This is a genomic window from Maribacter sp. (assembly GCF_039974175.1).
GTDB lineage: Bacteria > Bacteroidota > Bacteroidia > Flavobacteriales > Flavobacteriaceae > Maribacter_C.
In genome coordinates this window covers 173,014-230,684 of sequence record NZ_JBDWJN010000001.1, presented here as the reverse complement: position 1 = coordinate 230,684, position 57,671 = coordinate 173,014, and the positions used below count along the sequence as shown (strand labels likewise).

The following is a 57,671-nucleotide window of genomic DNA, read 5'->3' as shown; positions in this document are numbered from 1 at the left end:
AAAATCGTTTTTTTCATGATGAGTGAATTTAGATTGATGAATAAATTATGATTATATAAATATAGACGCCCTCTATAGATTTCTGTTACACGATTAACAGTTTAATAACTAAAGTTTAACATCTACCGAAATTTAGTTCAGATTTAATTAACACTTCTCAAAAGTCTGTCTGAAATTTTAAAAAGCTTCCTAAGTTACTAGCAATGCAAGCTAAATCATGCTATTTTTGAGCTCTCAATAGAAATAGAAATGAACAAAAAAGTAATCTTGATGATTTTGGACGGATGGGGTAAATCTTCAGACCCCAAAGTATCTGCAATTGCAAATGCACAGACACCTTTTGTAGATTCGTTATATACAAAATATCCAAGCGCCAATCTGCTAACCGATGGAATGAATGTAGGCCTTCCTGACGGTCAAATGGGAAATAGCGAAGTGGGACATATGAATTTAGGCGCTGGACGAATCGTATACCAAGATCTAGCGAAAATCAACCTAGCGGTTAAGGAAAATACTTTAATCAATGAAACGGTATTGCAAAATGCTTTTTCTTATGCAAAAGCGAATCAAAAACCAATTCACTTTTTAGGGTTATTAAGTGATGGAGGTGTACACAGTCACACATCGCACCTAAAAGGATTGATAGCTGCTGGACAAGAAGCTGGGGTGAGTACCATGTTCGTTCATGCTTTTACCGATGGCCGAGATGTAGATCCTAAAAGCGGTAAAGAATATGTTGTTCATCTTGAGAATTTCTGTAAGAACACCAATGCAAAGCTGGCATCTGTAATAGGTAGGTACTATGCCATGGATCGCGATAAACGCTGGGAAAGGGTCAAACTTGCTTACGATCTTATCGTTAATGGGACGGGAGAAAAATCTACAGATATTGCCGCCTCAATACAGAAAAGTTATGACGCGGGTATAACTGATGAATTTATAAAACCTATAGTTCTCACCGATAAGCACGATGAAGCACGGGCTACAATCTCTGACGGTGATGTCGTTATATTCTTCAATTTCAGAACAGATCGAGGGAGAGAGTTGACCCAAATGTTGAGTCAGGCAGATTTTCATGAACAAAACGCACATAAATTAGACCTTCATTATGTGACCATGACCAACTATGATGACTCATTCAATGGGGTTCATGTAATTTATGACAAAGACAACATTGAAATGACCTTAGGTGAAGTATTGGAAAAAGCCCGTAAAAAACAGATCCGTATTGCGGAAACCGAAAAATACCCGCATGTTACTTTTTTCTTCAACGGAGGAAGAGAAATCCCATTCGAAGGTGAGGAGCGAATTTTATGTCCTTCACCGAAAGTTGCCACCTATGATCTTCAGCCTGAAATGAGTGCATATGACATTCGCGATGCCATTATTCCTGAGTTAGAAAAAGGAGAGGTCGATTTTGTTTGTTTAAATTTTGCAAACCCTGATATGGTAGGACATACGGGTGATATGAAGGCGGCAATCAAAGCCTGTGAAGTTGTTGATAGTTGTACAGAGGCTGTTGTTACTGCGGCACTTGAAAATGGGTATACTACCATTGTTATTGCCGATCATGGCAATTGTGAAACGATGATCAATCCCGATGGTAGCCCTAATACTGCCCATACAACCAACCCTGTTCCCCTGATTTTAGTGGACGATAATTTAGAAGAAGTTAAAGATGGGGTTTTAGGAGATATCGCTCCAACAATTTTGAAATTGATGGGTATTCCTCAACCGCAGGCCATGACCCAGAAACCTTTGGTATAAACTTTTGCGCAAAAACTTTACCTTTGCCGATTATGATAATACCCAAAACAGCAGAAGAAATAGAGTTGATGCGCGAAAGCGCTTTGATTGTATCAAAAACCTTGGGAATGTTGGCCAAAGAAGTAAAGCCAGGTGTAACCACTTTACATTTAGATGCGTTGGCTGAAACCTTCATTCGTGATCATGGAGGCGTTCCTGGTTTTTTAGGATTGTATGACTTTCCCAACTCACTTTGCATGAGTCCGAATGCTCAGGTGGTTCATGGTATTCCAAATGACACACCTCTAGTGGAAGGCGATATCATCTCTATCGACTGCGGCGTTTTAAAGAATGATTTCTACGGTGATCATGCCTATACTTTTGAAGTTGGCGAGGTTGCACCAGAAACTAAAAAGTTACTTCAGGTTACCAAAGCCTCTTTGTACGTTGGTATGCGTCAGTTTAAAAAAGGAAATCGCGTTGGTGATGTCGGCCATGCCATTCAAAAATATACAGAAGATCACGGATATGGAGTCGTACGAGAATTAGTAGGTCACGGTTTAGGGCGCAAAATGCACGAAGACCCCGAAATGCCAAATTACGGGAAAAGAGGTCGTGGTAAAAAGTTTGTTGAAGGGATGGTCGTTGCCATTGAACCCATGATCAATCTCGGAACTAGAAGAATCAGACAACTCAAAGACGGCTGGACTATACTCACCGCGGATGGAAAACCCAGCGCACACTTTGAACATAACGTGGCCTTAGTTGATGGAAAACCCGAATTGTTATCTACGTTTCAATATGTTTATGAGGCACTGGGTATTGTTAGCGATGAAGAGGAAGAGTTTCGTCAAAAGAAACTTCAGCTTTAGAAGTAGCACAGGATGAAGAAACTGTTTAAATACATCCTAAATACTGTTCCAAGACCTTTATTGATTAAGCTTAGTTACCTTGCCCGACCTATATTGGCTTTTGCAATGCGCGGCGGAAATCACCTTGACCCCATAGATCAAAAACAATTCAAGAGTTTTTTGCCCTACGGTTATGAAAATCCAAGAGCAAATGTTTTATCACCATCCACCCTATCGCTTGAACGTCACCGTTTGTTATGGCTCTATCTCAAAAACGAAACGAATTTCTTTACAGCTAGCTTAAAAGTGCTGCATTTTGCGCCTGAGCAGGCCTATTACAAAAGGTTTCGTAAACTAAAGAATTTGGAGTATACGACCACCGATTTAAACTCCCCTTTGGCCGATGTAAAAGCCGATATCTGTAATCTTCCTTTTGAAGACAATGCTTTCGATGTAATTTTCTGTAATCATGTTTTGGAACATATTCCTAATGATACAAAAGCTATGCAAGAGCTCTATCGTATTTTAAGACCTGGTGGTTGGGGTGTTTTTCAAATTCCGCAAGACTTAAGCCGAGAAACCACCTTTGAAGACGACAGTATAACTGATAAAAAAGAACGTGCAAAAATCTTCGGTCAGTACGATCATGTGCGTATTTACGGGCGTGATTACTTTGATAAACTTAGACGTATTGGTTTTGAAGTTAATGAAGTAGATTATACTGCTACAATGACTTCAGATGAAATCGAAAGGTATCGTTTGGCAAAGGGTGAATTGATTCCTTTTGTCAAAAAGTAATCAATCTAGCACTACTTTCTTAAACCCTTCTGTCATAAATTCCTCGGTTTCGCCATTTTCATCAAGGTATATGATATAGGCATCAATAGCCCGTTGCTTCATCAAATACTTTACGGCAACCTCTACATCCATCGCCATAAAAGCCGTGGCATAAGCATCTGCCCTGGCACAAGTAGCTGCCAAGACATTAACAGCTAACGTATTGGAGCTCTTCGTAAAACCCGTTTTCGGGTCAATAGTATGCACATACTTTTTGCCCGTTACGGAATCAATTCGAAACTTCCGATAATTTCCAGAAGAGGCCATAGCCTTATCCTGTAGTCGAATCGAAATCTTAGCTTGCTCTGCTTCCGGGTCTTGAATAGCAATGCCCCATGCTCTATTACTAGCCGTATTTTCTCCTTTGGCTACCAGCTCTCCCCCTACTTCTAGGAGATAATGTTGAATTCCTTTTTTATCCATTAGGGCCGCCAAGCGATCTATAGCGTATCCCTTGGCTATGGCATTAAAATCAAAATGAATGTTTCTATTTTCCTTTCGGATCGTTTTACTCGCTGTTAAAGCCACTTTTTCAAACCCAACATACTGCATCAAACTATCTACGCCTAAACTATCTAATAAAACCTGCTTACCAGGACCAAACCCCCATGCATTGACTAACGTACCAACCGTTGGATCGAAATACCCATCTGTCTTTTCATATATCTGTTTGGAAAGTTGAAATACCTCTTGAAACATTTCGTCAACCACCACCGTTGAATCACCCCGATTTATCTTTGAAATATCCGAATCTGGAATATATGTAGACATCGACTTATTTACAGCAGTAAATACAGAATCGATTTCTTGTTGATAGTTCAGCTCTTCATCAGCCAAATAGATAATACTATATGAAGTGCCCAACGCCGCTCCGACATTTTGGTTTTTAAATATATTCGGTTCCGAGGTACATGAAAAGAGGAGACCTGCAAGCAACAATGTGGTCAGCGCCTTGCAAGTTTTAAAACAATAGTTCATAGCGTTAGGTAATTTGATCGCTTGCGCACAGTTGGTGTCGTTTAAATTTTAACCAAACCATCATAATCAACAATATACTCCTCATTCAGATAGACCGGAAGATTATAGTCGGCTGCATTCACCAATCCAACTCCGGCATAAAAGGTATCTGCTTCAAATTTTAAGGCATGATCTCTCATCTTGTTCAAATCAGCTCTAAAGAATTCAATATCCTTTGGATCTCCCGGATACTCAATTCCCTTGACCACAATAAAGTGCAACTTCTTCTCCCTCAAACAAACGAACTGCGGGTTCTTTTTCAGCTCGCTGTTCACAGCCATAAATTCAAAGCCTTCGGCTTCCAATTGTTTACCTACGATGTTCATCGCCAAATTATGAAGTTCTTGTTCTGTTAGCGGTTGCATGTTTATATTTTATCTAGTACATCTTATAGCGCATGGGGTAATCTGTTAGTTTTTAGTACAAAGCCAATTGATTACAGAGCTTTACTCGTAAAGACCAGCAAATTAAAAAACCGATAACAAAATATCGGTTTTAAATATGCAGTAAGCTTCACGAACACATCGCAACTCTCTTAGATTTTAAAGCGCTATATCGATTGCACCACCTAAGGCCTAGCAATACTTAAATATGGCTTGGCCTTTAGCCACCAAAATCATCGAATCGGATATGCTCATCTGGAATTCCGAAATCCTCACCCATTTTTTGAACCGCTTGGTTCATCAAGGGGGGGCCACAGAAGTACAATTCTATATCCTCTGGTGACTCATGGTGATTCAAATAGTTGTCGATTACACAATTGTGTATAAAACCAACGAAACCATCACCAGGAGCATCTATGTTCTCTTTAACCTTCCAGTTATCCTCTTCCATAGGCTCAGAAAGTGCCAAATAGAACTTGAAGTTCGGGAAGTCTTTTTCCAATTGATAGAAATGATCTAAGTAGAACAATTCACGCTTTGAACGACCACCGTACCAGTAGGTAACTTTTCTATTTGTTTTTAGGGTTTTGAACAAGTGGTATAAGTGCGACCTCATTGGCGCCATTCCAGCTCCACCACCCACATATAGCATTTCTGAATCAGACTCATTGATAAAGAACTCTCCATAAGGACCCGAAATGATCACATCATCGCCAGGTTTTAATCCGAAGATATAAGAAGATGCGACCCCAGGGTTGACATCCATCCAACCGTTTTTGGAACGATCCCATGGTGGCGTCGCAATACGTACGTTCAACATAATCTCTCTTCCTTCTGCAGGAAAGGAAGCCATTGAATAGGCTCTTTCAACCGTTTCAGGGTTTTTCATTACCAAGGGCCATAGGTTGAACTTGTCCCATTCGGTTTGGAATTTATCTGGCGTCTCATGCTCTTCTGGGTGAGCTGTAATATCCATATCAGCAAACTTCACCTCACACTGCGGTATTTCAATTTGAATATACCCACCAGCTTTGTAACCCATATCCTCAGGAATCTCAACTACAAACTCCTTGATAAAAGAAGCCACGTTGTAGTTGCGAACAACTTTTGCAGGCCATTTCTTGATTCCAAATACTTCTTCAGGAATGGTAATTTCCATATCCTGCTTAACTTTTACTTGACAAGCCAAACGTGCCCCGTGGTTCAATTCTTTTTTGGAAAAGTGCGGCGTCTCAGTGGGAAGCGCTTCCCCTCCACCTGAAAGTACATGGCACTCACACTGAATACAAGTTCCTCCGCCGCCACAAGCAGATGGCAAGAATACTTTTTGATTTCCCAAAGTAGTTAACAGTGAACTGCCCGAAGCCACCTCAACCTTTTTCTCTCCATTAATAGTAATGGTTACCGGACCCGAAGGTGATAGTTTTTGTTTAGTGAATAACAACAAGGCGACCAAAGCCATCAGAAGGATCAAAAAAGACACCACCGTGATCAGTATCGTTCCACCTGTACTTGCAACTAACATCATACTTATTTCTGTATTAAATCGTTATAAGAGACTTCTTTTTCTTCCATCTCTTTTTTGACTTCTTTTTTCTTTTCCTCAAGCGTCTGAACTGTTGTGTCTTCAACCTCTGCAGGTGCCTCATCGCCGCCTGTCAACATGCCACCAAAGCTTTGAAAACCAATGCCCATCAAACCTGTAATGATAAAAGTAATTCCCAATCCTCGCAAAGGAGGTGGTACATTAGAATATCTAATCTTTTCTCGAATCGCAGCAATTGCCAATATCGCCAAGAACCATCCGATACCAGAACTCACGCCATAGTTCAGAGCCAATCCTAAGGTTTCAATTTCTCTTGCCTGCATAAACAAAGACCCGCCTAAAATAGCACAGTTTACCGCTATAAGAGGTAAAAATATACCTAGAGAATTGTAAAGCGAGGGCGAGAATTTTTCCACCACGATTTCGACCAATTGTACCATGGTTGCAATCGTAGCAATGAAGAGAATAAAAGATAGGAAACCTAGGTTGTAATCGGCATATTCCTCTCCTAACCAAACCAAAGCACCATCCTGTAATATATACTTATCCAACAACCAATTCAGAGGAACGGTCACAGCCAAAACGAAAATAACCGCTGCTCCCAAACCTACCGCAGTTGCTACCTTTTTAGAAACGGCCAAATAGGAACACATTCCTAAAAACACAGCAAATACCATGTTATCTATGAAAATGGACTTAAAAAATAATTCTATATGCTCTAACATAATCTATGCTTAAATCGCTTATTAATTTTCTTCTACTAGGGCTGGATTTTTCGAACGCTGTACCCAAATGATGATTCCCACAACTATCAAGGCAGCTGGCGGAATAATCATAAATCCGTTGTTTTCGTATCCTGTGGCGTACAATCCGGTTTTTGCTATTGGATCTCCAAGTACGGGAAAACCCAACAATGTTCCTGAACCTAATAACTCTCTGAAAAAACCAACAATAATTAATATTACACCATAACCCAGGGCATTTCCTATGCCGTCGAGGAAAGATTTCCAGGGTCCGTTGGCCAAAGCAAAAGCCTCAAAGCGTCCCATAATAATACAGTTAGTGATAATCAACCCTACGAAAGCTCCAAGTGTTTTGCTCAACTCATAAGCAAATGCTTTTAATACTTGATCTACTATAATCACCAAGGTAGCTACTACAATAAGCTGTACAATAATTCGAATTTTAGAAGGTATAATATTTCTCATCAACGAGATGACCACATTACCAATACCCAAAACGAATATTACCGCAACTGACATTACAATTGAAGCTTCAAGCTCAGCAGTAATTGCCAATGCTGAACAAATACCCAATACCTGAATGGTAATGGGGTTATTGTCTGCCAAAGGGTCTAATATTAAACCAGCATCTTTTTTTGTTAATAGTCCCATTCTTAATTTCTAACAGTTTCTAAATAAGGTTTGTAAAGGTCAACAGTCTCTTTAATCATTGCGGCAACACCGTTTCCAGTAATAGTAGCGCCAGCCAATGCATCAACTTCATTATCGTCTTTTGTTTTGTTCAGCGGATCATTATTTCCTTTCGCTACTTGTATTCCTGCATAACGTGTACCATCTAAAATACTTTCACCAGCAAAATCATCCATAAAATAGCGTTGTTTGATGTTGGCACCCAAGCCTGGTGTTTCACCTACATGGTCAAAATAAACACCTTGAACAATCATTTGGTCATTTAGTGCGATGTAACCCGAAATTGCATCCCATAGGCCTTTACCGTACATAGGTAAAATGTGGGTTTTCTTTCCATCTTTTGAACCTATAAATATGGGAAAGCTTGCGGCATCGCCATTTTTATTATTGGCCAACTGCTTTTTCAGATCAAGTAAATACGCCTCATCATTTTCGACTGTTTTACCATTTTCCAAAACCAGTTGCTCAGTGATGTATTTTGAAAATTCTGCTTCTACTTTATCTTTAGATACAAACGTAACACTAGCCTCATCATTTTCATTTACACCCATTGCGTAAAGGATATTTTGCTGCTTTTCAATACGTTTGTTCTCTTTAATTTTCCCGCTTAAACTAGATGCGAAGAAAGCTAACAATGAGCCAACCACCACAACCATCAAGGCTGCAAAGAACACGGTGTAACTATTTTTATCTGTATTAATCGCCATAACTAAACTGTTTCTGCTTGAAGTTCTGCCGTTTTACCCTCTGAATCTTTGGGGTGAATAACTGCGTTTTGTAATCGTTTCATTCTTCGTTTCACATTGCCGCGAACTACATAATGATCAATCGTCGGTGCAAACACATTCATCAAAAGAATTGCCAAGAAAACCCCTTCTGGATAAGCAGGATTAAACACGCGAATCATCACTGAAAGGAATCCGATAAAAAAGCCATAAATCCATTTTCCACGATTGGTTTGAGCCCCAGTTACCGGATCGGTTGCCATATAGACAATTCCAAACGCCAATCCTCCTACTATTAAATGTTGCCAGAATTCAAAGCTCATCAATCCATAGAACTTGCTGGTTTCGGTAATCCATCCCATATCGACAACCTGATTGAAAATCAATCCCATAACCAAAGAACCTAAAACTGCACTCAGCATAATTCTCCAACTTGCGATCTTACTAAAAATCAAGAAAAGCCCCCCAAGCAAGATTAACAAGGTTGGTGTTTCACCTACCGAACCCGGAATAAAACCATAGAACATATCCCAAACATCGTATTTTGCCGCCATTTCTGCCCCATTGTTCTGTGCCAAATAACCAAGTATGGTTTCTCCTGAAATCGCATCTACATTGGTAGCGCCTGCAAGAATCGCCTCAGAGCGCTCACGGGCTTCATGTACCCAGACTTTATCGCCACTCATCCAAGTTGGATACGCAAAGAACAAGAAAGCTCGAATAGTTAATGCGGGATTCAATATGTTCATTCCAGTTCCTCCAAAAACCTCTTTTCCGATAACAACACCAAAAACAACTGCTACGGCCAACATCCAAAGCGGTGTATCAATAGGAACAATCAACGGAACCAGAATTCCAGTAACCAAATAGCCTTCTTCGACTTCGTGACCCTTAATTACTGCAAAGATGAATTCAACCAAAAGTCCAACTCCATAAGATACAGCTAGTAAGGGTAATATTTTTATGATACCGATCCATGCGTTGTCCCAGGTCAAGAAATGTTCCATCAAAGAGAAATTCTCTGGAAAACCGTTTATTGCAGCATAATGTTGATAACCGGCATTGAAGATCGAGAACAATAAAACGGGGACCAAGGCCATAATTACCGTGTTCATTGTACGCTTCAAATCATCAGCACCACGAACGTGAGAACCTGAATGGGTGGTTTCATCGGGCGAGAACAAAAACGTATGTATGGCATTGAATGCAGGAGCCATCTTTTTGTCTCGGTAATGATGTTTTAAGATGTGTAGTCTCTTTTTGAAAGTCAATCGTTTATCACTCATCTTTATCCTATTTCTTGTTGTAATAAATCCAGTCCGTCACGAATGATTTGCTGGTGTGGCTGTTTGGAAACGCAAACAAATTCAGTCAATGAGAAGTCTTCAGGAGCCACCTCATACAAACCAAGCTGTTCCATTTCATCTAAATCTTTAACCATGCACGCCTTAAGCAATTGCAATGGATAAATATCAAGCGGAAAAACCTGCTCGTATTGACCAGTTAAAACGAAAGCCCTATGCTCACCATTGGTGTTCGTATTCAGGTCAAATTTTTTGTTTGGCATCATCCAAGAAAAGGTCAATGCCCTGGTAGCAGATATTTTATTGAAAATGGGTTTGTTCCATCCGAAGAATTCATAATCATCTCCTTCAGGAATAGCGGTTACCGTATTATTGTAATAACCTAAATAGCCATCTTGGCTGCTTTTTGAGCCCGTAAGAACATCTCCATTGATTACCCGGAAATTTTCTCCATTGACACCACTTCCATATAGAAAGGTAGCTACTTCGGTTCCTATTTTAGTTCTATAGTACTTCGGTGTTTTTACAGAAGAGCCCGCCAAAGCTACTATGCGTTCAGCGTTATAAATTCCCGTCAATAGCAGTTCACCGATAATTACCAAATCTTGTGGTGAAATAGTCCACACCAACTCTCCCTTATTAATCGGATCGATTTTATTAATTTGGGTTCCAACCAAGCCTGCAGGATGTGGCCCTGAAACCTTATGTAATTCTATTCCGGTCAACCCGGCTAAAGGTGAGTTTCCTGATTTACCAACAGAAACATGAACTTTACCTGGGGTCAACTTAGCTAACGCATCAATAGCAGCTTGCAATTCAGCTTCCTTTCCTTGCAACACATAATTCGGATCGGCGGCCAAAGGTGCCGTGGCATATCCTGATATGAATATCGCTTTCGGTGTCGTATCAGGATTCGCGATCACATCGTAAGGTCTTTGTTTAATAAAAGGCCAACAACCTGCCTTTTGAAGATGTGCTTTGATTTCGTGTGCAGAGGCCCCATGTACATCCAATTTTGAATGTGCTATACTTGACTGTGTTTTATCAGCCAATATTTTTAGGGTCAAAATGCGTCTTCTCGCCCCTCTTTCGATTTCTATCAATTCTCCGCTAACGGGAGAAACAAACAACATATCCTCAACGTTCTTATTGTAAAAAAGTGCTTCGCCGGCTTTCACCTCTGCACCTTGCTTTACTAACATTTTGGGAGTTATTCCGTGAAAATCGTCAAGATTGATTGCGTAAACATTGCTTAAAACGGCTTTTGAAGTAGTTTGTTCGGCAGCGCCAACAAGGTTGATATTCAAGCCTTTTTTGATTCGGATGTCTTTAGACATATACTATAGCCCTTAAGGTTATCAAAATTTGGTGCAAATTTAGTACTAAAACCGTTGTTTTCATAATTATAACCTAGAAATTTAGGCATTACAACGAGCTTAATTTTTTGGGTATGCTTTTTGTTTACCTTTGTCTAAAAAATAGGTCCTAAATGCGCATAAGCCTTAAACAAATCTTCTTTTTGCTTTTTGCTTCGTCAATTTTTGCACAGGTTCAAGAGGAGGTAAATCCCCCTGAAAATATCAAATCGATTATTTTCAAAGGACCTACCGAAGATCAGTTCCCGGTTGTTAAAATTGGTGAGCAAATTCGATTGGAATTTGATGATGTCTTAGCGAACGAGCAAGATTACTATTATAAGATAGTGCATTGCGATTACGATTGGACACCATCGCAACTTTTGAAGTCGCAATACCTTACCGGGGTAGACAACCAACGTATCATAGATTACGAAAATAGTTATACCACCTTACAACCCTATTCGAATTACCGTTTGACCATTCCTAACGACAATGTGCGATTGAAAGTGAGCGGTAACTACCTAATAGAAATATATAACAATAGTTACGAACTTCAATTTTCGAGAAGATTCGTCGTCTATAATGATATCGTACAGGTTGGCGCATTGGTGAAACGTTCACGTGATTTTAAGTACCTGAATGAAAAGCAGGTAGTTCATATCAATATCAATGCCTCTAATTTTCGGTTGGTCAATCCGAAAAAGGAAGTAAAAGTTGCCATTTTGCAAAACTATCATTGGCCAACAGCGATTTATAATATTCCGCCACAGTTCACCATAGGAAATGAGCTGGTGTACAAATATGATAAGGAAACTAGTTTTTACGGAGGTAACGAATTCTTGAATTTTGACACTAAAGACCTGCGTGCACCCACATCGGTTATTTCTCATATTGAGTTACAAGATATTTATCATCACTATTTGTTTAGAGACCGATACCGATTTAAAATACCATACTCATATTATCCTGACATTAACGGCGATTTTGTAATCAGAACGCTACAAGGAACTGACGTTTCACGGGAGGCGGAATATACCAATATTCACTTTAAGCTACCTTATGCTGAGGAGTTGGCCTTAGATGAAGTCTATGTCTTCGGAAAGCATAACAACTATGCCCTTACCGATGAAAACAAAATGAGCTACAATGAAGAAACGGGCATGATGGAGGGTATTCTCATGATGAAGCAAGGTTTTTACAATTATAAATATGTGATCAAACGGGAAGACGATGTAGTAGACCTAAATACGGTTTCAGGCAATTTTCATTTTACAGAAAATAACTATTTGGTTTTGGTCTATTATCGCAATTTTGGAGACCTGTATGATAGTATAATAGGTATAGGATCTGCCAATTCGAGAAACATCAGCAACTAGCTAGTTTTCGAAGACCGCTCTTGTTCATTTTTATGTGGCCTTTATTCCTAAAGAAGCGACTAGATAAGACTTCTGTCTTCTACCCGCTGTTCCTTCTATTGAAATCTAGCAAAATAACATATATTTGACCATCTTTTACCACTGATGAGCAACAAACCAATTCTTAAGCAAAAAGGTCGTTACGGACTGCAATATCGAGGTGTCGAATGCACCAATTGCAAACACCCTTTAGACGTCAGTGACAAATACTGCCCCAACTGCTCACAAGCCAACAGCACCAAAAAACTAACTTTAAAAGATTTCTTCGATGAGTTTTTTGCCAGTTTGATCTCCTATGATTCCAGGCTGCTCAAAACACTTTCTGCCCTATTAACAAAACCAGGTAAAATTACCCGTGACTATGTTGAAGGTAAACGAGTTTCTTATACAAATCCGTTCCGATTTTTACTAAGTCTCTCGATTATCTATTTCTTGATGGTCAACTTCAGTACTAATTTTGCTGACTTAGATAAATATGGTGCAGGAAAAGAAGATAGTATTTTCGACAAGGTTAGTTCGATCAATATTTCCAATGAAATTCTAAAGCTCGATTCCATAGAAATTAAAAACGATGAAAAAAAACTTCTAAAAGTTCTAGATACGCTTAATGTCATTGCAGACATTAATAAAAGAGATTCTATCATGATGGCCAATCCTAGAGAACACTTTGGGGGGCTACTAGAAAAACCGTTTTTTGAAAGGTTTGGGGCAAAGAGAGAGTTTTTTACTGTCTTTCTAGAAAAGAAGAACGTTTATAGTTTTGATGAAATACCAACTGATTTTGGAGTTGAAGAATCTCGTGAAAATAAGTACGCTTTCAATGCAGCGAAAAGCTTTTTACGTCTAAAACAGCAGCCCGGAAGTTTTCTAAGTGATCTAATATCAAAGTTGCCCTTTGTGATATTTTTCTTCCTTCCGGTCTTTGCTTTTTTCATTTGGTTGGCATACATCCGAAAAAAATATACCTTCACCGAACATCTCATCTTTAGCTTTCATAATCAATCATTGTTGTTTATCTTGCTCATAATTAGCTTTTTAGTAGATTCCGTTTTTGATATTTTTACTGGTTGGCTCTTCTTTTTGATTTTTGCCATCTATTTATTTTTAGCAATGCGGAAATTCTATCAACAAGGATTTTTTAAAACTAGTGTTAAATATATATTTCTAAATACTATTTTCTTTATTTTAGCCATGTTCGCCATGGTAATCCTTTTTACAGGAAGCGCATTTACCTATTAGAACTAAAAGTTTATGATTACACAGGTTACAAAAGGCATTAAGGTTTCGGTTAATACTAGTTTTGAGGGCACCTTCTTCAAAAATTACAAGATGCATTTTGCCTTCGGTTACACAATAACAATAGAAAATCAAAGTAAAGATTCAGTGCAGTTGACTTCACGGCATTGGGAAATCTTTGATGCCTTAAATGAAATGGAGGTTTTGGATGGTGAGGGCGTTATAGGTAAAAAACCTGTCATAAAACCCGGCGAATCACATACCTATAATTCTGGGTGTCTTTTAGCCTCTCCCATAGGCGCCATGAAGGGTTATTATAATATGGTGAATTTTAGTTCTACAGAAAAATTTAGAGTTTACATTCCTACCTTTAGATTTAGCGCACCTTTCGCATTGAACTAAAAAAGTTCAAACTCAGATATCAAACTTCTTTAGTCGTTTCTGTTACATAAACAACAAACGTTCCTTACCTTTGCCCAGTTCAAATTAAAAAATTTATCTCCATGGGAAAAGGGTTTTTTCAAGTACCAACTGCATTCAATGAGCCTATAAAAAGCTATGCTCCGGGCACTCCAGAACGTGATGCTGTACTTAAACAATACAAGGCATATTACAATTCAAGTGTTGAAGTACCCATGTACATCGGCAAGAAAAAGGTTAAATCAGGAAAGACAAAACCAATGTCTCCACCACACGATCATAAACACAAGGTGGGCAAGTATCATATTGCTAATAAGTCACATGTAACTGAAGCCATAGATACCGCTTTGAAAGCGCGTAATGCTTGGGCAGATTTAACTTGGGAGCAGCGCGCCGCAATTTTCTTGAAAGCCGCAGAATTAATTGCAGGGCCTTATCGTGCAAAAATCAACGCGGCTACCATGATCGCCCAGTCAAAAACAATACATCAAGCTGAGATTGACGCGGCCTGTGAGTTTATTGATTTTCTTCGATTTAACGTTGAGTATATGTCTCAAATCTATGAGGAGCAACCCGATTCGACCGAAGGTATTTGGAATAGAGTTGAGTATAGGCCTCTAGAAGGGTTTGTATACGCGATTACGCCTTTTAATTTTACAGCTATAGCAGGAAATCTTCCGGCTAGCGCTGCCATGATGGGAAATGTCGTTGTTTGGAAGCCTAGCGACAGCCAAATCTTTTCTGCCAAAGTGATTGTTGATGTTTTTAAGGAAGCCGGACTTCCAGATGGCGTAATCAACGTAGTTTACGGAGATCCTGTAATGATTACGAAAACAGTATTGGCGAGTCCTGATTTCGCCGGTATACACTTTACGGGCTCAACCCACGTTTTTAAAGAATTATGGAAGCAGATAGGGAACAACATCCACACATACAAAACCTATCCAAGAATTGTAGGTGAAACGGGCGGAAAGGATTTTATAGTAGCACATTCCTCTGCCAATCCGAAACAAGTAGCTACTGCGATTGTTCGCGGTGCCTTTGAATTTCAAGGGCAAAAATGTAGTGCAGCATCTCGGGTGTATCTTCCAAAGTCGAGAGCAAACCGCATTTTAGATTTGGTCAAGAAAGATGTAGAATCGTTCAATCCTCCAGGGTCACCAGAAGACATGTCGAACTTTATTACGGCTGTAATTCACGAAGGTTCATTCGATAAATTGGCAAAGTATATTGACCAAGCTAAAAAAGATAGAAAAGCCAAGATTCTTGTGGGAGGCAATTACGACAAATCTAAAGGATATTTTATAGAGCCAACGGTAATCGTTACTACAGATCCTAAATACACGACTATGGAAACTGAACTGTTTGGCCCTGTGGTTACCATATATGTTTATGACGACAAAAACTGGAGTAAGACCTTAAAACTAGTTGATGAAACTTCGGAATATGCATTAACAGGTGCCGTACTTTCTACCGACAGGTATGCAATTGACGAAGCTACCAAGGCATTGCAAAATTGCGCTGGTAATTTTTATATCAATGACAAGCCTACTGGGGCGGTCGTGGGTCAACAGCCCTTTGGTGGTGCTAGGGCATCAGGAACAAACGACAAAGCTGGTTCTGCACAAAACTTATTGCGTTGGGTGTCGCCCAGATTGATAAAAGAAACTTTTGTGACACCTGAAGACTATCGTTATCCATTTTTAGGATAGTTTTTCTAAAAATCAATGTAAATAAAGCGCTGGTTAATTAGTTAACCAGCGCTTTATTTTTAAACGCAACCTATCTGTTCAGCAACCATCTTAGCAATAAACTAGAAATGCGGATATTGTTCGCCCTTACTGTGGTCATTTTGACTTTTGGCTGTTCAGATAATGATGATGAATTTGATTCTTCATGCGGAGTTGTTAACCCTACTCGACAATTGGAATGGTTAAAGGCAGAAATAAATGACTTGCAATCAAATCAAAGTGACATCTCCAAATATTTCTACGTTTCACAAGCCTTGTACAATTCGGAAACAGTATTTCTTTTTAATAACTGCTGTCCTTTTTGTAATACGGTGGTACCCATCTATAACTGCGCGGGAACACAATTGGGAACCTTAAATAACGAAATCTCAGAGGGTGATATATTGAATAACAAAATTGTTTATCAACCCGATAACTTTCAATGCCACACTAACTAAAACTTCGATTGGTAGCTTTAGTTTTTACAGAAATCCTATTTTGCATGTAAATGCGAAACAAAAAAAACGTACGAGCTTTTTTTCTAGTACCCCCAGAGGTACAACTCTTAGACATTACCGGGCCAGCGCATCTATTCTATGAGGCCAAGACGTATGGTGCAAATATTGAAACACATTATTTAAGTCTTGACTTGAACAATGAAGTGATTTCAAGTGCTGGCATTTCTTTAGGTAGATTGGAACCCTATAGTAATTTTGAACTAGCCGAAAATGATATACTATTTGTACCCGGCTTAGAATCGCATCTTTTTTTTGCCATAGATTTCATGAAAGACCAGCAGCCGTTTTTTACATGGCTACAGTATCAAGTGCGTAATAATGCTAAAATTTGTTCTGTTTGTACAGGAGCTTATCTTTTGGCGTTTGCAGGTCTTTTAAACGGAAAACACTGTACCACGCATTGGAAATACTTTGAAGATTTTCAAAGGCGTTTTCCTGAGGCAAAATTACTCTCCGATAGACTCCTTGTTCATGATGGAAATCTCTATTCAAGTGCGGGCGTATCTTCTGGTATCGATCTAGCACTCTATATATTGGAAGAATTATACGATGCCGTTTTTGCGGCAAAAGTCGCAAAAGAAGTGGTAATCTATCTCCGAAGAACTGAGAATGATCCGCAACTTAGCATGTTTTTGCAATACCGAAATCACATGGAAACGCGTATTCATCAAGTGCAAGAGCAATTGACTCAAAATTTGTCTAAAAAACAGAACATAGAAGATTTAGCCGAAAGTGTTCACATGAGCCCTAGAAACCTTACACGACTCTTCAAAAAAACAACCGGTATATCCATTGGCCAGTATCTCCAAAAACTTCGCGTAGAATTGGCCCTAAAACTACTCTCACAAGGATCTAAAGTACATACTGTTGCCAATGCCTGTGGATTAAAAAGTAGCAACCAGCTTAGGGCGCTAATAAAAAAACATACTTCATTGCTTCCTTCACAACTATAAACTTGAGTGTCCAAAAACTGCGTATTGTTGTCCTTTTTACTGGCTGAAGTATAAAATAACTTTGTATTTCATCAAAAAACGACATGACATGAAAAAACTAGTGCAAGTTTTAATCCTCTGCTGCATTTTGGGCCAGGTTACGGCACAAAACCAAACACAATCAAACACCTACGTTTGTCCACCTTGCAACCAATCTTGTGATAAGGTAGAATACAATTCACCAGGTGTTTGTGAACATTGCAATATGATCTTGGTTCGAAAAGACCACTCAAAGACCATTGCTTTTTATCTACAGGATGGTGTTGAAGTTTTAGACTTTGCCGGTCCAATGGAGGTATTTGCATATGCCGGTTACAAAGTATTTACTGTTTCTGAAAAAATACAACCGATAAAATCTCAAGGTATTTTAACAATTATTCCTGATTATAGTATTGAAAATGCCCCAAAAGCAGATATTTTGGCTTTTTTTGGAGGCAATTCCTCCGCTGCATCAGAAAACACTGCCGTTATTCAATGGGTTAAAAATCAATCAGAGGTAAAGTACCATTTCTCTGTATGTACCGGTGCTTTTGTTCTGGCGCAAGCAGGAATCTTGGATGGCAAAACGGCCACAACATTTCATAATGCTTTAGAAAATTTAGCGGTTCAATATCCGAAAGTTAAGGTTAGAAAAAATGTCCGCTTTGTTGATAACGGCAAAGTCATTACTACCGCCGGAATATCAGCGGGTATCGATGGAGCACTGCACTTGGTTGCAAAACTGCAAGGTTTAAACACCGCTAAACGCACCGCCTACTACATGGAATATGATAATTGGCAACTTGGTAATGGTCTGGTTCTATCAGATGACAATCCGTATCACAAACAAACAACTTCTGATGAGCTAATAGGGTTTGAAGGCAATTATGAATATAAAAACAACACCTTATTTGATTTGGTATACAACGCTAAAACTAAAGATCTAAACGCCATCATTAATGAAATTTCCTATCCTATCTACCATGAAAATGGAGACGTATTTTCAGATATAAGCAATGAACCTGTTTACTTTAAAAGAAACCAAAGTGGCCAGATTATCGGCTATTCCTTAACCCAAGATGGTAAAATCTATTCAAAACTGAAGTAGATCTTTTTTAAAAAATCTGGATCATGAAAGTTATAAATTTAGCCTTGCTACTGCTGTTTATATCGTGCAAAAATCAGGCTCAAAACTATGTATGCACTCCGTGCGACTTAAGTTGTGACACCTTGATTTTTGAATCTAGTGGAAAATGCTCTCAGTGCTCCATGCAACTCATTAAAGAAAGTGAAGCGAAGCGGGAGACCTTGGTTGTAAACGAGGTAAATATTAGCGAAGGTTCTGGTAAATTCTTAATCGAGGGAGGCAAGGGCAAAAAAACCAAAGCAATTATCGTCTATTATTACAAACCCAAGAACTTCGATTCAAATTCCAAGGTTCTCGTCGTTATCCCAGGGGCCGGCAGAAATGCCAACACCTATAGAGATGCATGGGTAGCAGAGGCAGACAAAAAAGGTATTCTCATTCTTTCTCCAAAATATGCAGAAGAAGACTACGCCTTTGAAGATTATCATCTATGCGGATTAATACGTGAATTAAACTTAGGCAAGAGTCTTGAATTCGTTGAGAACTCGAACATGGTCAAAATTGATGAAGATCAGTTGACATTCACGTTGAACACTAAGGAAGAGGAATGGATATTTGAAGATTTTGATCGGATTTTTGATCTTGCTATTGAGGCAATAGGATCAAACCAGAAGGAATACGATATTTTTGGGCATTCTGCAGGAGGTCAGATTCTTCATCGCTATGCCTTATTCGGAAAAAGCGCAAAAGTAAATAACATATTAGCCGCAAATTCGGGTTTTTACACGCTTCCCAATTTTGAATTTGCACTACCCTTTGGTCTGAAAAACACTTTATTAGAAGAGCAAAATTTGCAAGACGCTTTCGACAAAAAATTGATTATCCTTGTCGGAGAACTTGATAATCAAGCAGAAACCAGAGGAACTTTACTTCGCTCTTCAACAGCAGACAAACAGGGTTTGCACCGATTAGCGCGCGCTCAATATTTTTACGATCAAGCAAAAAGCGTAGCTCGCTCAAAACAATTCAGTTTTAATTGGAAAATTGCGATTATTCCTCAGGTCGGACATGATCATCGAAAGATGGCGGTAGCAGCAAGCCAGCTACTTTATTCAGAACACTAGCTAAATGCATTGTATTTCTTAAAGAAGAGCAATTTCACTATGCCGCGGGCAGCGATTTTTATATTACTATGCTCGCCTTCTAAAAAAAGGAACCAGCACCGTTAAACTTATGAGGTATGGGTTATTTCACGCGCAACCTTTTCTCGCGCCTCTCATCTTAATGGCGTACGTATGAGTCTTATGAAAAAAGCAATTCTACTAATCCTGTTTTCTTCGGTTTTATGCCTCTCTTGCACCAACAATGATGATGCTGGTATTGAAGAAGTTCGTCTCCGCATTAATTCTTACACCGTTGATTGTGTAGGAGTCCTGATAGGCAAATGCCTTTTGATTCAAGAAGGTGACAAAATTGGAACTGAAGATTGGGAGTATTTTTATTTTGAAAATAGTATCGACGGTTTTACATTCGAACCCGACTTTATTTATGAAATTTTGGTGCAAAAAACTCAAATAGCAGATCCACCAGCCGACGGATCAAGTATTCGTTATACATTGGTACAAATCATTTCGAAAACGAAAGTATAGCTAATTCGTATAAATTCTTGAGGCCAGCATATTTTTATCACCGAATTACGGGAGGTTCATTTTGGTACTTTTCAGGCTGTTCATTAGCAATCTTATAGTTTTATTTTCGTTTTAAACAAGTGAAGCTCAATCTAATGTATCTACCAAAAATGAAAACCATTTTTAAAATGCTCTTAGCTCCTTTGCTTTGGTTCCTGCACTCTTGCAGTCCGTTAGGCGAACCAGTTGATGCAGCTAAATCTAACAATCACTACTATAACCATGACAAAAGTCAAATTCGGTATAGCCCCATGGGCAATTGGTTCGAGCTAGGCAATAGTGCCATGAAAGCCGATATCAACAGCTTTGAAGTACTTAACAAATGGTTAAGCAAAGATAAAAACCATTTATTTTATGAGGCGTATGAAGTGAAAAACGCCAAGATAGATCGCTCAACCTTCACGGTTAAAGAGAAAGATTACATGACCAATATCGGTTTCGATAAAGATTATGTGTACGCATTTCGTAAAGTCTTCAAAAATAAATCGCATCACGGCGTCGTAAAAATTATCGAATATGCTGACGCAAAAACCTATGAACGAACCGATTGGGATTGGGCCAATGATGGGAAACATCATTTTTATAGAGACAATCGCATTGATGCCGACTTTGCGAGTTTTAAGACCTTAAATGATTATTTCGCAAAAGACGATTACAAAGCCTACGTCAGAAATGATACGCTATTCGCCGCTTTTGACGCCGATAATACCACACTTCAGATTTTAGATAAAAGCGCTCATAGCATTGATCATAAAAATGTGTACTGGCTTCCCTTTTTTACTAAAAACAGTCCAAATTTGCTTACCATACCCTATGAAAATGAGGCTGAGGTAAGGATGTTAAACCGCTTCTTTTTAAGGATAGCAAACACCATTTACTTCGATGGAGTTGCTCGAAAAGACATCGATGCAACTAGCTTTGAAATTATCGATCATTCGTATGCCAAGGATGCCGCTCATGTTTATTATAGAGATAAAGTAATTCCAAATGCAGACGCAGCAAGCTTTAAACGATTGGAAGGAAGTTATAAATACACTGACAAAAATGGTGTTTACCATGATGGTAAATTGGAAGAAAAAAAACTGTAAACTCCCCAATTAAGCTTAAGTCTTAATAAAGCGCTCTTCAAATTCAACGCTGACATTTTTTATTTCCTTACTTTTGAAACAACCCCCGGATAACTAATTTTTTAATTTAAATACGCAAATATGAAAATGAAATTTTTACTAGTGTTTGTTTTGACACTGTCGATCTATGGTGCGCAAGCCCAAGACCAGTTAGCACAATCTACAATTCAAGCCGTCTTAACGGGCAACCAAGCTCAGGTTATACAATTGGCTGAAGCCTTTTCGGAGGAACAGTATAACTGGAGACCTTCTGAGGGTGTAAATTCAGTAGGAGAAGCACTTTTACATGTTGCAGGGGGCAATTACTATTTAGCATCTAAAATGGGGTTTGCTCCACCGGAAGATGTAGACATGATGAACTTGGGTAAAATCACCGGAAAGGAAAACATTATTGCTGCTTTAAAAAAGTCAAACGAATTTGTTCTTGACAAAATTACCAAAGTAGAGACAGCCTCACTTAATGAAGAAGTAGATTTTGGTTTTGCCAAAATGAACAAATTAGGAGGGCTATTAGCTATTATGGAGCACAACGGAGAGCACAAAGGACAGCTTATTGCTTACGCTCGTACAAACGGAGTTGTTCCGCCTTGGAGCCGTAACTGATTTAAATCTGTGACTACATTCAAAATTAAGACCTCTATTTGAAATTTAAATAGAGGTCTTTTTATGCAACCTCTTCAAACAACGCCCATCTTTCAAAAGAATTCCTTAAAATGCCATTATGCGCATTGTTGCCTAAATCTTTATTTCACTGATTATACTATTAGATTATTATCCTCCTGTTGACAAAGCACCCAGCCTTGTTGATTGTACTGGAAGCATCTTCGGGTCTGCTGAAGAAACCAACTTTACACACAATCAGTTTACCAATTGAAATAGTATCTACAAACCTTCCGATTCTCTTGTGATTTATAAGCTAAGGCCATTCTTCTAGCAGCTTCAGAGACAAATACATAGTTTTATGTTCAAAATAGAACTGGCTTATTTAAGAACAAAAGCCATTCTTAAAATCTGTAAGTCAGCTATTGATACTCACAGAGTTATATTGTAACACAATTTCAATGTAAATTTAACGTTAATAAATTGTAAATTAAATATGAATCATCTATAATTTATCAGTCCAAAATGTAGCGTTATGAAAGAAAGAAAGAACAAGAGTATTCAGAAAAAAAATGAAAATTTGAACATCGGCAGCCTTGCAGCTTACATTAAGAATTATGCACGCAATTGCCGCTATTCTTTCAATAGAATGTTACGTGTATAGCTCAACCCTTAAACTTCTGAGGTAAATACACTATCTTTTTCGTATCGAAAAATTCCTCTTTAAAATATTCAGTTAAGTCAAATATTTCTGCTGTGCGATAGTTTCTTAGCTCGTCTGAAAGGTCTCCTCCTTTTAAATAGAGTATCCCGTTACGTCTTTCATGTAAAGCTTCTTTTTTGATTTTTCCTTTCACCCAATGGGTAAATGTCGGCATTGCGGCCACCGCCCTACTGACTATAAAATCAAATTGACCTTTTATTTCTTCAACTCTCGAATTTATCGGACTCACATTGGTAATGCCTAAACCCGCAACTACCTCTTCAACAACCTTAATTTTTTTTCCGATAGAGTCGACCAAAGTAAAATGGGTTTCTGGAAATAGAATGGCCAGCGGAATCCCAGGAAAGCCACCACCCGTACCCACATCTAAAACCTTGCTTCCGGGAAGAAACTGCTGAATTTTTGCGATTCCTAAGGAATGTAATACATGCCGAAGGTAAAGCTCGTCTATATCTTTTCTAGATACCACGTTTATTTTCTGATTCCAGTCTTGGTATAGGTTTTCTAACTGGGTAAATTGCTCTTTTTGCTCCTCCGTTAAATCAGGAAAATACTTTAACACTATTTCTATACCCATCCGAATTAAAATTTGAACAAAAATAGTATATTCACGGGTGCAAATATTTTCTTTTTTTAGGAAAGTATTCGCATAAAGAGGTACTTCATTGCCGTACCTTTGTAAAAAATTACGCTTATATGAACCATTCTAGCATTCGATTTTCCAGAAAAGATTCTGCACAGTTCTTTAAAACTTTGAACAAGAGGGTAAATGACTATTTCAAAGAAAATAAACTTAAAAAAACGGGTAACTGGCGTCTGCATTTGAAGACCATTGTAATGTTTGCCATGTTTTTAACTCCATATTTTCTAATTCTTACTTTAGGGCTCCCGATATGGGCTAACCTTTTACTAACTATCCTTATGGGTGTTGGTATGGCTGGTGTTGGCATGAATGTTATGCACGATGGCAACCATGGCTCATATTCCAATAAGAAGTGGGTTAATAAATTGATGGGGAGTAGCATTTATATTTTAGCTGGCAATGTGTACAATTGGCAAGTTCAACATAATGTTTTGCATCATACCTACACCAACATACATGAACATGACGAAGATATGGAAGCGGGCCGCGTTCTCCGTTTTTCCAAGCATACTGAATGGAAAAAGCATCATAAATTTCAGCACCTTTACTCAGTCTTTCTCTATGGATTATTGACTTTTAATTGGGCAATTACAACCGACTTTCAACAAATGTATCGCTATATGAAACGCAAGCTTTCTTATGGTAAGCTTCCGAGCCCGGCAATGAATTGGAGTACGCTGGTGATTACCAAATTGCTGTATATCACTATATGGATTGTACTGCCTCTTATCTTCGTTGATATCGCATGGTGGAAAATTCTATTGGGCTTTTTTATTATGCACTATGTAGCTGGTGTAATTTTAAGCGTAACTTTTCAATTGGCGCATATCGTTAACGAAGCGGACACGCCCTTACCAGACGAAAGTGGGACCATGAAAAATACGTGGGCTATTCATCAATTGTTTACAACCGTTAATTTTGGCACGAAAAACAGAATTGTAAATTGGTTTACTGGCGGCTTGAATCACCAAGTAGAACATCATATTTTTCCGAATATCAGTCACGTACATTACACAAATATTTCCAAAATTGTGAAACAAACGGCAAAGGAGTTTAATTTGCCCTACAATGAGTATAAAACTACCAGAAAAGCTATAATTTCGCACTTCAAACATTTAAAGGAATTGGGCAAACAGCCGGCTTTACAATACTGATTTTATAAAACAAACCTGTTTTCTCATTAATTTCAAGGCAAATAAGTCGCTCTATGCATCGATATAAATGATACACTTGAGTTGTGATCTTTAAAAGATGGTCAATTGGAGTCTTAGCGCTTATGGATACTAAAGAAATTTAAATCAAAACTGGTCGTTAAAAAATGTGATAATGAATCCATTAGTAATGAGTAACCAACTATCGGACAGAATTAATAGCGTAACCCCTTCAGCAACTCTTGAAATGGCCGCGAAAGCGCGAGAACTAAGAGCTGCTGGAAAAGATATTATTGGTCTTAGTTTGGGAGAACCTGATTTCAACACCCCCGATTATATTAAAAACGCTGCCATACAAGCTGTAAATGACAACTACAATTCGTATACCCCTGTTGACGGTTATGTTGATTTGAAGGATGCCATCATTACGAAATTCAAGAGAGATAATAATCTAACCTACGACCGTTCGCAATTGGTTGTTTCTACGGGAGCTAAACAGGCACTCTACAATGTAGCTCAGGTTGTTCTCAATGACGGTGATGAAGTGGTATTGCCTTGTCCGTATTGGGTGAGTTATAGCGACATTGTAAAATTGGCCGGAGGCGTACCCGTTGAAGTGTCTACTTCAATTGATACTGATTTCAAAATGACCCCTGAACAGCTCCAAGCGGCTATTACTCCCAAAACAAAAATGTTATGGTATAGCTCGCCTTGTAACCCTAGTGGTTCTATTTATAGTGCAGAAGAGCTAAGGGGCTTGGCCGATGTTTTGCAAAAACACCCACAGATAATAGTTGTGAGCGATGAAATATATGAGCATATCAATTATGGGTTTACCGAGCATGCATCTATGGCATCTTTCGAAGATATGTATGATCGCACGGTGACCGTAAACGGAGTGGCCAAAGCTTTCGCCATGACTGGATGGCGTATTGGGTATATAGGCGCTCCAAACTATATCGCGCGTTCTTGTAACAAATTGCAAGGTCAGGTAACTAGTGGAGCGAACTGTATAGCACAAAGAGCTGTAATTACTGCCCTTGTAGAATCACCTAGTCGCGTTCAATATATGGTAGATGAGTTCAAAGAACGCAGAGCTTTGATTCTTAGCTTACTGAACAGTATTGAGGGATTCAAGTGTAACCAACCGGAAGGTGCTTTTTACGTTTTTCCCGATGTTACGGCTTACTTTGGCAAAACGCTAAATGGAACAATCATCAACAACGCTTCCGATTTGGCAATGTATCTCTTAGAAAATGCAAATGTAGCCACTGTAACCGGCGATGCTTTTGGAAACGGTAATTGTATTCGTATTTCGTATGCGGCTTCCGAAAAAGAGATTCGCGAAGCGGTTTCCAGAATTAAAGCAGCTTTAGTCTAATTCAAAAACATCTAAAAAATTAAAAAACGATCAGGTGAATCACGTGATCGTTTTTTTGTGTTTATACTATTCTTATTTCTTAAAAAATATGGCCCATAAGTCTTTTGGTAGCTTTTTTAGAGCAAACAAAGCTTGCTTTGTAATGGGCGCATAAGCCACCTTATTGATAAGATAATCTGTACGTTTTCCGTACGGAGGCATCATCATATCATAAGTGCCTCCTTCTTTTTTAATAAAGTATCCGCGTTGATTCGAAAACTCTCGAAAGCCTTCTTCACCATGGTGAACGCCCATTCCGCTTGCGCCAACACCACCGAATGGCAATGAAGGAACTCCAGCCTGTAATGCAATCACATTTACCGCAACGCCTCCACTATGAGTGTTTTCAGTAATCGTATTAATCAAGGTCTTATTTTTAGTATAGATATAGAGACCTAAGGGTTTGTCTCCCTTATTGATGTACTCAATTACGTCGTCAATGGAATCATAAGATAAAACGGGAAGAATAGGACCGAAAATCTCCTCTTTCATTAAAGCGATATCCTCCGCTGGGTTGACTACGATATGAAAAGGCATATGCCTTCCACTCTGCTTCATATTGGTGCCTGAATTAATTACCTGCGCTCCTGAAGTTGCAGCTTCATCGACCAAGTTGTGCAACCGCTTCAAATGACGTTCGGAAATAATGCCACAGGCGTGCGCACCTCCATTGGTATCTCCAGAAAAATGAGTTTTGAAATGTCTTGTTATTTTCCGTACAAAATCATCTAAATGCGCATTGGGTACGAAACAATAATCACCGGTAACGCACATTTGCCCTCGTTTCACCGACTTAATTCCTGCTATACTCGCAATGGTTGCATCGGTAATAGCGTCGTCTCCAACAATAACAGGGCTTTTTCCACCTAGCTCTAGGGTAACTGGCACTAAGTTCGCTGCGGCGGCTTTCATAATGAGCTTACCAACCGAACCGCTGCCAGTGTAGATCAAATGATCCCAAGATAAGGTTGCAAAATGCTTTGCCAAATCTAGACCACCAGTTACTACAAATACCAAATCCTCAGGAAAAGTTTCGCTTATCATTTTTTTTAAAACAGCCCCGCAAGCCGGAGCTAAATCTGAAGGTTTTAGTATCACCCTGTTTCCTGCGGCTAAAGCGTCGAGCATAGGACCGATTGCAATATCAAAAGGAAAGTTCCAAGAAACCATATTACCAATCACCCCCTTGGGATGCGATTTTAGATATACCTGAGCATTGCCCAAAGTGACAAAGTTACCCGCTTTTGGAATGGGCTTCATCCACTTTTTTACATTCTTGCAATTGTATTCCGTTCTCTCGAACATCCCCAAGATTTCGAGCAAGTCTCCTGCTTGTTCTGAATGTCCTCCAAAATCCTTATCCAATGCCGCTAATATCTGAGAACGGTATTTACGTAGCATCTTAGGAACCTTTTGCATTCGTTCTATTCTAAGCTTGGCTGAGGGGTAAGGATCTTTTAAAAAAGCTTCTTTCTGAATACGAAAAATGCGCCCCAATTCTGCAATAACAATTTGGTCTGTGTTTGAAGTTTCTAAAATTGTTTCCATAGGTTAACAATGTACAAAACAATATGAAATCTAAGCTTAAATCTATCTGGGTTTGATTACAGTTTTAATCCTTAACTTTAATAACATCATCAAACATAATTTTTAAATGAAGCACGAATGGCGAAAAAGTGAAAAGCAGCTCTATCTTCCGAAATTGAAGCCGGAAGTCCTCGTTATTCCTGAATTTCAGTTTCTCACTATTTCTGGAGAAGGGAACCCCAACAACAAAGCATTTCCAGCCTATATAAGTACGCTCTATGCGGTTTCGTATGCCATAAAAATGACTTTAAAAAGAAGCTCTCCACCAAAAAATTATATGGATTATACTGTATATCCTCTAGAGGGTATTTGGGGTATTAATGAGGAAGCTATAAAAACCTATGACGGCACCCTTAACAAAGATGATTTGGTCTTTAAGCTTATGATTCGGCAACCTGAATTTGTCTCAAACGCATTTGTTCAAGACATGCTCGAACTTACAAAAAAGAAAAAACCACATCCGTTATTAGAGCAGGTTAAGTTTCAAAAAATTGCTGAAGGAAAATGTGTTCAGATGATGCATGTTGGCCCGTTTGAAAAAGAACAGGAAACCTTTATAGTTATGGAAGAGTTTGCGAAAAAAAATGAACTTAATCGACTTTCTAAAGAGCATCGTGAGATTTATCTATCCGACTTTAGGAAGGTATCACCAGAAAAATTGAAGACAGTTCTTAGATTTCAAGTAAATTCTAAGTAACTTTAAACCAAGCAATTGAACCTAAAAACAAAGTAATGAAGACGATGACCTGCAATCAGCTCGGGGGGGCATGCGATATCAAATTTCAAGCAGAAACCTTCGAAGAGATGGCTGAATTAAGCAAAAAACACGGTATGGAAATGTTCCAAAAAGGCGACGCTGCCCATCTCGAGGCGATGAATGACATGCAAACTTTAATGAAATCGCCTGAGGCCATGCAAGCATGGTTTAGCGCGCGGAGAAGAGAATTTGAAGCCTTACCAGATGACTAGCAAATTGAATTCTCAAAACCAATTCCAAATGCTAACCACCTCAAGAATCGGAATCATATGACCTAACCTAACAACTACCATTCTTCAAAAGATGCGTCAACTACGTACGCCTCCAGAAGTAGGGAGTAAGTAAAATCAATACGGTAAAGAGTTCTAGCCTACCAGCTAACATCAAGAATCCACACCACCATTTACCAGCATCGGGTAAGCTATTAAAATTACTTACCGGATTAAGGCTACCCAAAGCGGGGCCCACATTTCCCAATGATGATGCCGCTCCACCAATAGCAGATTCAAAATCCAAACCTAAAATACCTAGTACAAGGGCACCAATAATAAAGAGTAGCATATATAGAACAAAAAACGCAATGATGTTGTAAACAATGTGTTCCTTGACGGTTTTATCATTATACCTTACGGGTATAATAGCACTAGGATGCAGTGTGCGTTTGAATTCCAATATTCCGTTTTTGATGATGAGTAGGTGACGCATAACTTTAATACCCCCTGCAGTCGACCCAGCAGAACCTCCTAAGAAAAACAAACCAAAGAAAAGGATAGTCAAGAAAGGCGTCCAACTAGTGAAGTCAGCAGTTACAAAGCCGGTAGTAGTCACTATGGCGATCACCTGAAAAAGTGCATGACGAATTGAGCTTTCCTCTTTACCCATCACCATTGGGTGGAAATCAGAAACGGGTACATTTGCTTGAAGGTAAATAACCACTGCGGCAACTATGGTAAACAGTATAATGAATCCTGTGTAGAATTTAAACTCCTCATCTCGCAGTACGCGTTGTACCTTTCCTTTGAAGACAAAATAGCTTAAAACGAAATTGCTTCCCGCCAAAAACATAAATACCATTACGATGTACTGAATTGCTGGAATATCGTTCCAATAGGCCAAGCTTGCGTTTTTTGTTGAAAACCCTCCTGTCGATAGGGTTGCCAAGGCGTGATTGACCGCATCAAAAACCGACATTCCAGCAATGCTCAACAAAAGCGTTTCAGCAGCAGTATACCCCACATAAATCAGCCATAACCGCTTCGCGGTATCCGTAATTCTTGGGTGTAATTTGTCTGCGCTTGGGCCTGGTGCTTCCGCAGCGAATAGTTGCATTCCTCCAATTCCTAATAACGGCAAGATGGCAATGGCCAAAACGATAATTCCCATACCGCCAATCCAATGCGTTAGACTACGCCAGAGCAAGATTCCTTCCGGTAGGGCTTCTATGTCATCGACGATAGAGGCTCCGGTTGTGGTGTAGCCCGAAATGGTTTCAAAAAATGCATTGGTGACTCCTGGTATCGCACCAGAAAAAAGGTAGGGTAACATCCCTGAAAGCGACATAACAATCCAACCAAAAGTAACAATGATATATCCTTCCTTACGTTGTACTTCCCGTTTGTGCTTGCGCGTTGCGAACATTAACAGCATGCCTGAAAACATTGTACTTATCGCGGCCAATGTGATATCTAGGGTTACCCCATCTTCGTAAAGCAAACTCACTAAAGCTGCGACAAGCATAAACCCGCCATTGACCAGCAATAACAAGCCCATAATGTGAAGTATGATCCTAGAATTTAGTTGCATGTTACAAGAACAATCTTTCTATTTTGCCAATTGCCTCAGGCAAACAACAAACCACGACACGGTCACCGGCTTGTATTTCAAACCCCCCAAGTGCTATAACACCTTGGCCATCACGAACAACACCCCCAATAGTCGCTTCTTTTGGAAAATCGAGATTTCGTATGCTATTGCCTGTGACCTTTGACCCTGGCTTTACGACAAACTCCAAAATCTCGGCATTTAAGTTGTTTAAACGCATCGATGCGACTACTTCTCCTTTTCGAATATGCCTAAAAATATTGTTAGCTGCCAGTAGTTTTTTATTGATCAAGGTATCAATACCTATAGAGTGTGAAAGCTGAAAATAATCCATATTTTCAACCAAAGCTATTGTCTTTTTGATATGTTTCGATTTTGCTACCAAACACGACATAATATTGGTTTCTGAATTTCCGGTCACGGCTATAAAAGCATCCATCGACTCGAGGCTTTCTTCCTCAAGTAGTTCTACATTTCGCCCATCTCCATTGATCACCAAAGCCGTGGGAAGATCATCAGCCAAGTCGAATGCTTTCTCTTTATCTTTCTCAATGAGTTTTACATTGAACTTTTTGGCACAAAGATCTCGTGCAGCTTTGAAACCGACTTTACTGCCTCCCAAAATCATAACATTGCGAATGTCTTCCTTTTTCTTTCCTGTGAGTTTGTACAGCTCATCAACACCTTCACGCACGGTAATGAAGTACACTTGATCACCTTCCTTAAAAACGGTATCACCTCTAGGAATAACAGTATACTGCGTACCTGCCCGTTTCAAGGCGATAGGCATAAAATGTAGCTCAGGAAATATTGTCGCGGCCTCCTTTACCATTTTTCCAACAAAAGGTGCGGTTTTTGGCAAGGATACGCCAACCATAATCAGCTCTCCATCTTCAAACTCATAAGTATCGTTAAAGGCCGATTTATTTAGTAGCAATTGAATTTCTGTGGCTGCGAGTTCTTCAGGTGAAATTAATTCGTCGATTCCAAGTTCTTCAAAGCGAATCGTTTCCTTGCAATCAACAAACTCAGTATTGGAAATACGAGCAATGGTTTGTTTGCATCCCAGTTGTTTCGCCAACATACAGAGGGTTATATTGGTAGTTTCTGAAGATGTAACTCCGATTACGAGATCTGAGTTTTCTACCTTAGCATCTTTCAATACGCCTATTGAAGTGGCGTCACCACGTAAAACACGAATATCTAAATGGTTATCGGCATAGGTTAAACTTGCCTTATTCGAATCGATCAGAGTAATATCTTGTGATTCATAAGAAAGCAGTTTTGCCAAATGAAAGCCCACCTCACCTGCGCCCGCAATTATAATTTTCATCGAATTATTACTATTGTTGTTTGAAAGTAGTTTTTAGTAACCACCTCAACTTAGAAAGAAGTGCCATTTGACACACTTTGGCTTTTTTACAGCTCATTTCAAGAAGGGTTTGCAACGATTTGCGGGGCAAAATTACACAATTTTTATCACCTCACCACCGAATTTACACAAGTATTAAACTAAGGCTAAAGCACTTTATTGTATTTCAAGACCAGCATATATGCAGGCTTATATTGTATCTTTGCCGAAAATCTGCTATAGATGGCCAAGAAAGTCACCCCCTATAAAGATTCCAATCTTGGAAAGAAGGAACAGGTAACTCAAATGTTCGACACGATTTCAAAAAACTACGATGGATTAAATCGCGTTATTTCCTTCGGAATTGATATCAAATGGCGAAAGCGTGTAGTTGCCATATTAAAGCGGAAAAAACCAGCATCTATTCTTGATATTGCAACAGGTACGGGAGATTTGGCGATACATATGGTCGAAACCGGAGCCGATCGTATTGTAGGTTTGGATATTTCCCCTGGGATGCTTGAAGTAGGAAAAAAGAAAGTCGATGAAAAAGAATTGTATAATACCATTGAAATGGTAGTTGGAGATAGTGAAAATCTTCCTTTTGAAGCACATACTTTTGATGCTGTAACGGTAGCTTTTGGGGTTCGAAATTTTGAAACTTTGGAGAAGGGGTTGACTGAAATTCACCGCGTTCTCAAACCCAAAGGAACCTTTGTTGTGCTTGAAACTGCCGTACCTACCAAGACACCATTCAAACAAGGGTATAACTTTCATTGCAAATATGTGTTACCACTAGTGGGTCGTCTATTTTCGAAAGATCGAGCCGCTTACACCTATTTATCAGAATCTGCAGCGGTTTTTCCACATGGTGAAAACTTCAACAATATTTTGCGCAAAATCGGGTTTATAGAGGTAGAGAATAAACCGCAGACCTTCGGGGTTGCATCTATTTATGTAGCTACTAAGGCCTAAAACGAATAATTCTAATATTGGGTTTGGTTTGCGTATGCGTTTAGCCTCTATTAATTCAACTAAATGAAGCGATTGTTTTTTCTTTTTCTGGGGATGTTTCTGCTTACCCTACCCCTGATGGCACAATTTAATGAAAAGCCCGTCCTCAATATTGAGAACAAAGACAAGAAGTTCTTAAATTATGGGTATTACCTCGGATTTAATCAGTATGATTTTAAATTTGATTACAAAAACAATACTCCTGATGTTCTCGTAGATAAATCTTTTGGTTTTACAGTGGGCCTGATCGGTGAGATGCGTATTAATGAATTTTTAGACCTACGTTTTGAACCCGGACTCGCCTATAACCTTAGAACTTTAGGTTTCCCAGGTTTTGATGAGGAAAGGGATGCGCTTCGGGAGGTAAAATCAACATATATCAATTTTCCTTTGCTTTTAAAAGTAAGCACGAGGCGTCTTGGAAATTTTAAGCCTTTTATTATTGGCGGAGGTTCGGCATCGCTCAATCTAGGAAGCAATGAAACGAGTTTGGATGACAATTCATCGGGCACTTTCCGAATGACCAAATGGGTTTATAATTATGAATTGGGCTTCGGAATCGATTTTTATCTCGAATACTTTAAATTTACCCCTTCTATTCGTGGCGTTTTTGCCATTACCGACGAACTTGTGCCTGACGTTGACCCCAATAGTCCATGGACAGGCAATATTGATGCCATGCGAACAAGAGGTTTATTCATCAATTTTACATTTGAGTAGTAGCATAATTCCAATACCAGTACAAATTTAAAGTTCGAATCCTTTACTAAGGTTTCTCGTATCTCGCACCTCCAAGCCCTTACTTTTACCCCCTTCTTATTTCATGCAACAAAATCGCTGTTGCAGTCGCTACATTTAGACTTTCCGAGGTTTTGCCACCGTATGGTGGAATAGCAACTTTTTGAGTAACTGATGCCTCGACTTCTGTTGAGATACCGTTGGCTTCATTTCCTAGAATTATAATTCCTTTTTGTGGAAGTTCAAGTTCGTATACAGACGCTCCGTTCATAAACGCTCCATAAACTTTCATATCCGATACTTTTAAAAAATCAACCAACTTAACATAGGTAATATTAACCCTCGCAATTGAACCCATTGTGGCTTGTAAAACCTTTGGGTTGAAACAATCAACTGTCATCTGAGAACATACCAAATTTCTAATCCCAAACCAATCGCAAAGACGTATTATAGTACCAAGGTTTCCAGGATCGCGCACCGCATCCAATGCCACGATCCAATCGGTGAAATCTACCTCCTTAGCTTTGGGAATATAAAAGACACCCAATACCCCGTTCGGATTCTTCAGGCTGCTAATTTGATCGAGCTCTGCCTTCGAAATTTCGGTTAGAATATCATCGGAAACAGCAAAAAGATTTGCTGCTGTGCAATAAATGGAATGAGCCTTAAAATCAGAATCCAAGAGCTCTTGTACTGTCTTTTTACCTTCGACAAAAAACAAGCCGTGTTGATTTCGGTACTTTTTTTGCTGTAAGCTTCGTATAAGTTTTATTTGGCTCTTAACAAGCATTCCATTAATGTGTTTTTTAATGTATTTTTGATTTCTATGAGGACCCCGTTGCCCATTAAAAAAAGCTCCGCTAAAATAAGCTTATTATTCATAGCCCTTGCAATTACGTCTTGTAACTCTTTAAAAAGAGTTGATGATGATGAGCTTTTGATAAAGCGCAATACGATTTGGGCCGATAGTGTAAAGGTTACTGACGAGGATATTGAAGGTTTAATCATACAAGAGCCGAATAGTAACCTTCTCGGTTATCCTTTACGACTAAACCTCTATAATTTAGCAAAACCCAATCCTGATTCCTCTTACCAAAACTGGCTCTTAAAAAAGCCAAAAAGAAAACAACGATTAACCAATTTCTTATCTGAAAAACAAGTCAATCGCTTGGGTGAGTCATTTATGGTGAAAGGGTTAAGTGAATGGTTAAAAAGAATAGGTGAAGCACCAGCAATTTTAGATACCACCCAAACCAGACGAACCTTAGAACGCCTTAGGGCGTATTACAGTACCAAAGGCTATTTTAACAATACTACGAACTACGATATTGATTTTTTAAAACGTAAACAACGGGTTGCAGTTCATTATAATATTGACTTAGGTGACCCATATATGCTAGACTCTGTTTCGTATAAAATTGCGTCAAGCGCTATTGATTCAATCTACAATTTGGTAAAAGAAGATTCCTATGTAAAAGCAGGCCAACAATTTGATCTTGAAAATTTCAATAATGAACGCGAGCGGTTAACCTCGGTTTTCAGAAATAACGGTGTCTGGAATTTTCAGGAAAGTTCGATCAAATATGATGTGATTAGCGATACTACCAAAGCAGGCGATGATCGTCTGATGGATATTGAACTTAATATCGATAATCTTAAAAAAAGAGACGAAAATTCGGTAACCACTTCTGAATATAAAGTTTTTAAATTCAATAGGATCAACGTATATACCGATTATCTTTCCGACGATGGCGACGGCAATCTACAATTTGAACGGTTTGGTGATTATACCGTCTTTTATAGAGGCAAACTACGCTTCAAGCCGAAAACACTAACGAATGCTATTTTCTTTGAAAAAGACAGTTTATATCGTGATTTGGATCGCATTCGAACATTGCGACAGCTCACGAGTTTGAACGTTTTTAAATACCCTGCATTAAACTTTGTGGAGGATAGCACACAAACCCACTTGACCGCAAATATCTATTTGGCTACCAAACCAAAGTATACCTTTGCCCCTAACTTCGAACTTACCCGTTCGAACATTCGAAAAGTAGGTATAGGTTTGGGTGCCTCGCTATTAATTCGAAATGTATTTAAAGGAGCAGAAAACTTAAGCATCTCAGCCAATGGTTCCTTTGGATTATTGAGTTCAGAGACGTCTACAGAAGATACATTTTCAGAAATTGGCGCTGATGCCAATTTAAGTATTCCAAGAATGTGGCTGCCGTTTATCAATACAGATAGAATAATTCCCAATTATATGCTGCCGAAAACGAATTTATCGATTGGTACGAGTTTTCAAAAAAACATTGGTTTAGACAAGCAGACTTTCAACACTATACTTGGATATAATTGGACTCCAAACGAATTCAAAAAAAATAACCTTGAACTATTGAATGTTCAATTTGTACGCAACCTAAATTCAGATCGGTTTTTTGATGTTTATCGAAATACCTATACGCGTTTGAATAATATTGCTAACGACCCGAATGAGGATTTTAGAAACAATCCACTTTTAAACGATTCTTTCGACAATGAGGGCAATCTCATCATTCCAACTGGCACCACGGTATTTACAGATTCAATTCTTAACGGCGCAATTCCTGCAGACCAAGACAATCTTGAAGATATTCGAAGCATTGAAGAACTTAGAGAAAGATTAACGGAAAACAACCTGATATTTGCAAGCAATTACACCTTCAATACTACCAACAGAAAAGGGGTAACCGACAACAGCTTTTCTCAGTTTCGCGTTAAGTTTGAAAGTGCAGGCAATCTTTTGTCAGCACTCTCTTATATCATTCCGTTTGATGAAAACCCTGAAAACAATGATCTTCTTGTTTTCGATGTTCCTTATTCTCAGTATATAAAAACAGAATTTGACTATGTCAAATATTGGGATCTTTCACGCTCAAACGTTCTGGCATTTCGAAGTTTTTTAGGCATAGCGGTTCCGTATGGAAATTCGGATAACATTCCTTTTGTACGAAGTTATTTTGCAGGAGGCGCGAACGATAACCGCGCATGGCGACCCTATTCATTAGGACCCGGAAGAACAGATGCAGTGAACGATTTTAATGAAGCCAACCTGAAGCTAGCCTTAAACTTGGAATATCGTTTTCCTATTGCTGGAAATTTTAAGGGTGCGCTTTTTGCGGATGCAGGTAACATTTGGAATGTATTTGACAATGTTGACGACCCTGAGGCAACCTTCAATGGCATAGCATCTCTTAAAGATATTGCTCTAGGCTCCGGTTTTGGTATCCGGTATGACTTCACCTATTTTGTGCTTCGGGCCGATTTAGGTTTTAAAACCTATAATCCCGCTGAGGAACTATCGAAAAGATGGTTTCAAGATTTCAATCTTGATAATTCCGTCTTGCAGGTTGGTATCAACTATCCATTCTAAAGTGCTACTACAAAAACCAAATAAGTTCAAATCTTGGCTTTGAGATAGTCATAGAGAATTTTTCAAATTGATATATTTTGAACAAACAGCTTTATAGATTCAACAATTACGCCATCAAATTTTTCATAAAAACCAAAACGAAATAGTATATCTAACAAACTCGTAATTTTCTCCTTCTTTTTGAACATGGTCTTGAACTTGCACATGTATTTTTAGTACTTTTGCCCCGTTATTTTAAAATTAACCAAGACAATAAGTATGGCTCACAATATAAAACCAGGAGTTGCCACAGGTGATGAAGTTCAAGAAATTTTCAACTATGCTAAAGAAAAAGGCTTTGCCCTACCTGCGGTAAATGTAATTGGTTCGAATACCATTAACGGAGTATTGGAAACTGCGGCCGCTTTGAATGCGCCAGTTATTATTCAATTCTCAAATGGCGGGGCACAATTCAACGCGGGTAAAGGTTTATCTAATGAAAATCAAAATGCTGCGATTCAAGGTGCTGTAGCAGGCGCAAAACATGTACATCAATTAGCGGAAGCTTATGGGGCAACTGTAATTCTACATACCGATCATTGCGCTAAAAAACTACTTCCTTGGATCGACGGATTGTTAGATGCTAGTGAAAAACACTTCGCAGAAACTGGGAAGTCTTTGTTCAGTTCTCACATGATCGATCTGTCAGAAGAACCTATTGAAGAGAACATCGAAATATGTAAAGCATACTTGGAGCGTATGGCTAAAATGGACATGACTCTTGAAATCGAATTGGGTATCACTGGTGGCGAAGAAGACGGAGTTGATAATTCTGATGTAGACGATTCAAAACTATATACGCAACCCGAGGAAGTGGCTTATGCCTATGAGGAACTTTCAAAAGTAAGTCCGAGATTCACAGTTGCTGCTGCTTTCGGCAACGTTCATGGGGTTTACAAGCCCGGAAACGTAAAATTGACTCCGAAAATATTGAAAAATTCTCAGGAGTACGTATCAGAAAAATACGGTGTAGAGCATAACCATATTGATTTTGTTTTCCATGGTGGTTCTGGTTCTACAGTTGAAGAAATTCGTGAAGGTATTAGCTACGGGGTAATCAAAATGAACATTGACACCGATTTACAGTATGCCTTCTTAGCAGGTGTTAGAGACTACGTTCAAGACAACAAAGATTATTTACAATCACAAATTGGAAACCCTGAAGGTGCCGATGAGCCCAATAAGAAAAAATACGATCCACGAGTTTGGTTACGTGAAGGTGAAAAGTCGTTCGTAGCGCGTTTGAAAAAAGCCTTTGAAGATTTGAATAATGTCGATACGCTTTAATTTTTTTGTAAATTTCCAAATCTAAATTGAGCAGGTATGTCAGCATGGTTTAAGCGAAAAGAGAAAGGAATACAAACAGCCACGGAAGAAAAGAAAGACACTCCTAAAGGTCTTTGGTATAAGTCTCCAACGGGTAAAATCGTAGAATCTGAAGATTTAGCGAAGAATTTTTATGTGAGTCCTGAAGATGATTATCATGTGCGTATCGGCAGTAAAGAATATTTCGAAATTCTTTTTGACGACAACAAATTCAAGGAACTTGATGCAGCACTATCGTCAAAAGATCCGCTAAAATTCGAAGACACTAAGAAATACAATGACCGTTTGAAAGCGGCCCAAAAGAAAACCGGACTCAAAGATGCCGTAAGAACAGGGTTTGGTAAATCAATTGGTAAAGATATTGTTATCTGTTGTATGGATTTTAATTTCATTGGAGGTTCAATGGGAAGTGTAGTTGGAGAAAAAATTGCACGGGGTATTGATCATGCCATCAAAAAGAAGGTTCCGTTTATAATGATTTCAAAATCAGGAGGAGCAAGAATGATGGAAGCTGCATTATCTTTAATGCAATTGGCGAAAACATCAGCCAAACTTGCGCAATTGGCAGAAGCAGGTCTACCGTATATTTCACTTTGCACTGACCCAACCACAGGGGGTACAACAGCGTCCTACGCCATGTTAGGCGATATCAATATTGCGGAACCAGGAGCCTTGATAGGTTTTGCTGGGCCTCGTATAGTAAAGGATACAACTGGTAAAGATCTTCCGGAAGGGTTTCAATCTTCCGAGTTTTTAAAAGAACATGGCTTTTTAGATTTCATATCACACCGTCGCGATTTGAAAAAGAAAATCAACTTGTACATAGATTTGATCCAAAATAATCCGATTCGATCCGCTAGTTGACCTAGCTTTCTTTAAAAAAATGTAATCGCTATTTGTAAAGAAATGTTGCAAATAGCGATTAACTATTTAGAAAGCAATCGTTATCAATGTTTTGCAGCTAAAATGCTAACATCAAATTGATGACCAAAGGATTTACAATGAAATTCACCGTATTTTCTTTTCTGATACTTTTAGTGCTATGGATGACATGTTGTTCTTCTTCTGACAACACCATTGAGCCCAATGAGGAGGCAGAAAAGGAAGAAATGCAAGAAACCACAGCGGGAGTTGCGCAAGTAACCGACGTTTCCGTTTCAGGAAGTAATGACCAATATACTTTTAACGTCACGATTTCTAGTCCAGATTTAGGTTGTAATCAATATGCCAACTGGTGGGAGATCATCGATTTAGATGGAAATCTTTTATATCGTAGGATTCTCGCACACAGCCATGTCAATGAGCAACCCTTCACGCGCTCTGGTGGACCCGTAGTGATTTCAGAAGATACCGTAGTTTACATAAGAGCTCATATGAATACCACCAGCTACGGAAGTAGCGTATTTAAAGGTTCTATCACTGACGGTTTTACCTCCGAAAACTTAGATACAGAGTTCGCCAAAGGTCTTGAAGAGATGGCACCATTACCAGCTAATTGTGCTTTTTAAGCACACCAGAAAGCCCATAAGTATTGGAGAAATTGCAGATTTATTTAGTAATTAAAACCAAATATACCCTTAAGATGACTTAGATTTTAGGCATCTCAAAGGTATACGAAGGTATTTATATGCTGCTTAACCTTTAAAAGGGAACTTTGGAGGGAATTTTTTATGGAATCTTCTTAAAAAGACTTCCTCAGTCGTTCCATCAGGATAGGTTAATATACCGGTAGCATCACAATTGCCATCGCCGAAATCAAGACTGGCTGTCGCGTCATTTCTTGAAATTTCGACTACTCCACTTACGATAAACCTACAGGCCATTTCCCTTCGCAATGGGGTAACGATGTTCTTTGAAAAAACATTTCCAAGTTTGCCTTTGTAGGTCGCCATTCCTGAAATCAAGAACACATTGTCTCCCCAAAAACCAGATCCGTATCCTTCTATCCACTCTCTAGTTCTATTTGCAGTATATTCTACGGTTTCACCTTCGGGCCATTCAGCGTCAAAGTCTGCCTCAGCAGTTGATTGTGGATTCCCATCATCATTGGCACGCATACGAACGATGTTAGCACTACCTTCTACGGCTACCTCATTAAAGGTAAAGTTCTCTAAAGATAAGCTCAACATTTTGGTAGCGGCTTCCATATCTTTAGAATAAGTCAAATTGATGATCCCACTTAAGACATTGCCATTGCGTAGTTCACATCCATCGCCAAAATCAATAGTTTTTTCCTTGCTGGTATCAGTCACGACTGTAGTGATTGTTACGCAATCTGGTAGGTAATCGGAAGTAAATATAGATTTAGAGGCAAATGAAATTTCGTCAACCGCATAAATATCTTCCGCTAATGTAGTTATTTCCTCAGAAATAAGTTCCACCTCGTCACTTGCATTAAGTTCGGTGGCACTAAGCACTTCACTATTTGTTAGATCGTCTACGACATCTGTCGATTCGTTTTTGGTACAGGAAACAATAAATAAGCTTGTTGCCAATAACAGTCCTGCACAACTTAACATTCCAAAATTCTTTTTCATAACTATTATTTTTTTAAAGTTTGTTGATATATGACCCTTATAAAAAACAAAGGTTTAATCGGGGGCAAAATAATTTTGCAATCATTGTGAATTCTATCCTAAAACATTCAAAGTGAAGAATACCCTACTTCCAGACTGTTTCAGGTTCGCACTAAAAAGTGTGATGAGCTCAACATTTATGGTAACTTCAGAAGATTTGTACAAACAAAAAAGAACCCGAAAGTTAATTAGGTAGAATAGCAAAAATATATTTATCTTTGCAGCCTGATTGAAAATCAGTCAGATACATAATAATCATTTACAATAATATTGGCATGTACTTAACAAAAGAAGTGAAGGCTAAAATCTTCAAGAAACACGGTGGAAAAGAAGAGAACACAGGTTCTACGGAAGGTCAGATCGCGTTGTTCACGCACCGCATCAATCACCTCACCGGTCACTTGAAAAAAAACCACAAAGATTTCAACACAGAACGCTCATTGGTTAAATTAGTGGGTAAAAGAAGAAGTCTACTCGATTATTTGAAAAAGAAAGATATCGTTAAATATCGTGAGCTTATCAAAGAATTGAACATTAGAAAATAATTTGCGTAGGGGTTGAGAATTATCAGCCCCTATTTTCTTATACTGAATTTCGTTCAGTATCAGTGAATAAATTTAAAAGAACCTGAACAGAGTTCAGGGAAATCAAAAAGCTGCACACAGTTTTTCATTGGTCAAGTGCCTTTGGCACTCACAACAACACAACCTTCCGGTCTCAACATCCGGATGACCATTGTTTAACAGTCCGCGAATTAGCGGGTACAAATCTATTTTATGATTCCAAAAGTATTTAGAGAGGTCATAGACCTTGGTGATGGTAGGGAAATTTCTATCGAAACCGGAAAATTGGCAAAACAGGCACATGGCTCTGTTGTTGTTCAATCAGGAAAATGTATGCTATTGTGTACCGTAGTTTCCAATTACAAACAAAGCGATGTGGACTTTCTACCACTTACCGTTGACTACCGCGAAAAATTCGCAGCCGCAGGGCGCTATCCAGGTGGTTTTTTCAAAAGAGAAGCCAGACCCAGTGATGGTGAAGTATTGACCATGCGTTTGGTCGATCGTGTATTGCGTCCACTTTTCCCGAAGGACTATCATTCTGAAACCCAGGTGATGATCCAATTGATGTCACATGATGAAGAAGTAATGCCCGATGCAATGGCCGGTTTGGCTGCATCTGCGGCAATTCAGTTATCTGATTTTCCTTTCGAATGTGCCATTTCTGAAGCTAGAGTAGCTCGTGTTGATGGTAAATTCATCATCAACCCAACCAGAGCACAGCTATTAGAATCTGATATCGATATGATGATCGGGGCTTCTGCCGATTCTGTAATGATGGTTGAAGGCGAAATGGATGAAATTTCCGAAGAAGAAATGACAGAAGCTATCAAATTTGCCCACGAAGCAATTAAAGTGCAATGCGCTGCTCAGGTAAAATTAGCCGAGGCTTTCGGAAAGAAAGATGTTCGTGAATACGAAGGTGAGCGTGAGGATGAAGACTTACAGAAAAAAGTACATGACCTTACGTACGACAAGGTGTATGCTATAGCCAAAGCGGGTTCTGCCAAACACGAAAGAAGTGCTGCTTTCTCTGAAATAAAAGAAGAAGTGAAGGCTACATTCTCTGAGGAGGAATTGGAAGATATTGGAGGTTTGGTTTCTAAATACTTCTACCAAGCTGAAAAAGCTGCCGTGCGCGACCTCACTCTGAATGAAGGTTTACGTTTAGATGGTCGTAAGACCAACGAGATTCGCCCAATTTGGTGTGAGATTGACTATCTACCATCAACCCACGGTTCTGCAATCTTCACAAGAGGGGAAACCCAAGCATTGGCAACAGTAACTTTAGGTACTTCTAGAGATGCTAACAAAATAGACATGCCTTCACACGAAGGCGAAGAAAATTTCTATTTGCACTACAACTTTCCCCCTTTTTCAACAGGGGAAGCGCGACCCATTCGTGGAACGTCACGTAGAGAAGTTGGTCATGGTAACTTAGCACAGCGCGCATTGAAAGGAATGGTTCCTGATGATTGCCCCTACACTGTTCGTGTGGTTTCAGAAGTATTAGAATCTAATGGTTCTTCTTCGATGGCAACGGTTTGTTCAGGAACAATGGCACTAATGGACGCTGGTGTTCAATTGAAAAAACCCGTTTCTGGTATCGCAATGGGATTAATTTCTGATGCCGATTCAGGTAAATATGCTGTTCTTTCTGATATCTTAGGTGACGAAGATCACTTGGGAGATATGGACTTCAAAGTAACAGGTACTGCAGACGGAATCACCGCTTGCCAAATGGATATTAAAGTAAAAGGATTGTCTTACGAAATTCTAGTAAATGCGCTAAAGCAAGCCAGAGATGGTCGTTTACACATCCTTGAAAAATTGACAGATACCATCGCTGCTCCTGCGGCGGATGTGAAACCACATTCACCGAAAATGGTAACTCGTACCATTCCAAACGAATTCATTGGTGCACTAATCGGACCCGGTGGAAAAGTGATTCAAGAACTTCAAAAAGAAACGGGCACTACCATTGTCATCAATGAAGATCCCGTTACTGAAGAGGGAATCGTTGAAATTTTAGGAACCGATCAAGATGGAATCGATGCAGTATTGGCGAAAATAGATTCGCTAATGTTCAAACCAGAGGTTGGTAGTGTTTACGAAGTAAAGGTTATCAAAATGTTAGACTTTGGTGCAGTGGTAGAATACCAAGATGCCCCTGGCAACGAAGTATTGTTACATGTATCTGAACTCGCATGGGAACGTACTGAAAATGTTTCTGATGTTGTGAACATGGGTGATGTCTTTGATGTGAAGTATTTCGGCCTTGATAAGCGTACGCGTAAAGAAAAGGTTTCTCGCAAGGCTCTTTTGCCAAAACCAGAAGGTTTTACCGAAAGACCACCTCGCAATAATGATCGAGATCGCAGAAATGATCGAAATCGAGATCGTAAACCAAGAAGGGATTAAAACCATTTTTTAACACCTTAATATGGCCCCAATTGATACAGTTGGGGCTTTTTTTATACCATTTAACCAAAAAATGAACTTTTTTTCATCGTTTTGTAACATTCCACAGATTTGTACGTATAAGTATATGCAGTCTATTTAAATATGAATTTAATCCCCGAAAATGAGACAGCTTAAGATTACAAAACAGGTCACTAATAGAGAGACCGCATCTTTGGACAAGTACTTGCAAGAAATCGGCAAGGTTGACTTGATTACTGCAGATGAAGAAGTAGAATTGGCACAACGTATCAAGGCAGGCGACCAGATCGCTCTTGAAAAACTTACAAAAGCCAATCTTCGATTCGTAGTATCGGTTGCAAAGCAGTACCAGAACCAAGGCCTTACTCTGCCAGATTTAATCAATGAAGGAAACTTAGGATTGATTAAAGCGGCACAACGTTTTGATGAAACCCGTGGTTTCAAATTTATCTCTTACGCCGTATGGTGGATTCGTCAATCTATCTTACAAGCGTTAGCCGAGCAATCTCGTATTGTTCGTTTACCATTGAACAAAATTGGTTCAATCAACAAGATCAATAAAACTTTTGCCTTTTTGGAGCAGGCGCATGAACGTATGCCCTCTGCCGAGGAAATTGCGAAAGAGTTAGATATGACGGTTGAAGATGTAAAACAATCTTTAAAAAATTCAGGTCGCCACGTATCTATGGATGCTCCATTGATCGCCGGTGAAGATTCAAACCTATACGATGTATTACGTAGTGGCGAATCTCCAAACCCTGATAGAGAATTGTTACACGAATCTCTTCGTACCGAAATCGAACGTGCGCTTGAAACCTTGACGCCAAGAGAAGCAGATGTTATTCGCCTATACTTCGGTTTGGCAGGTCAGCATTCAATGACTTTGGAAGAAATTGGTGAAACTTTCGACCTAACAAGAGAAAGAGTTCGTCAAATCAAGGAAAAAGCAATTCGTAGATTAAAGCATACTTCAAGAAGTAAAATCTTGAAAACCTATCTAGGATAGGTCTCGATAGCTATCGGGATGCAATATTTTAATGTTAAATTAACCTTAAATTGGAAATTTGGCATATATATTGTAATTTTATAGGCAACAACAGTTTATCATGACTGTTCGTTTTTTGATTGATGAATAAACTCCGGCTGATTACCGGAGTTTTTTCATTTTAGGTGTTTTGATAAAGTTGTCAAGAAAGTAGACAGCTTTAACATACAATTGGTAATCCCATATCGAGTTATTTTATGTACATTCATTTCCATGGATATAAAACAAAAACAACCCAACAATCCCCTACACGGAGTAAAACTGGTTGATATTTTAGAATATCTTACCCAAAATTACACATGGGCAGAGCTAGCCTATCAAATAAATATAAACTGCTTCAAGAGCAACCCCTCAATCAAGTCCTCTTTGAAATTTTTGCGTAGAACGCCATGGGCACGGAATAAAGTAGAGGAGCTATATCTAAAATCGATTGCTAAGTAATGGCCTTTAATATTGTTCTTATCGAGCCTGAAATACCCAACAATACAGGCAATATCGGCAGACTGGCTTTGGCTACAGGTTCGACTTTGCATCTGGTAAAACCTTTTGGTTTTGAATTAAATGATAAACGTCTTAAAAGGGCTGGCCTAGATTATTGGCAACATATTTCCCTTTTCATCTATGAAAACATTGACGAATTTTATGATGTACATCACGAGAAGAACATGGTATACTTCTCAAGCCATGGCGAAAAAGAATATTGGTCTATTGATTATCAAGAAGAACTATTTCTAGTTTTTGGTAAAGAATCAGTTGGACTATCCAACGAGATTATTAAGGCCAACGCAAATAATCTATATAAAATTCCTTTATATAGTGAACATATTCGCAGTTTAAATTTAGCCAATGCTGTTGCGGTCATTACATACGAAGGGTTACGCCAATTAACGTTTTAATTAATACTTAAAGACATTTTCTTTCGTTCTAACGGTAGAACCAACTATGCAAGCCTCTTGAGGAAATTCTTCTTAGCCGTATTAATTTCTCCCCTATTTTTTTCGTTTGCCATTGCGCAAGTGGTTGACCAAGCCATAAGTGGTATGCAAATAGGTTATTTTGGTATTTGGTGGAATCATGAAGTAAAACTGGCCAAAAATTGGGCTTTACGAGCCGAAGTTGGTTACGAAGCGCCATTATTTTCAACCATTGATTACGAATCTAAAAAACTGGGTTTCTATAAGAATCAGTCTCCGCTCTTTTTACCAGTAATTTCTCTTGAACCTAAGTGGTATTACAATTCTTCAAAACGGCAGGGTAACAGCAAAAATACTTTTCATAATAGTGGCAACTATGTTTCCATTTCGGCCAGGTATTATCCTGATATTTTTGCATATTCTCCTAGAGGTATCAATGAGGTAGATGGTGGTTTTTTTGTAGTACCTTCTTGGGGTATAAGGCGTAATATTAACTACCGATGGAACTTTGAAATTGGTGCGGGAATAGGTATTGATCTAACCGAAATTAGCCGGTCTGAAACCGATAGGGGTGGTACGGAAGATTTCGAAGACTTGCTATTCAACCTACATTTAAGAATTGGTTATAAATTTGGAAATCTAGCTTTTCAATAAATCAACCCGCCTTTCCTAACAATAACTATCAATTCTGTGCGCTTAATTTTCCTATGCAACTTTTTCCTATTTTTATAGGAAACCTTTCATCCTTCACATCATGTATAAAACTACCGCCATTCTATTCGCCTTGGGCTGCCTTGTCTTTTCTTGTAAAAAGGGCACTTCGGAAACTACATCTCAAGAAGAAAACAAAGAAATAACATTTAACATTCCTAAAGGCTTTGTTTTGGAAGATTTATACCAACCCAGCGCAAACGAGCAAGGTTCGTGGGTTGCCTTAGCTCAAGGTCCAAACGACATCATATATGCCTGCGACCAATATGGAAAAATTTATTACTTCAAAACCCCAGCTATAGGTAGCAAACTAGACTGGCAAACTGTGCACGCGCTTGATCTCAAAATTGGAGAAGCACATGGTATGCTATGGGCTTTTAATAGTCTTTACGTTGCGGTCAATAAAAGATGGAAAGATGAGGAGACCGACGGAAAAGAAAAAGGGAGTGGTATTTACAGAATAACAGATAACAATCATGATGGCAGGTTAGACCAGGTTGAGATGCTATTAAAACTTGAGGGCGCGGGTGAACATGGCCCACATAGTTTTGTACTCTCACCAGATGGAAAAGAAATCTATTTTATAGCTGGCAATCACACTTTGGTTCCAGAAGGTTTAAAGGAAAATAGCAGGCTACCTAACAATTGGGGCGAGGACAATTTATTTACTCCCTACTTGGACGCTCGCGGACATGCCAACGATATTGAAGCTCCTGGTGGGTGGATTTGCAAATTCAGTCCAGATGGAACCAATTGGGAGTTAATTTCCGCTGGGTATCGAAATCCCTTTGATATGGCCTTCAATCAAGACGGTGAACTTTTTACTTATGATGCCGATATGGAATGGGATATTGGTATGCCCTGGTATCGCCCCACCAGAATCTGCCATGTAACTAGCGGCAGCGAATACGGCTGGCGAACCGGATCGGGCAAATGGCCCTCGTACTACCCAGATGCACTTCCTGCGGTTCATAATTTGGAGCAAGGTTCCCCAACCGCTGTGCTTTCAGGCGCAGCATTGGATTTTCCAGGAAGTTATAAAAATGGCATTTTCGTTATGGATTGGAGTTTTGGCACCGTATATTTCGCCGACCTAAAACCCAAAGGAAGTAGCTATACCGCAGAACGCACAGAATTCCTGTCGGGTACTCCTCTACCCCTTACCGATATGATTGCAGGTGCTGATGGCAACCTCTACTTCGCCTCTGGCGGTCGCAGAATCGATTCGCATTTATACCGCCTTCGGTATACTGGTGCTGAATCTAAAGAACGGCCAAACATCGTTGATACAGAAGCTGAAGAACTCCGCCAACTGCGGCAAAGCCTTGAAACATTTCATACCTTACAGTCGTCCGAAGCCATACCACTTGCTTGGGCTAACCTAGACCACGAAGATCTTCATATACGTTATGCTGCAAGAATCGCTTTAGAAAAACAACCCGTAGACCAATGGTTCAATTTATTTCTTGAGGAAAAAGAACCTGTAAAAATCATAACGGCAAGTATTGGCCTGGCAAGACAAGGTAATAAATCAATGCAATCACAAATTCTTAGCAAACTAAACCCTATTGCCCTTGAAACACAGTTAGCCCAGCAGCAGTTGAATATGCTTCGTAGCTATGAATTGCTCTTTATACGAATGGGAGAACCCAAGCGATCTGATAAAATAGCAACAGCAAGAAAGCTAAAGGCCTACTTTCCACACGACAGTAATGAAATGAACCGTGAGCTAGGGCAGTTGTTGCTTTATTTAGATGCGGATGGAATTACAGAAGGACTGGTAGCCTTACTTGATAAACATACCCAAGAAGGTACCATTAATTCTAAAGAATTTTTATCAGAGGAAATCACCGAACGCAGTGAGCGTTATGGACCCTTAATCCGAGAAATTTTGGAGAAAATGCCGCCTAGTGAAGCCATCTATTATGGGGTTCTTTTAAGCCATGCCGAAAAGGGCTGGACGAAAGCTACACGTGAAAAATACTTTCAATGGTTTTATGATGTTCTAAGTGCTAAGGGCGGTTTGAGTTTTAAACCAGGTATGGAAAATATACGATTGGCAGCAATGAAAAATGTTCCAGACAGCCAGAAAAATTATTTTCAAGAATTGTCAGGGGTTTACGCTCCTGAAACAGCTATTGCCGATTTACCACAGCCAATTGGTCCGGGTAATGAATATGGAGGAAGTCAAATTGGTCAAATGGTTTGGGGTGACGAATTAGCTGATTACCAAGTCGATTTCGAAAAAGGGAAACGTGCTTATAAGGCCGGTATGTGTATTTTATGTCATAGAATGCGTGGCGAAGGCGCGGCTGTTGGCCCAGATTTAACTCAGGCCCACACCAAGTTCAATAATTATGAAATGCTCTTCGCCACCTACAGCCCAAATGATGAAATATCAGATCAATATGCAAACACTTTGTTTCATTTACAGGATGGTAAAAAGATATCGGGTCGTATCAAATCTGAAACGGATGATATTGTTACCTTAATGCCGAACCCGTTTAATGATACCTATACCGTTGAATTAGCAAAAGTAGAAGTCGCCAAAAGAGAAATATCTCCCCTATCACCGATGCCATCTGGGCTTCTAAACCGTTTAAACCCCAAAGAGATAAAAGATCTTTTTGCCTACCTGCAAGCAGGGGGTGATGAGAATCACGAAGTCTACCAAAATGAATTATAGCATTGGAGAAAGAAAAGGCATACATATTAGGAGCGGATGCTGAAGAACTTTTCCGACTCGGTATTCAACACCAAGTTTGGGCAGAAGAAGCGCAGCATGGTTGGCATTTGGCAAATTTTAGAGCAGGACAAACCTTGCTTGATTTAGGCTGTGGCCCTGGCTATTGCACTAAAGAACTCGCATTTATTGTCGGAAATAAAGGAAAGGTCATCGGGATCGATAAATCCGCTGCTTATATCAATTTCTTGAACGAAGTCACTGCTAAATATAAGCTCAATATTGATGGAATTCATTCCGATTTCGACAGTATGATCTTAGAACCTTCTAGTTTAGATGGCATGTATTGCAGATGGGCCTTGGCTTGGATTCCGAACCCAGAAGAGGTACTCAAAAAAGTAGTTGCTGCCCTTAAACCACAAGGTAAAATAGTATTACACGAGTACTATGACTGGTCGACCTTGCAAACTGAACCAAAAAAAGAGGCCCTGGCAAAAGGCATCGCAAAGGCCTTAAAAAGTTTTAAGGATACAGAAAACGAAATTGATATTGGCAGACATCTGCCAGCAATGTTAGAGCGGATTGGCATGCAGGTAATCGGGTTTCGCCCAATGATGAAAATCGCTACAGCAAAAAACGGAGTATGGCAATGGCCGAAGACCTTTTTTCAAAGTTACTTTCCAAGGCTCGCTGCTCAAGACTACCTTACAACAACAGAGGTAAAGGAAGCCTTGGATGACCTAGAAGATTTAGAAAAAATTGCTGGAGCGACCATATGTACCTGTTTAATGGTCGAAATAATTGCCGAGAAAAGAAGCTCACCCTGATCAAATATCCTATGCAAAAAGTCGGAATAATTGTCATAACCATCCTTTTTCTACTAAGCTGTAAGGAAGCAATAAAAGAGGAGGACACCACCGAAGCTCAGATAGCATTTCTAACTCCCTTAGGAAAAGAAATTATCCTTCCCGAACCATCAAAAAAACTATTGGATCAGTACAGGGAGGCTAAGGAAGACTTTGAGCATAATCCAGGCGATGTTGATGCGATAATTTGGCTTGGAAGAAGAACGGCATATTTGGGAAGGTACAAAGAAGCAATCGCGCTTTATTCTCAAGGCATTATAAAGTTTCCTAAAGATGCGAGATTGTATAGACACAGAGGGCATCGTTATATTTCCTTGCGAAAATTTGACAAGGCAATCACAGATTTAGAAAAAGCCAGCCAGCTTATTCAAAATACTGAAAACGAAATTGAACCCGATGGAATGCCCAATGCAAAGAACATTCCTGTGAGTACCCTACATGGCAATATTTGGTATCACCTGGGATTGGCTTATTATCTAAAACACGACTACGAAAAAGCTTTTGAGGCTTACACCAAATGTAGAACCTCGGGTAAGCTCGCAGATAATATCGTTTCGAGCACACACTGGCTATATATGATTCAACGTCGCCTTGGTAATACAACAAAAGCAGATAGCATATTGCAACCCATACAGGCTGACATGGATGTCATTGAGAACCAAAGTTATCATGAACTTTGCAAATTGTATAAAGGGCTTATTCCTAAAGATTCGCTATTACAGACCCAAACTGGAAGCCCCTCTTCCGATGCAATTCTATATGGCCTCGCCAATTGGCATTTTTACAATGACGAAAAGGAAAAGTCAATGGAAATCTTGGAAAATTTGGTTGGTGGTAGTGCATGGAACTCATTTGGGTATATCGCAGCAGAAAGTGACCTTATCGAATACTTCGGTCGCGGCCCGAATTAGATCGTAAATTGCTACTCAGCACCATATTCTTTTACTAAATTTAGAAGGCTTTTTCGATTTCATTTTAACACCAACCAAAAGAAAGGCGATATGAAGACGTATTCCAAAATATTACTGTTTACCCTATTTATAAGTAGCGCTCCAGCAACTTTTTCACAAAAAAAATCAAAACCCAAAGTCAATACAGATTCTTCCATTGAGAAATCTTTTTATGAAGGCTTGAAGTGGCGTAACATTGGGCCCAAACGAGGTGGAAGATCATTGGGTTGCGCTGGAAGTCCTGGCCGACCAAATGAGTACTATTTTGGAGCTACCGGCGGTGGGCTTTGGAAAACTGTTGATGGCGGTACCGAATGGAAACCGGTAACCGACGGTCAAATAAGCAGTTCTTCTGTTGGCGCTGTTGCCGTTGCAGAGACCAACCCTGATGTGGTTTACATCGGTATGGGCGAAGTACAGTTGCGCGGTAGTATTACCCAAGGTGATGGCGTGTACAAAACCGAGGACGGCGGTAAAACTTGGCGCCATTTGGGGCTTAAAGAAACCCAAGCCGTATCGCGAATTCGAATTCATCCTACCAATCCTGATATTGTTTTTGTTGCGGCCTTGGGCCATCCGTATGGCGATAATGACGAACGCGGTGTTTTTCGAAGCAAAGATGGCGGAAATACCTGGGAAAAGATCTTGTATGTTAGTCCGAAAGCCGGAGCCGTTGACCTCATCATCGATCGAAACGATCCAAAAGTAGTATACGCAACCACTTGGGAAGTTCAGCGTAAAGCATGGAAAATGTGGGGTGGTGGTGGCGATAGTAAACTCTGGAAATCTATTGATGGGGGAGATACTTGGACAGACCTAACCGGCAACCCAGGAATGCCCCTACCCCCTATCGGAAAAATTGGAGTAACGGTATCGCCCGCAGATGCTAATCGTGTTTGGGCCATTGTGGAAGCAAACGAAGGCGGCGTTTTTCGTTCCGATGATGGCGGTAAAACTTGGGAGCGCACCAACGATGAACGTAAACTTAGACAGCGTGCTTTCTATTATTCCAGAATTTATGCTGACCCTTTGGACAGGGAAACTGTATATTGCTTAAATACAGGTTTTTATAAATCTACCGATGGTGGAAAAACTTTTGACACAACCATTAAAGTACCCCACGGAGACAATCATGATCTTTGGATAGATCCGAATAATTCAGAGCGGATGATCAACGCTAATGATGGGGGTGGTAATGTGAGTATTAATGGAGGAAAAAGCTGGACAGAACAAGACTATATAACCACACAATTTTACCACGTCATGACCACCAGTGATGTTCCTTATCATGTTGCCGGTGCACAACAAGATAACAGTACCTTGGCCATGCCAAGTGACGGTTGGAGCCATAGGCAAGCACGTGGACCAAACCATGGTTGGTACTACGCAGTAGGCGGGGGCGAAAGCGGATGGATTACCCAACATCCAGAAAACAAGGATATTTTTTATGCCGGTAGTCAGGGCGCCCTCCTCACGCGCTACGATCGCGGTAATGGACAAACACGCGATATTCAGGTTTATCCCAGATTCTTTTCCGGAGAACCCGCAAGTGCCTTACCTGAAAGATGGCAATGGACCTTCCCTATCATGTTTGCCCCTCAAGATTCTAAGGTCATGTATACTTGTTCACAGCATGTGTGGAAGACGATCAACGATGGACAATCTTGGGAGAGAATTAGTCCTGATTTGACCTATGCAGATCCGGAAACACTTGGCAAAACGGGAGGAGTAATCACTATGGATATGAATGGCCCTGAAATTTATGCTACCGTATTCGCCTTGGCACCTTCTTTTCATGATATTAATACCATCTGGGCCGGATCGGATGACGGAAAGATTCATATCACCAGGGATGGCGGAGCAAACTGGTCTGACATTACACCCAAAAATTTACCCAAATTTTCTAGGGTAAGTATTATTGATGAATCTAGACATCGCCCGGGAACCTTATTTGTGGCGGCAAACCGCTATCAAGTTGACGACCGCCAACCTTATGTTTTCAAAACCCATGATTATGGCAAAACATGGACAAAAATCATTACAGGAATTCAAGATGGGCATTTTGCCCGAGCGATTAGAGAAGATCCTATACGCCAAGGCTTATTATTTTTAGCAACAGAACATGGTGTTTACTTCTCTATAAATGACGGAGCGTTGTGGCAAAGTCTACAGCTCAAACTACCTGATACCCCTATTCGAGATCTTGTAGTAAAAGATAATGATGTTGTGTTAGGCTCCCACGGTAGAGGTTTTTGGATTTTAGATGATATACAACCGCTGCGTCAGTATGAGGTGGAGATGAAAAATCAGTCTGCTGTTCTTTTTGAACCTTCAGACGCTATTCGTGGCATAAGCGATGCATCCATTCAATACCACCTCAAAGAACAACAAGATACCATCACTTTCGAGATATTGGATGCCAATGATAAATTGATCGATACCTTTACCGGAAGCAAACCGAAATACGAAGTCGACCCCGATCTTCCCTGGTGGCAAAAAGGAGGTTCTTCCAAGCCAACTACAGCAAAGGGTATCAATACATTCACTTGGGATTTAAGATATACAGGAGCCACAGAATTTGATGGAATGATCATTTGGAGCGCTAGACCACAACGTGGTCCTAAAGCACCTATAGGTACCTACAAGGTTCGTATGAAGAGCAAAGACTATGAAAAAACGCAGACTTTTGCCATTCAAATGAATCCTAATCTAATTGGAATTTCGAAAGAAGACCTCGATGAGCAGTTTGATCTCGCCAATAAGATCATGCGAAAAACAAGTGCGGCAAATGAAGCCGTAATTCGTATTCGAGAAATGAAGGAACATGTCAATTCGGCAAAGGAAAAAATCGCAAAGGCCGATTTCAAAAAAACGATGTTGCCCTTTCTTAAAAAGATATCTGATGTGGAGGAAGCACTTTATCAGGTTAAAAATCAATCGAATCAAGACCCTCTGAATTTCCCTATAAAATTGAACAATCGACTAGCTTCACTGCGTCGCAGCATCGAGCATGGAGAAGCTAAACCCACTGACGGAGCTTACCTTGTTTTTGATGAATTATCTAAAGAACTTGAAGAACTTTTACAAAGCCTCAATGGGGCAATCGATCAGCATTTACCCAAAGTAAACGAACTGTTAGCATCTTCCGGAAACCAAGCTATTAAAAGATAGGTTGCTTTTTGGGTTTCTCATAGACGGTACAAGACCCCGCATTTCATTACTTTTGTAATGAATTTTGAAGATTCTATATATAATGAGTACAACAAAAATTGCTCCTTCTTTGTTAGCCGCCGATTTTGGCAACCTCCAACGCGATGTTGAAATGGTCAATCTAAGTGCTGCTGATTGGCATCATATTGATGTTATGGACGGTGTTTTCGTTCCAAATATTTCCTACGGAATGCCCGTGGTAAAGACAATTGCCAAACATGCTACCAAACCCTTAGATGTGCATTTGATGATTGTCGATCCAGATCGTTACATCAAAACTTTTGCGGCATTAGGAGCGAACACACTCAGCGTACATTATGAGGCCTGTACCCATTTGCATCGTACGCTACAAGCAATAAAAGCTGAGGGTATGCAAGCAGGTGTTGCCTTAAATCCGCATACCAGCGTTCAACTTTTAGAAGATACTATTCAAGATATCGATCTGGTCTGTTTGATGAGTGTTAACCCTGGTTTTGGCGGACAATCATTTATCGAGAATACCTATGAAAAGGTAAGGGCATTAAAGGCACTCGTGCAAAGAAAAGGAGCTAACACGCTTATAGAAATTGATGGTGGGGTAACCTCTTTAAATGCCAAACTATTAACAGATGCCGGTGCTGATGTTCTAGTGGCAGGTAGTTTTGTCTTTCGAAGCGCTAACCCGACGCAAACTATTACAGATTTAAAGGAAATAGCAGGGTGATAAAATCGTTCGACCTCGTCATTATAGGTGGTGGCCCCATTGGAATCGCATGCGGTTTGGAAGCCAAAAAGAAAGGTCTGACCTATCTTATCATAGAAAAAGGGCCCATCGTAAACTCGCTTTTCAACTATCCATCGAATATGCAGTTTTTTTCTTCTTCAGAAAAATTAGAAATAGACGATATTCCATTCATAAGCAAGGAGGCGAAACCTAAACGAGATGAAGCTTTGGAATATTATCGTAGAATTGTTACTTCCAACCAACTAAACATTCATCTTTTTGAAAAGGTAGAAGATGTACATAAATCAGAAGGTGCATTTAAGGTTACTTCCGATAAGGCAACCTATTCAGCTTCGAATATCGTGGTGGCTACCGGTTTTTATGATTTACCAAATACCTTGAATATCCCTGGAGAAGATTTACCGAAAGTTTCACACTATTACCTCAATCCACATTACTACGCCAGACAAAAGCTTGCCATTATAGGAGCCAGTAATTCTGCAATCGATGCCGCTTTAGAATGCTATCGCAAAGGTTCAGAGGTCTCACTAATTATTCGAGGCCCAGAGGTAGGTCAACGTGTGAAGTATTGGGTACGGCCAGATATTATCAATCGCATCGAGGAAGGAAGTATAAAAGCCTACTATAATTCTCAAGTAAAAGAGATATTGGAAGACCAAATTATCATCGATACCCCCGATGGCGAAATCGCTATTGAAAATGACTTTGTACTCGCCCTAACGGGATACATGCCCAATTTTGAGTTTTTAGAAAAATTGGGCATTGAACTGTCTAAAGATGAGAAAAAGCTTCCCAGCTACTATCCAGATTCAATGGAGAGCAATGTTTCAGGACTATATTTGGCAGGGGTTATTTGCGGCGGTATGGAAACACACAAATGGTTTATTGAGAATTCCCGTATCCATGCAAAAATTATTATCAAAGATATCCTCAGAAAGCGCGCCGGGGAAAAAAGTTCCTAATTTTCAAATATCACTGTTTTCAGGGAGTACATATTCACTATAATAGGCGTATTTGCGTTATAGGTAATATCCGAATTTTGTACATTGATATGAACTGTGATGAAATCATCTCAAACCAAAAAATAAACCACTGAGAAAGAAATTATATTTTTTACTTTTTAAGATACAAAGCTCCAAAAAAGGACTGTTGCTTTTGGTTTGGCTATGTACCCTAGTTGCATTTTCTCAAAATACAGAGTTCGATACGCTTCAAGAAACCAAACGCATCACCTTTTCTACCATTCCGAATGATAAGCAAAAGTCTTTTGAACCCTACTATATCGAACTAAAAAAGGCATCTTTCGGGGTTCAGCGTTTCTCCATTTTCGAACAATTGGCAGAAGAACATATGAAGAAAGGGGATACCGATTCTATTTTAAAATATGGGAATTTATACGAAAAAGAACTGGGTAATTGGGACAAATCAGAGCAAGAAAAAAATCACCATTACGCCAAAGCTCATTACTTTATGGGTGTGGGAAATGTGTTCAATGGACTTCTTGAAAAGTCAACCGAGTGGCATATCAAAGGTATTCGAGCGGCAGAGAGCTCAAATTTTCAGGAATATGAATATAAGAACAAGGTTGGTCTCGCCAACACCTACGTACTAAAAGAAAATCCTGATAAAGCCATAGTGCTGTTAAACGAAGTACTTCCAAAATTTTCGTCTCAGTTCACTGCAATTACCAACAGGGCATTCGTATTACTAGGAAACGCACATTTAAAGAAACAGGAGTACGAAAAAGCGGCTAATTATTACGACCAGGCGTATGCAATGGCAGTCGATTTCAAGGACTTGGAAATGGAGTTGACCGTAGGCCTTGAACAAGCCAAACTCGCAGAGGCTTTGGAAGATCTGGGCAAAGCCTTCACAGATTACGAAGATATTCGTGAACGCGCCTTAGCGGAAGGTTTTACCGCTCTCTATTTTGAAGGTTCCTTATTATTAGCGAAACTGTATTATAAAGAAGGTATGTATGAGACAGCCAACATCGCTTTGAGCTTCGCGTATATCAACGCTGTTGATCGCGAAAATCTTGAATTTCAGAAAGATGCCCTAAGTGTTCAGGCCCGCTGCTTTGCCAAACTAGAGGATTATAAAAACGCCTATGCTGTAATTACCCAATTGTTTGGCGTTGTTGGTGCCAAAAATGCCCAACAGCAAAGAGCCATTATCAAAGAGCTTGAGATAGAATACGAAACCTTAGAGAAGGAAAAAGAGATTATCGAACTTGAGGAAGGAAAATTAAAACGCGAAGCAGAATTAAAACGTCAAAAAACAATCAAGAATGCCTTTTTAATTGGGTTTCTCATTATCCTTATTCCCATTATGGCATTGCTTTATGTCTATTATCAAAAGATACAGGCACAGAGCGAATTGACTAAAAAACAGGAAGAAATCAACCAACAAAAAGTTGCGGCTTTGGTTCAGGAACAAGAATTAAATTTAATCAAAGCCGCTATTGAAGGTCAAGACGAAGAACGCAAGCGCATTGCACAGGAATTGCACGATAGCATAGGCGGAAATCTCGCGGGAATAAAACTGCAGTTCGCTAGTATGGAAGGTGATTCCGAAAAATTGAAAACCCTAACTGGGCAAATCGACGAAACCTATCAATTAGTTCGTGATATTTCGCATACCTTAATTCCAAAAAAATTCAAACAAAATGCCTTTACAGCATTGATTAGAGAATATGTAAAATCTATTTCAAATACTGGAGAATTGCAAATTGGTTTTCATCCCCACCCCGAAAAGAAAATCAATGCAATTGATGAAAAACTTCAAATGGAAATCTATAAGATTATTCAAGAATTGATCACCAATACACTAAAACATGCTAGCGCGACCTCCGTAGATATTCACCTCGGTGTAATTGACAATACGCTTTCACTTTTATTCGAAGACGATGGCAAAGGTTTCAACACCGCCAATATTATGGATGGTATAGGCTTTCAGAATATAAAAAATAGAATATCTGAATTAAACGGATCTTTTCATATCGATTCCGTT

General features: G+C 39.4%; 52 protein-coding genes (2 of these 52 only partly in view). 37 read left to right on the top strand and 15 right to left on the bottom strand.

Translation table 11 applies throughout. The features are described from left to right. A protein-coding gene (locus ABJN95_RS01050; RefSeq protein ID WP_348368125.1) for an ankyrin repeat domain-containing protein crosses the window boundary here: on the bottom strand, positions 1 to 17 show its beginning. The gene continues 370 nt to the left of window position 1, outside the view; the window shows 17 of its 387 coding nt (coding positions 1–17); it begins with the start codon at positions 15 to 17; the stop codon falls past the left edge of the window. Between the two features lie 232 nt (positions 18 to 249). Between ABJN95_RS01050 and gpmI the strand changes: the two genes are divergently transcribed. Genes gpmI through ABJN95_RS01035 form a run of 3 tightly spaced genes read left to right on the top strand, consistent with a single transcriptional unit; the run spans position 250 to position 3,395 of the window. Further along, on the top strand, positions 250 to 1,767 hold the full coding sequence (gene gpmI, locus ABJN95_RS01045) for a 2,3-bisphosphoglycerate-independent phosphoglycerate mutase (protein ID WP_348368124.1): 1,518 nt from the start codon (positions 250 to 252) through the stop codon (positions 1,765 to 1,767). A 32-nt stretch (positions 1,768 to 1,799) separates the two neighbouring features. After that, complete coding sequence (map, locus tag ABJN95_RS01040; protein WP_348368123.1) at positions 1,800 to 2,618, top strand: type I methionyl aminopeptidase; 819 nt, start codon at positions 1,800 to 1,802, stop codon at positions 2,616 to 2,618. A 12-nt stretch (positions 2,619 to 2,630) separates the two neighbouring features. After that, complete coding sequence (locus ABJN95_RS01035; RefSeq protein WP_348368122.1) at positions 2,631 to 3,395, top strand: methyltransferase domain-containing protein; 765 nt, start codon at positions 2,631 to 2,633, stop codon at positions 3,393 to 3,395. On the opposite strand, the gene ABJN95_RS01030 is transcribed toward ABJN95_RS01035, so the two are convergent. The 8 genes from ABJN95_RS01030 to ABJN95_RS00995 all read right to left on the bottom strand — a co-directional run bounded on the left by ABJN95_RS01030 (position 3,396) and on the right by ABJN95_RS00995 (position 11,179). Then, positions 3,396 to 4,412, bottom strand: a complete 1,017-nt coding sequence (locus ABJN95_RS01030; RefSeq protein WP_348368121.1) for an FAD:protein FMN transferase — start codon at positions 4,410 to 4,412, stop codon at positions 3,396 to 3,398. A 41-nt stretch (positions 4,413 to 4,453) separates the two neighbouring features. After that, the gene (locus ABJN95_RS01025) at positions 4,454 to 4,816 is read right to left on the bottom strand and encodes a Na(+)-translocating NADH-quinone reductase subunit F (protein WP_348368120.1); all 363 of its coding nucleotides are present in this window, start codon (positions 4,814 to 4,816) and stop codon (positions 4,454 to 4,456) included. A 238-nt stretch (positions 4,817 to 5,054) separates the two neighbouring features. Beyond that, a complete protein-coding gene (nqrF, locus tag ABJN95_RS01020; RefSeq protein WP_348368119.1) occupies positions 5,055 to 6,362 on the bottom strand; it encodes an NADH:ubiquinone reductase (Na(+)-transporting) subunit F in 1,308 nt (435 codons plus the stop codon). Positions 6,363 to 6,364: 2 nt separating this feature from the next. Next, a complete protein-coding gene (gene nqrE / locus ABJN95_RS01015; protein WP_348368118.1) occupies positions 6,365 to 7,105 on the bottom strand; it encodes an NADH:ubiquinone reductase (Na(+)-transporting) subunit E in 741 nt (246 codons plus the stop codon). A gap of 21 nt (positions 7,106 to 7,126) precedes the next feature. Continuing rightward, positions 7,127 to 7,774, bottom strand: a complete 648-nt coding sequence (locus ABJN95_RS01010) for an NADH:ubiquinone reductase (Na(+)-transporting) subunit D (protein ID WP_348368117.1) — start codon at positions 7,772 to 7,774, stop codon at positions 7,127 to 7,129. Between the two features lie 2 nt (positions 7,775 to 7,776). Next, positions 7,777 to 8,520 carry a Na(+)-translocating NADH-quinone reductase subunit C gene (locus tag ABJN95_RS01005; RefSeq protein ID WP_348368116.1) on the bottom strand — a complete coding sequence of 248 codons (744 nt, stop codon included), beginning with the start codon at positions 8,518 to 8,520 and terminating at the stop codon, positions 7,777 to 7,779. A 2-nt stretch (positions 8,521 to 8,522) separates the two neighbouring features. Next, a complete protein-coding gene (locus tag ABJN95_RS01000; RefSeq protein WP_348368115.1) occupies positions 8,523 to 9,824 on the bottom strand; it encodes an NADH:ubiquinone reductase (Na(+)-transporting) subunit B in 1,302 nt (433 codons plus the stop codon). Positions 9,825 to 9,826: 2 nt separating this feature from the next. Next, the gene (locus tag ABJN95_RS00995) at positions 9,827 to 11,179 is read right to left on the bottom strand and encodes a Na(+)-translocating NADH-quinone reductase subunit A (protein WP_348368114.1); all 1,353 of its coding nucleotides are present in this window, start codon (positions 11,177 to 11,179) and stop codon (positions 9,827 to 9,829) included. Positions 11,180 to 11,331: 152 nt separating this feature from the next. Between ABJN95_RS00995 and ABJN95_RS00990 the strand changes: the two genes are divergently transcribed. From ABJN95_RS00990 to ABJN95_RS00940, 11 genes are all read left to right on the top strand, one after another. Then, positions 11,332 to 12,576: a DUF5103 domain-containing protein gene (locus tag ABJN95_RS00990; RefSeq protein WP_348368113.1), complete on the top strand. Its 1,245-nt coding sequence runs from the start codon at positions 11,332 to 11,334 to the stop codon at positions 12,574 to 12,576. A 144-nt stretch (positions 12,577 to 12,720) separates the two neighbouring features. Continuing rightward, positions 12,721 to 13,854 carry a DUF3667 domain-containing protein gene (locus ABJN95_RS00985; RefSeq protein WP_348368112.1) on the top strand — a complete coding sequence of 378 codons (1,134 nt, stop codon included), beginning with the start codon at positions 12,721 to 12,723 and terminating at the stop codon, positions 13,852 to 13,854. Between the two features lie 12 nt (positions 13,855 to 13,866). Next, the gene (apaG, locus tag ABJN95_RS00980; protein ID WP_348368111.1) at positions 13,867 to 14,253 is read left to right on the top strand and encodes a Co2+/Mg2+ efflux protein ApaG; all 387 of its coding nucleotides are present in this window, start codon (positions 13,867 to 13,869) and stop codon (positions 14,251 to 14,253) included. A 101-nt stretch (positions 14,254 to 14,354) separates the two neighbouring features. After that, the gene (pruA, locus tag ABJN95_RS00975; RefSeq protein WP_348368110.1) at positions 14,355 to 15,983 is read left to right on the top strand and encodes an L-glutamate gamma-semialdehyde dehydrogenase; all 1,629 of its coding nucleotides are present in this window, start codon (positions 14,355 to 14,357) and stop codon (positions 15,981 to 15,983) included. A gap of 107 nt (positions 15,984 to 16,090) precedes the next feature. After that, on the top strand, positions 16,091 to 16,459 hold the full coding sequence (locus tag ABJN95_RS00970; protein ID WP_348368109.1) for a hypothetical protein: 369 nt from the start codon (positions 16,091 to 16,093) through the stop codon (positions 16,457 to 16,459). A 50-nt stretch (positions 16,460 to 16,509) separates the two neighbouring features. Next, the gene (locus tag ABJN95_RS00965; RefSeq protein ID WP_348368108.1) at positions 16,510 to 17,472 is read left to right on the top strand and encodes a DJ-1/PfpI family protein; all 963 of its coding nucleotides are present in this window, start codon (positions 16,510 to 16,512) and stop codon (positions 17,470 to 17,472) included. An 88-nt stretch (positions 17,473 to 17,560) separates the two neighbouring features. Continuing rightward, entirely contained in the window at positions 17,561 to 18,598 is a 1,038-nt protein-coding gene (locus tag ABJN95_RS00960) for a DJ-1/PfpI family protein (RefSeq protein ID WP_348368107.1), read from the top strand. A 23-nt stretch (positions 18,599 to 18,621) separates the two neighbouring features. Continuing rightward, entirely contained in the window at positions 18,622 to 19,701 is a 1,080-nt protein-coding gene (locus tag ABJN95_RS00955) for a hypothetical protein (protein WP_348368106.1), read from the top strand. Between the two features lie 171 nt (positions 19,702 to 19,872). Beyond that, positions 19,873 to 20,226: a DUF4377 domain-containing protein gene (locus ABJN95_RS00950; protein WP_348368105.1), complete on the top strand. Its 354-nt coding sequence runs from the start codon at positions 19,873 to 19,875 to the stop codon at positions 20,224 to 20,226. A gap of 149 nt (positions 20,227 to 20,375) precedes the next feature. Beyond that, a complete protein-coding gene (locus tag ABJN95_RS00945) occupies positions 20,376 to 21,353 on the top strand; it encodes a DKNYY domain-containing protein (RefSeq protein WP_348368104.1) in 978 nt (325 codons plus the stop codon). 126 nt (positions 21,354 to 21,479) lie between these two features. Next, positions 21,480 to 21,995, top strand: a complete 516-nt coding sequence (locus ABJN95_RS00940; protein ID WP_348368103.1) for a DinB family protein — start codon at positions 21,480 to 21,482, stop codon at positions 21,993 to 21,995. 662 nt (positions 21,996 to 22,657) lie between these two features. Here ABJN95_RS00940 and rsmG read toward each other — a convergent pair. Then, the gene (gene rsmG, locus ABJN95_RS00935; protein WP_348368102.1) at positions 22,658 to 23,293 is read right to left on the bottom strand and encodes a 16S rRNA (guanine(527)-N(7))-methyltransferase RsmG; all 636 of its coding nucleotides are present in this window, start codon (positions 23,291 to 23,293) and stop codon (positions 22,658 to 22,660) included. Between the two features lie 119 nt (positions 23,294 to 23,412). Here rsmG and ABJN95_RS00930 point away from each other — a divergent pair, with 119 nt between their 5' ends. Together ABJN95_RS00930 and ABJN95_RS00925 are read left to right on the top strand one after the other, a co-directional pair. Beyond that, the gene (locus ABJN95_RS00930; protein WP_348368101.1) at positions 23,413 to 24,513 is read left to right on the top strand and encodes an acyl-CoA desaturase; all 1,101 of its coding nucleotides are present in this window, start codon (positions 23,413 to 23,415) and stop codon (positions 24,511 to 24,513) included. A 187-nt stretch (positions 24,514 to 24,700) separates the two neighbouring features. Then, positions 24,701 to 25,891, top strand: coding sequence for a pyridoxal phosphate-dependent aminotransferase (locus ABJN95_RS00925; protein WP_348368135.1), 1,191 nt, complete (start codon positions 24,701 to 24,703; stop codon positions 25,889 to 25,891). A gap of 72 nt (positions 25,892 to 25,963) precedes the next feature. On the opposite strand, the gene ABJN95_RS00920 is transcribed toward ABJN95_RS00925, so the two are convergent. Continuing rightward, entirely contained in the window at positions 25,964 to 27,478 is a 1,515-nt protein-coding gene (locus tag ABJN95_RS00920; protein WP_348368100.1) for an aldehyde dehydrogenase family protein, read from the bottom strand. Positions 27,479 to 27,584: 106 nt separating this feature from the next. On the opposite strand from ABJN95_RS00920, the gene ABJN95_RS00915 reads away from it, so the two are divergent. Together ABJN95_RS00915 and ABJN95_RS00910 are read left to right on the top strand one after the other, a co-directional pair. Continuing rightward, on the top strand, positions 27,585 to 28,214 hold the full coding sequence (locus ABJN95_RS00915; protein WP_348368099.1) for a GyrI-like domain-containing protein: 630 nt from the start codon (positions 27,585 to 27,587) through the stop codon (positions 28,212 to 28,214). A gap of 35 nt (positions 28,215 to 28,249) precedes the next feature. After that, complete coding sequence (locus ABJN95_RS00910) at positions 28,250 to 28,486, top strand: DUF1059 domain-containing protein (RefSeq protein WP_348368098.1); 237 nt, start codon at positions 28,250 to 28,252, stop codon at positions 28,484 to 28,486. A gap of 100 nt (positions 28,487 to 28,586) precedes the next feature. Here the strand turns inward: ABJN95_RS00910 and ABJN95_RS00905 are convergent, their stop codons facing one another. After that, positions 28,587 to 30,077 (bottom strand): potassium transporter TrkG, encoded by a 1,491-nt coding sequence (locus ABJN95_RS00905; protein ID WP_348368097.1) that lies wholly within the window; start codon positions 30,075 to 30,077, stop codon positions 28,587 to 28,589. 1 nt (position 30,078) lies between these two features. After that, positions 30,079 to 31,428, bottom strand: a complete 1,350-nt coding sequence (trkA, locus tag ABJN95_RS00900) for a Trk system potassium transporter TrkA (protein ID WP_348368096.1) — start codon at positions 31,426 to 31,428, stop codon at positions 30,079 to 30,081. A gap of 261 nt (positions 31,429 to 31,689) precedes the next feature. On the opposite strand from trkA, the gene ubiE reads away from it, so the two are divergent. Beyond that, on the top strand, positions 31,690 to 32,421 hold the full coding sequence (ubiE, locus tag ABJN95_RS00895) for a bifunctional demethylmenaquinone methyltransferase/2-methoxy-6-polyprenyl-1,4-benzoquinol methylase UbiE (RefSeq protein WP_348368095.1): 732 nt from the start codon (positions 31,690 to 31,692) through the stop codon (positions 32,419 to 32,421). Positions 32,422 to 32,484: 63 nt separating this feature from the next. After that, the gene (locus ABJN95_RS00890; RefSeq protein ID WP_348368094.1) at positions 32,485 to 33,180 is read left to right on the top strand and encodes a porin family protein; all 696 of its coding nucleotides are present in this window, start codon (positions 32,485 to 32,487) and stop codon (positions 33,178 to 33,180) included. An 85-nt stretch (positions 33,181 to 33,265) separates the two neighbouring features. Here ABJN95_RS00890 and ABJN95_RS00885 read toward each other — a convergent pair whose 3' ends face one another. Next, a complete protein-coding gene (locus tag ABJN95_RS00885; protein ID WP_348368093.1) occupies positions 33,266 to 33,988 on the bottom strand; it encodes an RNA methyltransferase in 723 nt (240 codons plus the stop codon). 36 nt (positions 33,989 to 34,024) lie between these two features. Here ABJN95_RS00885 and ABJN95_RS00880 point away from each other — a divergent pair, with 36 nt between their 5' ends. From ABJN95_RS00880 to ABJN95_RS00865, 4 genes are all read left to right on the top strand, one after another. After that, on the top strand, positions 34,025 to 36,610 hold the full coding sequence (locus tag ABJN95_RS00880) for a BamA/TamA family outer membrane protein (protein ID WP_348368092.1): 2,586 nt from the start codon (positions 34,025 to 34,027) through the stop codon (positions 36,608 to 36,610). A gap of 258 nt (positions 36,611 to 36,868) precedes the next feature. Next, on the top strand, positions 36,869 to 37,936 hold the full coding sequence (fbaA, locus tag ABJN95_RS00875; RefSeq protein ID WP_348368091.1) for a class II fructose-bisphosphate aldolase: 1,068 nt from the start codon (positions 36,869 to 36,871) through the stop codon (positions 37,934 to 37,936). 36 nt (positions 37,937 to 37,972) lie between these two features. After that, positions 37,973 to 38,839 (top strand): acetyl-CoA carboxylase, carboxyltransferase subunit beta, encoded by an 867-nt coding sequence (gene accD, locus ABJN95_RS00870; RefSeq protein ID WP_348368090.1) that lies wholly within the window; start codon positions 37,973 to 37,975, stop codon positions 38,837 to 38,839. A gap of 119 nt (positions 38,840 to 38,958) precedes the next feature. Then, the gene (locus ABJN95_RS00865) at positions 38,959 to 39,483 is read left to right on the top strand and encodes a hypothetical protein (RefSeq protein WP_348368089.1); all 525 of its coding nucleotides are present in this window, start codon (positions 38,959 to 38,961) and stop codon (positions 39,481 to 39,483) included. Positions 39,484 to 39,609: 126 nt separating this feature from the next. On the opposite strand, the gene ABJN95_RS00860 is transcribed toward ABJN95_RS00865, so the two are convergent. Continuing rightward, positions 39,610 to 40,512 (bottom strand): hypothetical protein, encoded by a 903-nt coding sequence (locus ABJN95_RS00860; RefSeq protein ID WP_348368088.1) that lies wholly within the window; start codon positions 40,510 to 40,512, stop codon positions 39,610 to 39,612. A gap of 314 nt (positions 40,513 to 40,826) precedes the next feature. Here ABJN95_RS00860 and rpsO point away from each other — a divergent pair, with 314 nt between their 5' ends. The 13 genes from rpsO to ABJN95_RS00795 all read left to right on the top strand — a co-directional run. Continuing rightward, positions 40,827 to 41,096 (top strand): 30S ribosomal protein S15, encoded by a 270-nt coding sequence (gene rpsO, locus ABJN95_RS00855; RefSeq protein WP_348368087.1) that lies wholly within the window; start codon positions 40,827 to 40,829, stop codon positions 41,094 to 41,096. 231 nt (positions 41,097 to 41,327) lie between these two features. Then, positions 41,328 to 43,535: a polyribonucleotide nucleotidyltransferase gene (locus ABJN95_RS00850; RefSeq protein WP_348368086.1), complete on the top strand. Its 2,208-nt coding sequence runs from the start codon at positions 41,328 to 41,330 to the stop codon at positions 43,533 to 43,535. A gap of 163 nt (positions 43,536 to 43,698) precedes the next feature. After that, positions 43,699 to 44,562, top strand: coding sequence for a sigma-70 family RNA polymerase sigma factor (locus tag ABJN95_RS00845; RefSeq protein WP_013304569.1), 864 nt, complete (start codon positions 43,699 to 43,701; stop codon positions 44,560 to 44,562). Positions 44,563 to 44,814: 252 nt separating this feature from the next. After that, a complete protein-coding gene (locus tag ABJN95_RS00840; protein ID WP_348368085.1) occupies positions 44,815 to 45,042 on the top strand; it encodes a VF530 family protein in 228 nt (75 codons plus the stop codon). Then, positions 45,042 to 45,497 carry a tRNA (cytidine(34)-2'-O)-methyltransferase gene (locus ABJN95_RS00835; protein WP_348368084.1) on the top strand — a complete coding sequence of 152 codons (456 nt, stop codon included), beginning with the start codon at positions 45,042 to 45,044 and terminating at the stop codon, positions 45,495 to 45,497. Before ABJN95_RS00840 ends, ABJN95_RS00835 begins: the two co-directional genes overlap by 1 nt. 57 nt (positions 45,498 to 45,554) lie before the next feature. Beyond that, positions 45,555 to 46,169 (top strand): hypothetical protein, encoded by a 615-nt coding sequence (locus ABJN95_RS00830; RefSeq protein ID WP_348368083.1) that lies wholly within the window; start codon positions 45,555 to 45,557, stop codon positions 46,167 to 46,169. 100 nt (positions 46,170 to 46,269) lie between these two features. Continuing rightward, positions 46,270 to 48,912, top strand: coding sequence for a hypothetical protein (locus ABJN95_RS00825; RefSeq protein ID WP_348368082.1), 2,643 nt, complete (start codon positions 46,270 to 46,272; stop codon positions 48,910 to 48,912). Positions 48,913 to 48,914: 2 nt separating this feature from the next. Continuing rightward, positions 48,915 to 49,736 carry a methyltransferase domain-containing protein gene (locus ABJN95_RS00820; RefSeq protein ID WP_348368081.1) on the top strand — a complete coding sequence of 274 codons (822 nt, stop codon included), beginning with the start codon at positions 48,915 to 48,917 and terminating at the stop codon, positions 49,734 to 49,736. An 11-nt stretch (positions 49,737 to 49,747) separates the two neighbouring features. Next, entirely contained in the window at positions 49,748 to 50,686 is a 939-nt protein-coding gene (locus ABJN95_RS00815; RefSeq protein WP_348368080.1) for a tetratricopeptide repeat protein, read from the top strand. 90 nt (positions 50,687 to 50,776) lie between these two features. Continuing rightward, the gene (locus ABJN95_RS00810; RefSeq protein ID WP_348368079.1) at positions 50,777 to 53,896 is read left to right on the top strand and encodes a glycosyl hydrolase; all 3,120 of its coding nucleotides are present in this window, start codon (positions 50,777 to 50,779) and stop codon (positions 53,894 to 53,896) included. An 82-nt stretch (positions 53,897 to 53,978) separates the two neighbouring features. Then, complete coding sequence (gene rpe, locus ABJN95_RS00805) at positions 53,979 to 54,638, top strand: ribulose-phosphate 3-epimerase (RefSeq protein ID WP_348368078.1); 660 nt, start codon at positions 53,979 to 53,981, stop codon at positions 54,636 to 54,638. Continuing rightward, the gene (locus ABJN95_RS00800; protein WP_348368134.1) at positions 54,638 to 55,621 is read left to right on the top strand and encodes a YpdA family putative bacillithiol disulfide reductase; all 984 of its coding nucleotides are present in this window, start codon (positions 54,638 to 54,640) and stop codon (positions 55,619 to 55,621) included. Before rpe ends, ABJN95_RS00800 begins: the two co-directional genes overlap by 1 nt. A gap of 187 nt (positions 55,622 to 55,808) precedes the next feature. After that, positions 55,809 to 57,671 carry the 5' portion of a histidine kinase gene (locus ABJN95_RS00795; protein ID WP_348368077.1) on the top strand. 57 nt of this gene lie beyond the right edge of the window, so 1,863 of the gene's 1,920 nt are visible here — the first part of the coding sequence; its start codon is at positions 55,809 to 55,811; its stop codon lies beyond the right edge, outside the window.

Coding starts and splice junctions, on each gene's coding strand:
- ABJN95_RS00925 (WP_348368135.1), top strand. CDS start 24,701: ATGAGTAACCAACTATCGGACAGAATTAATAGCGTAACCCCTTCAGCA.
- nqrE (WP_348368118.1), bottom strand. CDS start 7,105: ATGTTAGAGCATATAGAATTATTTTTTAAGTCCATTTTCATAGATAAC.
- ABJN95_RS00995 (WP_348368114.1), bottom strand. CDS start 11,179: ATGTCTAAAGACATCCGAATCAAAAAAGGCTTGAATATCAACCTTGTT.
- ABJN95_RS00835 (WP_348368084.1), top strand. CDS start 45,042: ATGGCCTTTAATATTGTTCTTATCGAGCCTGAAATACCCAACAATACA.
- rpe (WP_348368078.1), top strand. CDS start 53,979: ATGAGTACAACAAAAATTGCTCCTTCTTTGTTAGCCGCCGATTTTGGC.
- ABJN95_RS00810 (WP_348368079.1), top strand. CDS start 50,777: ATGAAGACGTATTCCAAAATATTACTGTTTACCCTATTTATAAGTAGC.
- ABJN95_RS01010 (WP_348368117.1), bottom strand. CDS start 7,774: ATGGGACTATTAACAAAAAAAGATGCTGGTTTAATATTAGACCCTTTG.
- ABJN95_RS01035 (WP_348368122.1), top strand. CDS start 2,631: ATGAAGAAACTGTTTAAATACATCCTAAATACTGTTCCAAGACCTTTA.
- ABJN95_RS00970 (WP_348368109.1), top strand. CDS start 16,091: ATGCGGATATTGTTCGCCCTTACTGTGGTCATTTTGACTTTTGGCTGT.
- ABJN95_RS00905 (WP_348368097.1), bottom strand. CDS start 30,077: ATGCAACTAAATTCTAGGATCATACTTCACATTATGGGCTTGTTATTG.
- ABJN95_RS00945 (WP_348368104.1), top strand. CDS start 20,376: ATGAAAACCATTTTTAAAATGCTCTTAGCTCCTTTGCTTTGGTTCCTG.
- ABJN95_RS01025 (WP_348368120.1), bottom strand. CDS start 4,816: ATGCAACCGCTAACAGAACAAGAACTTCATAATTTGGCGATGAACATC.
- ABJN95_RS00815 (WP_348368080.1), top strand. CDS start 49,748: ATGCAAAAAGTCGGAATAATTGTCATAACCATCCTTTTTCTACTAAGC.
- rpsO (WP_348368087.1), top strand. CDS start 40,827: ATGTACTTAACAAAAGAAGTGAAGGCTAAAATCTTCAAGAAACACGGT.
- ABJN95_RS00960 (WP_348368107.1), top strand. CDS start 17,561: ATGAAAAAACTAGTGCAAGTTTTAATCCTCTGCTGCATTTTGGGCCAG.
- ABJN95_RS00880 (WP_348368092.1), top strand. CDS start 34,025: ATGAGGACCCCGTTGCCCATTAAAAAAAGCTCCGCTAAAATAAGCTTA.
- ABJN95_RS00885 (WP_348368093.1), bottom strand. CDS start 33,988: ATGCTTGTTAAGAGCCAAATAAAACTTATACGAAGCTTACAGCAAAAA.
- ABJN95_RS00955 (WP_348368106.1), top strand. CDS start 18,622: ATGAAAGTTATAAATTTAGCCTTGCTACTGCTGTTTATATCGTGCAAA.
- pruA (WP_348368110.1), top strand. CDS start 14,355: ATGGGAAAAGGGTTTTTTCAAGTACCAACTGCATTCAATGAGCCTATA.
- ABJN95_RS00920 (WP_348368100.1), bottom strand. CDS start 27,478: ATGGAAACAATTTTAGAAACTTCAAACACAGACCAAATTGTTATTGCA.
- accD (WP_348368090.1), top strand. CDS start 37,973: ATGTCAGCATGGTTTAAGCGAAAAGAGAAAGGAATACAAACAGCCACG.
- fbaA (WP_348368091.1), top strand. CDS start 36,869: ATGGCTCACAATATAAAACCAGGAGTTGCCACAGGTGATGAAGTTCAA.
- ABJN95_RS01005 (WP_348368116.1), bottom strand. CDS start 8,520: ATGGCGATTAATACAGATAAAAATAGTTACACCGTGTTCTTTGCAGCC.
- ABJN95_RS00890 (WP_348368094.1), top strand. CDS start 32,485: ATGAAGCGATTGTTTTTTCTTTTTCTGGGGATGTTTCTGCTTACCCTA.
- apaG (WP_348368111.1), top strand. CDS start 13,867: ATGATTACACAGGTTACAAAAGGCATTAAGGTTTCGGTTAATACTAGT.
- gpmI (WP_348368124.1), top strand. CDS start 250: ATGAACAAAAAAGTAATCTTGATGATTTTGGACGGATGGGGTAAATCT.
- ABJN95_RS01030 (WP_348368121.1), bottom strand. CDS start 4,412: ATGAACTATTGTTTTAAAACTTGCAAGGCGCTGACCACATTGTTGCTT.
- ABJN95_RS00860 (WP_348368088.1), bottom strand. CDS start 40,512: ATGAAAAAGAATTTTGGAATGTTAAGTTGTGCAGGACTGTTATTGGCA.
- nqrF (WP_348368119.1), bottom strand. CDS start 6,362: ATGATGTTAGTTGCAAGTACAGGTGGAACGATACTGATCACGGTGGTG.
- map (WP_348368123.1), top strand. CDS start 1,800: ATGATAATACCCAAAACAGCAGAAGAAATAGAGTTGATGCGCGAAAGC.
- ABJN95_RS00850 (WP_348368086.1), top strand. CDS start 41,328: ATGATTCCAAAAGTATTTAGAGAGGTCATAGACCTTGGTGATGGTAGG.
- ABJN95_RS00965 (WP_348368108.1), top strand. CDS start 16,510: ATGCGAAACAAAAAAAACGTACGAGCTTTTTTTCTAGTACCCCCAGAG.
- ABJN95_RS00865 (WP_348368089.1), top strand. CDS start 38,959: ATGACCAAAGGATTTACAATGAAATTCACCGTATTTTCTTTTCTGATA.
- rsmG (WP_348368102.1), bottom strand. CDS start 23,293: ATGGGTATAGAAATAGTGTTAAAGTATTTTCCTGATTTAACGGAGGAG.
- ABJN95_RS00950 (WP_348368105.1), top strand. CDS start 19,873: ATGAGTCTTATGAAAAAAGCAATTCTACTAATCCTGTTTTCTTCGGTT.
- ABJN95_RS00990 (WP_348368113.1), top strand. CDS start 11,332: ATGCGCATAAGCCTTAAACAAATCTTCTTTTTGCTTTTTGCTTCGTCA.
- ABJN95_RS00915 (WP_348368099.1), top strand. CDS start 27,585: ATGAAGCACGAATGGCGAAAAAGTGAAAAGCAGCTCTATCTTCCGAAA.
- ubiE (WP_348368095.1), top strand. CDS start 31,690: ATGGCCAAGAAAGTCACCCCCTATAAAGATTCCAATCTTGGAAAGAAG.
- ABJN95_RS00940 (WP_348368103.1), top strand. CDS start 21,480: ATGAAATTTTTACTAGTGTTTGTTTTGACACTGTCGATCTATGGTGCG.
- ABJN95_RS00910 (WP_348368098.1), top strand. CDS start 28,250: ATGAAGACGATGACCTGCAATCAGCTCGGGGGGGCATGCGATATCAAA.
- ABJN95_RS01000 (WP_348368115.1), bottom strand. CDS start 9,824: ATGAGTGATAAACGATTGACTTTCAAAAAGAGACTACACATCTTAAAA.
- ABJN95_RS00825 (WP_348368082.1), top strand. CDS start 46,270: ATGTATAAAACTACCGCCATTCTATTCGCCTTGGGCTGCCTTGTCTTT.
- ABJN95_RS00930 (WP_348368101.1), top strand. CDS start 23,413: ATGAACCATTCTAGCATTCGATTTTCCAGAAAAGATTCTGCACAGTTC.
- ABJN95_RS00985 (WP_348368112.1), top strand. CDS start 12,721: ATGAGCAACAAACCAATTCTTAAGCAAAAAGGTCGTTACGGACTGCAA.
- ABJN95_RS00845 (WP_013304569.1), top strand. CDS start 43,699: ATGAGACAGCTTAAGATTACAAAACAGGTCACTAATAGAGAGACCGCA.
- ABJN95_RS00840 (WP_348368085.1), top strand. CDS start 44,815: ATGGATATAAAACAAAAACAACCCAACAATCCCCTACACGGAGTAAAA.
- trkA (WP_348368096.1), bottom strand. CDS start 31,428: ATGAAAATTATAATTGCGGGCGCAGGTGAGGTGGGCTTTCATTTGGCA.